This is a genomic window from Insolitispirillum peregrinum, assembly GCF_900156605.1.
Classification (GTDB): Bacteria; Pseudomonadota; Alphaproteobacteria; order Rhodospirillales; family Rhodospirillaceae; genus Insolitispirillum; species Insolitispirillum peregrinum.
On the sequence record NZ_FTOA01000012.1, the window covers coordinates 1 to 51,534 of the forward strand.

The 51,534-nt window shown below is 62.7% G+C and carries 37 protein-coding genes and 1 tRNA gene; 17 read left to right on the forward strand and 21 right to left on the reverse strand.

The genetic code is table 11. From position 1 onward, the window contains the following. Window positions 1-518: 518 nt before the first annotated feature. A complete protein-coding gene (locus tag BW995_RS19325; RefSeq protein WP_076402079.1) occupies window positions 519-1,637 on the forward strand; it encodes a THUMP domain-containing class I SAM-dependent RNA methyltransferase in 1,119 nt (372 codons plus the stop codon). A gap of 40 nt (window positions 1,638-1,677) precedes the next feature. Here BW995_RS19325 and BW995_RS19330 read toward each other — a convergent pair whose 3' ends face one another. The 10 genes from BW995_RS19330 to BW995_RS19375 form a co-directional block, all read right to left on the reverse strand. Continuing rightward, window positions 1,678-3,690 (reverse strand): methyl-accepting chemotaxis protein, encoded by a 2,013-nt coding sequence (locus BW995_RS19330; RefSeq protein ID WP_084195015.1) that lies wholly within the window; start codon window positions 3,688-3,690, stop codon window positions 1,678-1,680. Between the two features lie 310 nt (window positions 3,691-4,000). Beyond that, on the reverse strand, window positions 4,001-4,777 hold the full coding sequence (locus tag BW995_RS19335) for an ATP12 family chaperone protein (protein WP_076402080.1): 777 nt from the start codon (window positions 4,775-4,777) through the stop codon (window positions 4,001-4,003). Window positions 4,778-4,810: 33 nt separating this feature from the next. Next, the gene (locus BW995_RS19340; RefSeq protein ID WP_076402081.1) at window positions 4,811-6,919 is read right to left on the reverse strand and encodes an AsmA family protein; all 2,109 of its coding nucleotides are present in this window, start codon (window positions 6,917-6,919) and stop codon (window positions 4,811-4,813) included. A gap of 39 nt (window positions 6,920-6,958) precedes the next feature. Beyond that, window positions 6,959-7,639, reverse strand: coding sequence for an HAD-IA family hydrolase (locus tag BW995_RS19345; RefSeq protein ID WP_076402082.1), 681 nt, complete (start codon window positions 7,637-7,639; stop codon window positions 6,959-6,961). A 12-nt stretch (window positions 7,640-7,651) separates the two neighbouring features. Then, window positions 7,652-8,638 (reverse strand): RluA family pseudouridine synthase, encoded by a 987-nt coding sequence (locus BW995_RS19350; RefSeq protein WP_076402083.1) that lies wholly within the window; start codon window positions 8,636-8,638, stop codon window positions 7,652-7,654. Next, window positions 8,635-9,018 (reverse strand): fluoride efflux transporter CrcB, encoded by a 384-nt coding sequence (gene crcB, locus BW995_RS19355; protein WP_076402084.1) that lies wholly within the window; start codon window positions 9,016-9,018, stop codon window positions 8,635-8,637. Before crcB ends, BW995_RS19350 begins: the two co-directional genes overlap by 4 nt. Beyond that, a complete protein-coding gene (locus BW995_RS19360) occupies window positions 9,015-10,328 on the reverse strand; it encodes a replication-associated recombination protein A (RefSeq protein WP_076402085.1) in 1,314 nt (437 codons plus the stop codon). Before BW995_RS19360 ends, crcB begins: the two co-directional genes overlap by 4 nt. A 4-nt stretch (window positions 10,329-10,332) precedes the next feature. Further along, complete coding sequence (locus tag BW995_RS19365) at window positions 10,333-11,739, reverse strand: DegQ family serine endoprotease (RefSeq protein ID WP_076402086.1); 1,407 nt, start codon at window positions 11,737-11,739, stop codon at window positions 10,333-10,335. Between the two features lie 54 nt (window positions 11,740-11,793). Further along, a complete protein-coding gene (locus BW995_RS19370; protein ID WP_076402087.1) occupies window positions 11,794-12,153 on the reverse strand; it encodes a 5-carboxymethyl-2-hydroxymuconate Delta-isomerase in 360 nt (119 codons plus the stop codon). A 311-nt stretch (window positions 12,154-12,464) separates the two neighbouring features. Then, a complete protein-coding gene (locus tag BW995_RS19375) occupies window positions 12,465-12,803 on the reverse strand; it encodes a P-II family nitrogen regulator (RefSeq protein WP_076402088.1) in 339 nt (112 codons plus the stop codon). A 529-nt stretch (window positions 12,804-13,332) separates the two neighbouring features. Here BW995_RS19375 and BW995_RS19380 point away from each other — a divergent pair. Beyond that, window positions 13,333-14,955, forward strand: coding sequence for a tetratricopeptide repeat protein (locus tag BW995_RS19380; RefSeq protein ID WP_076402089.1), 1,623 nt, complete (start codon window positions 13,333-13,335; stop codon window positions 14,953-14,955). A 102-nt stretch (window positions 14,956-15,057) separates the two neighbouring features. Here the strand turns inward: BW995_RS19380 and floR are convergent, their stop codons facing one another. The 3 genes from floR to BW995_RS19395 all read right to left on the reverse strand — a co-directional run bounded on the left by floR (window position 15,058) and on the right by BW995_RS19395 (window position 18,774). Beyond that, window positions 15,058-16,272: a chloramphenicol/florfenicol efflux MFS transporter FloR gene (gene floR / locus BW995_RS19385; RefSeq protein ID WP_076402090.1), complete on the reverse strand. Its 1,215-nt coding sequence runs from the start codon at window positions 16,270-16,272 to the stop codon at window positions 15,058-15,060. 409 nt (window positions 16,273-16,681) lie between these two features. Beyond that, window positions 16,682-17,362, reverse strand: coding sequence for an RlmE family RNA methyltransferase (locus BW995_RS19390; protein WP_084195016.1), 681 nt, complete (start codon window positions 17,360-17,362; stop codon window positions 16,682-16,684). A gap of 152 nt (window positions 17,363-17,514) precedes the next feature. Beyond that, the gene (locus BW995_RS19395) at window positions 17,515-18,774 is read right to left on the reverse strand and encodes a Ppx/GppA phosphatase family protein (RefSeq protein ID WP_245821549.1); all 1,260 of its coding nucleotides are present in this window, start codon (window positions 18,772-18,774) and stop codon (window positions 17,515-17,517) included. Window positions 18,775-19,033: 259 nt separating this feature from the next. Here BW995_RS19395 and BW995_RS19400 point away from each other — a divergent pair. The 8 genes from BW995_RS19400 (at window position 19,034) to BW995_RS19435 (ending at window position 27,563) form a co-directional block, all read left to right on the forward strand. Beyond that, window positions 19,034-19,107: transfer RNA gene (locus BW995_RS19400), tRNA-Gln, on the forward strand. A 181-nt stretch (window positions 19,108-19,288) separates the two neighbouring features. Next, window positions 19,289-20,593, forward strand: coding sequence for an NAD(P)/FAD-dependent oxidoreductase (locus BW995_RS19405; protein WP_076402091.1), 1,305 nt, complete (start codon window positions 19,289-19,291; stop codon window positions 20,591-20,593). Window positions 20,594-20,595: 2 nt separating this feature from the next. Then, window positions 20,596-21,096, forward strand: a complete 501-nt coding sequence (locus BW995_RS19410; RefSeq protein ID WP_076402092.1) for an L-2-amino-thiazoline-4-carboxylic acid hydrolase — start codon at window positions 20,596-20,598, stop codon at window positions 21,094-21,096. Then, a complete protein-coding gene (locus BW995_RS19415; RefSeq protein ID WP_076402093.1) occupies window positions 21,093-22,292 on the forward strand; it encodes a M20 aminoacylase family protein in 1,200 nt (399 codons plus the stop codon). The genes BW995_RS19410 and BW995_RS19415 overlap by 4 nt, the downstream gene beginning before the upstream one ends. A 155-nt stretch (window positions 22,293-22,447) precedes the next feature. Continuing rightward, window positions 22,448-24,055: an ABC transporter substrate-binding protein gene (locus tag BW995_RS19420; RefSeq protein ID WP_076402094.1), complete on the forward strand. Its 1,608-nt coding sequence runs from the start codon at window positions 22,448-22,450 to the stop codon at window positions 24,053-24,055. A gap of 74 nt (window positions 24,056-24,129) precedes the next feature. Beyond that, on the forward strand, window positions 24,130-25,110 hold the full coding sequence (locus tag BW995_RS19425) for an ABC transporter permease (RefSeq protein WP_076402095.1): 981 nt from the start codon (window positions 24,130-24,132) through the stop codon (window positions 25,108-25,110). Between the two features lie 3 nt (window positions 25,111-25,113). Continuing rightward, on the forward strand, window positions 25,114-25,944 hold the full coding sequence (locus BW995_RS19430; RefSeq protein ID WP_076402096.1) for an ABC transporter permease: 831 nt from the start codon (window positions 25,114-25,116) through the stop codon (window positions 25,942-25,944). Continuing rightward, window positions 25,941-27,563, forward strand: coding sequence for an ABC transporter ATP-binding protein (locus BW995_RS19435; RefSeq protein WP_076402097.1), 1,623 nt, complete (start codon window positions 25,941-25,943; stop codon window positions 27,561-27,563). The genes BW995_RS19430 and BW995_RS19435 overlap by 4 nt, the downstream gene beginning before the upstream one ends. On the opposite strand, the gene BW995_RS19440 is transcribed toward BW995_RS19435, so the two are convergent. Then, window positions 27,560-28,009, reverse strand: a complete 450-nt coding sequence (locus BW995_RS19440; RefSeq protein WP_076402098.1) for an RrF2 family transcriptional regulator — start codon at window positions 28,007-28,009, stop codon at window positions 27,560-27,562. The genes BW995_RS19435 and BW995_RS19440 overlap by 4 nt on opposite strands. Before the next feature lie 393 nt (window positions 28,010-28,402). Here BW995_RS19440 and BW995_RS19445 point away from each other — a divergent pair, with 393 nt between their 5' ends. Both BW995_RS19445 and BW995_RS19450 read left to right on the forward strand, forming a co-directional pair. Next, complete coding sequence (locus tag BW995_RS19445; RefSeq protein WP_076402099.1) at window positions 28,403-30,775, forward strand: bacteriohemerythrin; 2,373 nt, start codon at window positions 28,403-28,405, stop codon at window positions 30,773-30,775. Between the two features lie 377 nt (window positions 30,776-31,152). Next, entirely contained in the window at window positions 31,153-33,372 is a 2,220-nt protein-coding gene (locus BW995_RS19450; RefSeq protein WP_084195014.1) for a transglycosylase domain-containing protein, read from the forward strand. 82 nt (window positions 33,373-33,454) lie between these two features. On the opposite strand, the gene BW995_RS19455 is transcribed toward BW995_RS19450, so the two are convergent. Together BW995_RS19455 and guaB are read right to left on the reverse strand one after the other, a co-directional pair. Beyond that, the gene (locus BW995_RS19455) at window positions 33,455-34,861 is read right to left on the reverse strand and encodes an RsmB/NOP family class I SAM-dependent RNA methyltransferase (RefSeq protein WP_076402101.1); all 1,407 of its coding nucleotides are present in this window, start codon (window positions 34,859-34,861) and stop codon (window positions 33,455-33,457) included. A gap of 120 nt (window positions 34,862-34,981) precedes the next feature. After that, window positions 34,982-36,445, reverse strand: coding sequence for an IMP dehydrogenase (guaB, locus tag BW995_RS19460; RefSeq protein ID WP_076402102.1), 1,464 nt, complete (start codon window positions 36,443-36,445; stop codon window positions 34,982-34,984). A gap of 289 nt (window positions 36,446-36,734) precedes the next feature. Here guaB and BW995_RS19465 point away from each other — a divergent pair, with 289 nt between their 5' ends. Next, window positions 36,735-38,000, forward strand: coding sequence for an MFS transporter (locus BW995_RS19465; RefSeq protein ID WP_084195018.1), 1,266 nt, complete (start codon window positions 36,735-36,737; stop codon window positions 37,998-38,000). Window positions 38,001-38,044: 44 nt separating this feature from the next. Here the strand turns inward: BW995_RS19465 and BW995_RS19470 are convergent, their stop codons facing one another. The 5 genes from BW995_RS19470 to BW995_RS19490 form a co-directional block, all read right to left on the reverse strand. After that, window positions 38,045-38,989, reverse strand: coding sequence for a prephenate/arogenate dehydrogenase family protein (locus BW995_RS19470; RefSeq protein WP_076402104.1), 945 nt, complete (start codon window positions 38,987-38,989; stop codon window positions 38,045-38,047). Continuing rightward, entirely contained in the window at window positions 38,986-40,083 is a 1,098-nt protein-coding gene (gene hisC / locus BW995_RS19475; RefSeq protein ID WP_076402114.1) for a histidinol-phosphate transaminase, read from the reverse strand. Before hisC ends, BW995_RS19470 begins: the two co-directional genes overlap by 4 nt. A 90-nt stretch (window positions 40,084-40,173) precedes the next feature. Next, window positions 40,174-41,082 (reverse strand): chorismate mutase, encoded by a 909-nt coding sequence (locus tag BW995_RS19480; protein ID WP_076402105.1) that lies wholly within the window; start codon window positions 41,080-41,082, stop codon window positions 40,174-40,176. A 165-nt stretch (window positions 41,083-41,247) separates the two neighbouring features. Continuing rightward, a complete protein-coding gene (locus BW995_RS19485) occupies window positions 41,248-42,669 on the reverse strand; it encodes a PepSY-associated TM helix domain-containing protein (protein ID WP_076402106.1) in 1,422 nt (473 codons plus the stop codon). A 51-nt stretch (window positions 42,670-42,720) separates the two neighbouring features. Beyond that, complete coding sequence (locus tag BW995_RS19490; RefSeq protein WP_139333016.1) at window positions 42,721-43,152, reverse strand: hypothetical protein; 432 nt, start codon at window positions 43,150-43,152, stop codon at window positions 42,721-42,723. Window positions 43,153-43,492: 340 nt separating this feature from the next. Between BW995_RS19490 and BW995_RS19495 the strand changes: the two genes are divergently transcribed. From BW995_RS19495 to BW995_RS19510, 4 genes are all read left to right on the forward strand, one after another. Next, the gene (locus BW995_RS19495; protein WP_076402108.1) at window positions 43,493-46,618 is read left to right on the forward strand and encodes a hypothetical protein; all 3,126 of its coding nucleotides are present in this window, start codon (window positions 43,493-43,495) and stop codon (window positions 46,616-46,618) included. Between the two features lie 566 nt (window positions 46,619-47,184). Further along, window positions 47,185-48,921 (forward strand): methyl-accepting chemotaxis protein, encoded by a 1,737-nt coding sequence (locus tag BW995_RS19500; RefSeq protein ID WP_076402109.1) that lies wholly within the window; start codon window positions 47,185-47,187, stop codon window positions 48,919-48,921. Between the two features lie 594 nt (window positions 48,922-49,515). After that, entirely contained in the window at window positions 49,516-50,328 is an 813-nt protein-coding gene (locus tag BW995_RS19505; protein ID WP_076402110.1) for an amino acid kinase family protein, read from the forward strand. 11 nt (window positions 50,329-50,339) lie between these two features. Beyond that, on the forward strand, window positions 50,340-51,176 hold the full coding sequence (locus BW995_RS19510; RefSeq protein WP_076402111.1) for an amino acid kinase family protein: 837 nt from the start codon (window positions 50,340-50,342) through the stop codon (window positions 51,174-51,176). The last annotated feature ends 358 nt before the right edge of the window (window positions 51,177-51,534 follow it).

Here is a 51,534-nt window from a genome sequence, read left to right on the forward strand (position 1 = left end):
CTTGGCTTAAGGATGTGTGCGACAACTGCTCAACTGATCGAGCAACCGCCCACGCATCCCTTCCGTCTCTTCACGATGTCAAACAGCGAACCGTTGCCGGCGAGCCCCGAAGGCCCTGAATTTCTTGACCGTTTGCCTCTCTCGAAGCTCCCCGTCAGCGGGAGGTCGGTTTCTACCGCTGCATCAGCAGCCTGTCAACCGTTTTTTTTCATCGCTTCGTCACTTTTCAGTTCGTCGCCGCAGCGTCCAACCTCATCGTTCCGAAACCGCTCACCGTGTCCGCCAGACCATTGTCACAATCGGCTAACCCGTTGAACTTCCCGGCGTTTTCAGCGTCGTTGCCGTCGCCCTCATCGTCGGGAGGCGCTTTGTACTGCCGCAGACCAACACCGTCAACACCTTTTTTCAAAAAAGTTCAAATCGCCCGGAAAACCCGATACGAAAAGCGGTACCCACGCGCGGCCTGATGATCTACACCTGCTGTTTCTCCACACCGATATAAGGACGCCAGACAGGCGATGAGCGCTGATTCCGATTTTGAAATTCTGCTGGTGACGGTTCCCGGACTGGAGGCCATTCTGTGCGCAGAGGCCAAAGCCCTCGGCTTTCGCTCTCCGGCGGTGATGACCGGCGGCGTCACCGTGCGCGGAGACTGGCGGGATGTCTGGCGGGCGAATCTGTGCTTGCGCGGCGTCAGCAAGGTGCTGATCCGGGTTGGCAGCTTCCCGGTGGCCCATCTGGCGCAACTGGACAAGCGTGCCCGCCGCTTCCCGTGGCAGGACTTTCTGTCTCCGACGGTGCCGGTCCGCGTCGAAGCCACCTGTAAGGCATCGCGCATTTACCATGCGGGCGCGACCAAGGAACGCATCGAACGCGCCATCACCGAAGAACTCGGAGCCCCGATTGATGAGGATGCCGACCTGTGCATCAAGGTTCGCCTGCACAATGACCTGTGTACCATCAGCCTTGATAGCTCGGGCGACGGCCTGCACAAGCGCGGCCACAAGGAAGCGGTCAACAAGGCCCCGATGCGCGAAACGATGGCCGCCCTGTTCCTGCGCCAGTGCGGCTTTACCGGCACCGAGCCGGTCTGTGACCTGATGTGTGGGTCCGGGACCTTCCCGATCGAGGCCGCCGAGATTGCCGCCAACCTGTGGCCGGGGCGGTCGCGGCACTTTGCCTTTGAGACTCTGCCGAGCTTTGACGCCTCTGCGTGGCAGGCCCTGAAGGACAGTGCCAAACCACGTCAGCCGACCCATCATTATTTTGGCAGCGACCGCGACCCCGGTGCCATCCGCATCAGTCAGGAAAACGCCGAGCGGGCGGGGGTCAGCGCCTATACAGACTTCCGCCACAGCACCATCAGCGAGGCCCAGCGCCCGGACGGCCCGCCGGGTCTGGTAATTCTCAATCCGCCCTATGGGACTCGACTGGGGGACAAAAAGAAGCTCGGTGGCCTGTATCGCAGCATTGGCCAAACCCTGAGCAGTCGGTTCCAGGGCTGGCGAATCGGGCTGATCACCAGCGACCAGAGTCTGGCCAAAGCCACCGGCCTGCCCTTTACCACTCCGCATGCGCCGGTCCTGCATGGCGGCCTGCGCGTGACCCTGTACACTACGTCGCCGTTGGCAGAATAAACATCAACAGGCCCGCGAGTCGCCTCGCGGGCCTGCATGATTACAGACTGCGGATATGGGCGAAGAACTCGTCCACCTGCGCCCGCATCATTTCAGACTGGCGGGCCAGTTCCGCCGCCGCCGCCAGCACCTGCGTGGCACTGTCGCCGGTTTCACGCGCTCCCTCGGTGACGCTGATCACGCTGTTCGAGACGTCCTGTGTGCCGCGCGCCGCTTCGCTGACATTGCTGGCAATCTGGCGAGTTGCCATTCCTTGTTCGTCCACCGCCCCGGCGATGTCCTGCGCCAGCGCGTTCACTTCCCCGATCACGCTGCTGATGTCGCGGATGGCACTGACCACGTCGCCCGACACCCCTTGAATGGCGGTGATCTGAGCGGCAATCCGACTGGTTGCCTGGGCCGTCTGGTTGGCCAGCCCCTTCACTTCGTTGGCAACCACCGCAAAGCCCTTGCCCGCATCGCCAGCGCGAGCAGCCTCGATGGTGGCATTCAGGGCCAACAGGTTGGTCTGACTGGCAATGGTGTTGATCAACTCGACAATCTGGGAAATGGTCCCGGTCGCTTCGACCAGCGACTGAACCGTCTGATCGGTCAGGTCGGCCGCCTGCTGCGCGCGGGTGGCAACGGTCTGCGACTGCATCACCCGCTCACTGATATGCGCAATCGAGGTCGCCAGCAGGTCGGTCGAACTGGCAACACTGCGCACATTGGCCGATGCCTGTTCCGTCGCGCTGGCAGCACAGGTTGCCTCCAGCGCCGACCGTTCAGCGGTGGTGGACAGGGCTTGCGCCGTTGCTTCCAGCTCGGTTGCCGCCGAGGTGACTGTTCCCAGAACACCGATCAGCTCGCGGTCAAAGGCCTCAAGCAGCGCCTCCATCCGGTGTGTTCTCTGTTCCAGAGCCTCGGTGGTGGCCTGCTGAGCCTCCTCCAGACGCTGGCGTTCCTGCGCGTTATGCCGGAAAACCACCACCGCCCTGGCCATCTCCCCGACTTCATCCCGCCGTTCGGCACCGGGAATATCACTCACCATGGTGCCGTCAGCCAAAGCCTTCATCGCTCCGGCCATCGCCAGCAGCGGCGTTGCCAGCCGCCGCTTCAGCATCTGGCGCATCACCACCACCAGCAGAACAGACGCCAGCAGCGCAGCCACTCCGACCGACAGGCTGAACTGTTGCAGCGGCTCGAACGCCTTGCTCTGCGGGATGGTCAGCGCCAAATACCACGTCACGTTTGGCAGATGGATGGGGAAAAACTGGATCAGATCATCGCCAGCAGCCCCGCTGGCATCCTGCATTTGCGCGGAAATGGTCGGTGTCAGGGCGGGATACAGCTCCTTCAGTGGTTTGTTGATCAACTCCATGGTCGGATGGATCAAAATGTTGCCATCGGCATTGACCACAAAAGCCTGCCCCGACGGGTCAAGTTTGGCCTCGGCCAACATCCCCACCAGATCGCGGATGGCAAAATCAACCCCGGCGACCCCTTCCAGCGTGCCAGCGCGCATGATCGGAGCCGCAGCGGTCAGCGTCAGAGCCTGCGACGAAGCCCCGATATAGGGCGAGGTGATCACCGCCTTGCCGTTCTTTTGCGCCAACTGGTACCAACCCCGCTTGCGCGGGTCATAGCCTTCCGGCTGTTTGCCAGCGGGCGAGCGGAAAAAGGCTCCGTCTGCCTGATAGCCGACATAGGCCATCTCGAAATTGCTGCCCAACACCTGCGAGGTCAGGGCTGCCTGCATCCGTGCCCGGTCGCCGTCCTTTTCGACCACCTGTGCGGCCAGCTCGGTCAGGGCAATCCGGGCCTGTAGCCAGTTCTGGCTGTTCAGGGCCGCCGTCGCCCCCACCGTCGCCATCTTGTCCTGCAAGGCAGCCCGCAGAGCACGATGCTGGTAGAGGTTGTTATAGACGGTGAACAGGACAAAAACGAGGATCACCACCGCCGACAGGATCAGCAGCAGGCGTCCAATGATACTTTTGTAAGCTGAAGGCTCTCCGGTGTGGACAGCATGGAAAACGACGGGAATTTCATCCCGTTCCGCCTGAATGACACTCATTCTCTCAAGGCCCGCGTTGTTTAAGACAATGCTGATGCGGTCCTCGGCAAAGATGCTTGTTTTGTTTCTTTGCATCCAGCCGGAGACTGCTCCCCTTAGGCCCCTTATGTTTATTTCGTATAGTAGATCATATTTATCAGGAAATCCGTCAATCTATTTTTATTATGATAACATTATACATGTATTTATATAAGACAAACGCCCCAACCTGCCAGTTGGGGCGTTTGTCGCCTGATCACGGAAAACACTCTCCGTTTTCAGTGCCACATTTTCTGGGCCGGTGACCGTCAACGGTCACCTTGAAAATGCTTTAGCCCTGCGAAGAGTCGCAGCGATGATGTGCAGCACCGGAATCACTGGCGCCCTCCCCGCTCTGGCTACGAGCCAGCAACAAGAATTGCGACGCCGACGCCAGTTCCTGCCGCAGCCGCTCGCGCCGGTCGTCGGCTTCCCAGTCATGGCCCCACTGTTCGGCCTGATACAGCTCGTCCACCACCGCCACCGTAAAGGCCTGTTCGGCGTTCAGGCGGCCATGGATCACCGCCAGTCCAACCAGCAGCGATGAAACCCCCGGTGCGATGACCTGAAAGGCCGCCAGTTCCTCGGGGCTCATCGCCGCCAGCGCGGCGGCGATCGCCGCCCGCACCGGTTCTGGTTGGCTGACCGGCATGATGCCGCTGGTCTGCTGCCAGCTCACCCCGAAACGCTCGGCGGCCCACTGGGTCACCGGCGACCAGGCGGCATGCTGGCGATCCACCAGATCCTGCGGACCATCGGCGTAATAGCACAGGGCATCACCGTCGATATGGGCCAGCAGTTCATCTTCAATCGCCGCCCGCAAGGGCACCATCCGGTCCTGAGCGGTATTGGCCAACTGGGTCAGCGGCATCGAGAACGGGTCGAGGAATTCCCCCTGCGCCCGCCATTCGTCCGCCACGCCCTCGGCCAGAGCCTGGCTACACAGGCGGAGCACATTCTTTGACGGAGCCTTGACCGGGCGGCCATCAAGGGCAATGCCATAACCACCTTCGGGCAGTTCCACCACTGCCACCTCTTTCCAGAACCGCCGGGGACGTTGCGTTGACACCGCTACTCACTCCTTCATCAAAAATCGGCGCGGTTACTGGCCGAACAGCCCCCCCAGTCCCTTGGTCACGCCGTTCAGCACTCCGCTGCTGCCGCTTTGTTTAGCGTCTTTGCTGCCGCTTTGGGAAGAGCTGCTTGCGGCCTTTTCGCCCAGCGCCACCTTGCACGGCTCGGCCTCCTGACTCGAACGGTCGATCAGGGCCTCGGCCAGCAGACTGGTTCCGCCGGTTGCCAGCGCCCCGACCACCGAACCGACGTTACGCATCACACCTTCGGCATCAATGCCGATTTTGGGGTCGGCATAGGTGCCTTGCAGACGGATCATCTCGGCCAGCTTGCCTGCCGAAATGCCGACGCCCTCACGGGCATAGGGACGCACGGCGATATCCAGCGTTTCCGCTCCCAGCTTGCTTTCCCCCGACGACACCACATTCATTTTGGTGGTCTGGAAGGCAATCTGCTTGTCCCAGGTAGCAACGCCATTGACGGCTTTCAGGTTGACCACCCCACAACTGAGATCGGTATAGGGCTGGCGTTCACTGAACGGGTTCATCCGTTCCGAAATCTGGTTGAGGATATCGGCCCCGGCCCAGTCGAGCAGCGAGTTGTGGATTTTTCCCTCGCCCACCGTCACCAGCACCGAGCCATTCAGCGAGCCAGCCAGTGCCGCCACGCTGTTGCCTTGCCCGACCAGCTTCAGTTTGGCGCTGGTCGGCGAGCCGGTCAGCAGGTCCGGGCGCTTGATCTGCTCGAACAGCTTGCCCAGGATCACCTTGTCGGCAGTAATCGTCAGGTCGGCTTTGGCGCTTTTGCCGCCTGAGGCATCAATGACACCTTCGGCCTTCACCTGCCCATCGCCCAACCGTGCCGCCACCGGAGCCAGCTTCAGCACGCCATTGCTCAGCGTCCCTTTCACCGAAATCCCGGCAATTTCGATCCCGCTGGGCAGAATGGTCTTGTCGATCGCCAGATCCACCACAGCATCGGCCAATTTCAGCGACGACAGCGGCAAGGGATCGGCAGGCAGCACCCGACCTCCCTTGGCTTTTTCCTTCGGTGATCCGGCATCCAGCCCCTTTTCGACCGCCTGTTTCGCCTGCGCGGCCTGTTCGGGCAACATCTCCTGCAGGTCCAGCAGCGGAGCCTGCACCGTGGCCTTCACCTGCGGGCGCGCCCCGTCCAGCGCCACGCTAACATCACCTTTGGCGCTGCTTTTGCCGACCGTCAGCGACAGGGCGCTGGCAGTCCATGCCGTGCCGCCGCCCTTCAGTTGGGTGGCAAGGGTCACCGGCGGCATTTTGGGCAGCTCACCGACCAGCGGCTTCAGCCCGTCAAGGCTTTTGGCCCCCAGCGTCACCGCCAGATCAACCCCTTTGGCCGCCATCGGCTCGGCAATGCTGCCCTTGGCACCGAGATCAATCCCGGCCAGCGTTCCGGTCAGGTCAATCGGATAGGGGGCCGTCCCGTTCAGGGCTGCAATCGCCCCGACGGTGCCGGTCAGCTTGAACGCAACCGCCCCATAGGCACCATCAAGGGCGATTTTCAGCGGGTCAGAGGTGCCCTTGGCATCGGCGCTCAGGCTGGCAAGGCTGAGGATGTCTTCGGTTCCGGCATCCAGATCACGATAGATCACCCGCGCCTGTTCAATTTTCACCGATTGCAGGGCTGGCAGCGGCATGGCCCCGGCAGGAGCAGGAGTGGATGCAGTGGAAGCGGGAACGGGCGTGCTGGCCGGTGGTGCTGCCGGTTTGGCGGTGTCAAAGCTCCAGTTGACCTTGCCACCCTTCTTTTCCAGCACGATGGTCGGCTTGATCAGCACCAGACGGGTGACATTCAGCGTGCCGCCCAGCGCCGCCATCAGGTCTACTTCGGCCTCGAACCGCTCGACCCCGACCATCGTCGGAGTGGCGCTCCACGGGGCATTGGCAAAGGACACCCCGTTGACCACCACCGCAGGCGTCAGGCCGATCGACAGCGACAGATCGCCCTTGATGTCCAGTTTGCGGCCCGTTGCCTGCTCGACCTGAGCCGCAATCTCGCCCTTGTACTTGTTGACATCAATCGACATCAGCAGAGCAGCACCGGCTGCCCCCACGACGACGATACCGCCACCGACAATGGCCAGAATCGTTGTAATCCGCATGGGATGTCCCCTTTGCCTGGGGCCACCCCATGCCGGTCCTCAGCCCGGGGTGGCCGTGAGAGAGGAAACGGCGGCGGTCAGACCGTCGAACGTTTCCAGCACGATATGGGCACCGCTGCGCCACAGGTCATCAGGGGCATGGTTGCCCCACGAGACGCCAACCGCCCCGACCCGCGCCGCACGCGCCATTTGAATGTCAAAGGTGGTATCGCCCACCATCACTGTATGGTGGGGTTCGCATCCTGTATTAGCAAGGGCTTGATGAATCATCGACGGATGCGGCTTGCCCGGTCCGTCATCGGCGGTGTGCAGGGTAACAAAGCATCCCTCGAACCCGTGACGCTCGACAAAGCTGTCCAGCCCACGACGGCTTTTGCCGGTGGCCAGCCCCAGCAACCAGCCCTGCCCGGCCATCTCCGCGATGATTTCGCGGGTGCCGGGGAACAGGTGTTCCTGATGGTCCGGCGACGAGCGCAGGGCCATGAAGGCCTGTTTGTAGTGCTCGGCCACCTGTTCATGGATATCGAGCGGATGGTCTGGCAGCGACTGCGCCACCGCTTCGACCAGTGACAGCCCGATCCCGCGCCGGACACAGGCCTCGGGCGGTCGGGTCACCCCGACCACATCACAGGCGGTGTGCATCGCCTGCACGATATTGTGCAGACTGTCCACCAGCGTCCCGTCGATATCGAGCAGCACCAGCCGTAACGGATCGCCCATCACCAACACCCCTTACACATCATCATCATCACGGGCAAAAACGTCGCCAGCCCGGTCGATGTCAAAATCAAAGAACTCAAAGCTCTCTTCCATGTGCTTGGGCAACGGTGCCAACACACGGATGCGGCCGCCTTCGGGGTGCGGGATGTCAATCGCCCGGGCGTGCAGATGCAGTTTGCGCGAGACCTGCCCCTGCAACTGCTTTTCCGGGTCGCCATACTTGCCGTCACCGGCCATCGGCGTGCCCAGATAGGCCATATGCACACGCAACTGGTGGGTACGACCGGTGCGCGGTTCCATCTGCACCCAGGCAACTTTACGGGCGGCGCTGTCGATCACCTTGAAATCGGTGACGGCGGTCTGGCCTTCATAGGGGTTGACCTCCATCCGCTCGCCATGGGCGCCTTCCATCTTGGCAATCGGAGCCTTGATGGTGCCATCCGGCGGGTTGGGCATTCCCACCACCAGACCCCAGTAAATTTTACGGGCGTCACGGCTCTTGAACGCCTTGGCCAGCGCGGCGGCAGCCGAAGCGGTGCGCCCCAGCACCAGCACGCCAGAGGTGTCCTTGTCCAGACGATGGACCAGCCGGGGCCGTTCGGCGGCATCAAAGCGCAGCGCGTCCAGCATGCCGTCCAGATGGCGGGTCATACCGGTACCGCCCTGTGTCGCCAGCCCGGCGGGCTTGTCGATCACCAGCACCAGATCGTCCTTGTACAGCACCCGGCCTTGCAGCATGGCGGCGTCTTCGGCGGCAACGGTGTCGCGGACCTTCGGCGGCGGCGCATCGGACAGGTCGCCCAGCGGCGGAACACGGATGGTCTGCCCGCGTTCCAGACGCTGGTTGGACTTGGCGCGCTTGCCGTCCACCCGCACCTGACCGGTCCGCAACAGCTTTTCCAGACGACCATGGGCCACCTGCGGGTAATGGCGCTTGAACCAGCGGTCCAGACGCAGGTCGCCTTCGTCAGCGGCCACGGTCATAAGCTCTACAGTCATAGTACTCCCCAACGGACAACCGCCAATCCCGCGTACAGGGCTGCAATTCCCAGCCCCACCGATACGGCGCCATAAAGGCAGGCCAATACCACATCGCGATTGATCAGGGTGACCATATCCAGCGAAAAAGTCGAAAAAGTGGTGAATCCCCCCAGAATGCCGACGAACAGAAAGGCCCGTAACGGTTCCGGGAAATTGAACTTGCGGGCAGCCAGCTCGGCCAGCACACCCATGATGAACGACCCCAGCAGGTTGACGAACACCGTCCCCCACGGGAAACCACTGCCCAGCCAGCGCCCCAGCAGGGTGACACTGACATAGCGCAGCAACGAGCCAAAAGCGCCCCCGGCGACCACCGCCGCCATCACCGGAATGTTCATTGCTCCTCCTCGCTGCCGGCCGCCTGCCTGCGGGCGCGCAGCTTGTCCCAGTAGGTCAGACGCTTGCGGATTTCCCGTTCAAAGCCACGTTCCGGCGGGTCATAAAAGTCCTGCCGTCCCATGCCCTCGGGGAAGTAGTCCTGACCGGAAAAGCCGTCTGGCGCGTCATGGTCATAGGCGTAGTGTGCCCCATAGCCCATGTCCTTCATCATCCGGGTCGGCGCATTCAGGATGTGCTTGGGCGGCATCAGGCTGCCGGTCTGCTGTGCGGCCTTGCGCGCCGCCTTGTAGGCGCGATAGGCCCCGTTTGACTTGGGCGCGGTGCCAAGATACAGCACCAGTTGCGCCAGAGCCAGTTCGCCTTCCGGGCTGCCCAGCCGTTCATAGGCTTCCCAGGCGGCGATGGCCTGGGTCAAGGCCGCCGGGTCGGCCAGTCCGATATCCTCGACCGCAAAGCGCAACAGGCGACGCAGGATATAGCGCGGATCTTCGCCGCCTTCCAGCATCCGGCACGCCCAGTACAGCGCCGCATTAGGGTCCGAGCCGCGCAACGACTTGTGCAGGGCGGAAATCAGGTTGTAATGGCCTTCGCGGTCCTTGTCATAGACCGGAGCCCGCTGCTGGACAAAGGTCGCCAGTGCCGCCGCGTCCAGCACCGGCGTCGCCCCGGGCAGGGCCATCAGCTCTTCGACCATCACCAGCAGATAGCGCCCGTCACCATCGGCCATCGCCCGCAGGGCGGTGCGGGCATCGGCATCCAGCGGCAGGGGACGGCCCGCCGATTGCTCGGCCCGCTGCAACAATCCTTCCAGCGCCGCGTCGTCCAGCCGGTTCAGCACCAGCACCCGGCAGCGGGACAGCAAGGCGGCGTTCAGCTCGAACGACGGGTTTTCCGTCGTCGCCCCCACCAGCACCACCGTGCCATCTTCGACATAGGGCAAAAAGCCGTCTTGCTGGCTGCGGTTGAAACGGTGGATTTCGTCGATGAACAGCAGGGTGCCCTTGCCATCCTTGCGGCGGGCACGGGCGGCCTCGAACACCTTGCGCAGATCGGCCACGCCGGAAAACACCGCCGACAGCGGTTCAAAGTGCAGGTCGGTCTGATCGGCCAGCAGGCGGGCAATGGTGGTCTTGCCACAGCCCGGCGGCCCCCACAGGATGAACGACCCCAGCCGGTGCGCTGCCACCATCCGCCCCAGCGGACCATCCGGGCCGATCAGATGGTCCTGCCCGACCACCTCGGCCAGCGTCTGCGGGCGCAGACGCTCGGCCAGCGGGCGGGGGGCGATGGCGTCAAACAATCCGGCCATTGCCTTAACCGACCTGAATGTTCAGCACGCGGTCCCCGCGCTGGATGCTGATCAGCCAGCGGCTGGGCGTCCGTTGCAGCAGGTCGGTCACCTCCTGCACCGAACGTACCGGTTTGCCGTTGATTTCGCGGATCACGTCGCCCGGCTCGATCCCGAGGTTGGCGGCATACCCGTCACGCCGCACCGCCGTCACGATCACCGTATCGGGGACATAGGCCCGCTCCAGCTCTTCGGACAGCGCCGGATTGAGGTTCGCAACCTTGATCCCGGTCAGCGGCGTGCGCCCTTTGATCTCGGTTTCCGCTCGGTCCGGACGATCCGGGGCCGCTTCCAGCGGCATGCGCAGCGAGACTGCTCCGCCCTTGCGCAGCACCGACAGGGTGACGCTTTCGCCCACCGGACGGGTGGCCAGCCGATAGCGCAGGTCGGCCGGATCGGCCAGATCAACCCCATCGACCGCCGTCACCACGTCGCCAATCCGCAAACCGGCGGCTTCGGCCGGGCTGCCCTTGGCAATGCCGTTGATCAATACCCCGCCCGGCCGGTCAAAGCCCAGCGAAGCGGCAATGTCACGCCCAACCCCCTGCCCGGTGACGCCGACCCACGGACGGATCACCTTGCCACCATTCAACAGGCCATCGACCACCGTGCGTACCATGTCCGCCGGGATGGCAAAGCCGATCCCCATATAGCCGCCATCGCGGGTATAGATCGACGAGTTGATGCCCGCCAGCTTGCCATCCAGCGTCACCAGCGCCCCGCCCGAATTGCCCGGGTTGATCGCCGCATCGGTCTGGATGAAGGCGTTAAAGCTGTTGCCACCGGTATGACGGCCCAACGCCGACACAATCCCGCTGGTCACCGTCTGACCGACACCAAAGGGATTGCCGATCGCCAGCACCAGATCACCGACCTCCAGCGTTTCCATGTTGCCCAGTTGCAGGGTCGGCAGGCCGGTCGGGCTGTCCTTCAGCCGCAACACCGCCAGATCGGTCCGTTCGTCCGACCCGATCAGCTCGGCCTCGAACTCTCGGCGGTCTTGCAGCACCACGGTGATTTCATCCGCGCCTTCGATAACGTGATTGTTGGTCACCACGATGCCGTTGGCCTGAATGATCACCCCCGACCCCAGCGAGTTTTCCACCCGCTGCTGCGGCACCCCTTGCGGCAGGCGGTTGCCAAAGAACTGGCGGAACAGCGGATCATTGAAGATCGGTGGCAACGAGCGGGTGCGCACCGTCTTGCGGGTATAGATGTTGACCACCGCTGGCGCCGCCTGTTTCACCACCGACGCAAAGGACAGCGAAATTTGCTCGCGGCTTGACGGAACCTGTTGAGCCTCGGCCGTGGGGGCGATGGCCGCCAGCAAGGCCAGCCCGAACAGCCCCCCCAGAACAGACGTGCGTTTCATGATGTCCTCATCAGATGACAGACAGGGAATGACAAACAGGGAAAGCGGAAAGACCTACTTGAAATAGAGGGCGGGCGGCATGTCGACCAGCCGGACCGAGGTTTCCACCCGCAGCCCTTTGGCTTCGGCCACCGGAGCCACATGCTGGCGCAGCAGGGCCAGAGCCTCGGAGCCAACGGCGGTCAGCACCTCGGGCGTGCGCCCGGTCAGCAGGCCGATATCCAGATGCGCCATGTCCCGATCAGCGGCACCGTCAGCGACATACACCTTGTCAATCACCGCCACCCGGCTTTTGCAAGCCGCCAGCGTGGCGTTGGCTTTTTCGATCACCAGCGTGTGCAGGCTGGCAAACAGGCTGGCGGTATCGAGGGCGTCGGCCATCTCACGCGAACATTCCAGGCGAATCTGCGGCATCAAGGCATCCTTTCATGCAAAACCCCGCCCACCGTCTCGGCATTCTGGACGGCGCACCGTGCCTGTTAGCATACCAGCCGGGCGGTTGGATAGTCGCCTGAGGATATGAGGAGCCTTGCAGAAAAAGGAAAGGCCGGGCGCAAGGCCGATCGGGGGACTGTTGGTTAAAAACAGGAAAGCTGGCAATGATGCCCCCCGACATTCCGGCTTGAACGAACAGAAACGCCGCTGGCCCGGCCCTCTTCCCGGTACGACGGCATGAAAAAAGCCGCCCGAAGGCGGCTTTTTCCAGTACCGGACAGGCGCAAACCTTACAGGGCGTCGCCGTCGGTTTCGCCGGTGCGAATGCGCACAGCCTTGGCGATGTCGAACACGAACACCTTGCCATCACCGATCTTGTCGGTCTTGGCGGCGGCACAGATCGCTTCGACGACCTGATCGGCCATTTCGGCCTTCACCGCCACTTCGATTTTCACTTTCGGCAGGAAGCTGACCTGATACTCAGCGCCACGATAAATCTCGGTCTGCCCCTTCTGGCGACCAAAGCCCTTGACCTCGGAGACAGTCAGGCCCTGGATGCCAAGCGGCGTGAGCGCCTCGCGCACTTCGTCCAGCTTGAATGGTTTAATGATGGCCATGACGAGTTTCATGAATATACCCCTCGTTGTATAGAGCAAGCAGCCAGAAGAGCCGCAGGTCGGTCCTCGGCCTCCCATTCTCAAACGGCGTGCCAACTTTTATATAGTGTTGTTTATCATGGTATTAGGCGAAAAAAAGCCCTAAAGAATCCTCACTCGCGGGCGTTAATGCCCATTAAAACATCAAGCTGGCAAAGACCATGCTTATTTAATAAGCTCTCGCTGTACACCCTGGACCAGCGTGCGTTAAATCTGGCGCCACGGTACACGACAGTTTGAAAACAAGAGCGGGCTGCCGCCCGGACCTGCTCGGGGCCTGAGGCCCCGAACCCACATTTTTTTCTTGGACTATCAAATTAATGGGGTCTGGGGCCGACTGGCCCCAGCGAGGTGTGGAGCAACGCTCCATGATCTTGTTTTCTGTTTGTCGTATACTGTGATCTGACGCAGGCACGCTGGTCTAACTTTTTGATCTGTCGCAGTGAGCGCAAAACCGGTGCCCACTTTTGCGCTCACTGCTCTAGCCCGGACCCTGCCCGCCATGCTGCCTCCCCGCAATCCCTTTCTCCTCAAAGCCCTCGCCGCCTATCAGGACGAAAACCCGGCGCAGGCTGTGGAGTGGTGCGACTGGATTGCGGCAGACAGTCCAGAGGCCGCCTTTGCCGACCACTTGCGCGGGCAAGCCTTGCGCGCACTCGGTCAGCCGGACAAGGCTGCCGAGGCGCTGGTCAGCGCAGTTAAACGCACCCTTGGCAGCGGGCAGGATGGCGATGAGGTGCTGGCCGAACGCGTCCGCGACACCGCCGAGGCCCTGAGCGATGCCGGACAGGATGCCCGGGCGCTGGCGTTGCTGATGGATGTGCTGCCGCAGATTTCGGCCTCCCCGCTGCTGGCGTCCCTGTGGACGCAGACGGCCTGTCTGGCCATCCCGCAGCAAGACTGGACCAGCGCCGAACAGGCGGTGGCCCGGGCCATGGCGCTGGCGCCACAGGATCAGGCGGTGTGGACGGCCCTCGGCTCGCTGCGTCTGCGCCGCGATGACCCGGTCGGAGCGCTGGAGGCATTCGATCATGCCCTGACGCTGTTGCCGCCGTCAGCCGCAGCGCATCTGCAAACCGCCCTGCTGGCGGCGCGAGGGGCGGCACTGTTTGACTGTGGACGCTATCAACAGGCGCTCGACTGTTACAATCACGCCCTACCGCTGGTCCCTGATGATGCCTGGCTGCGCATGAACCGGGCCGCCGCCCTGCTGGTGCAGGGGGATTTTGCGGCGGGCTGGCACGATCTGGAGTTCCGTTGGCAAGTGCCGTCCTTTCAGCGTCGCTATCGAGTGCCAGAGGCTCCGCTGTGGGATGGGTGCCGCCACCCGGACGACACCCTGTTGGTGTGCAATGAACAGGCTTTCGGCGATGCCCTGATGATGGCCCGCTGCCTGCCGGAACTGGCCCGCCGGTTTGGCGGGCGGGTGGTGGTGGAATGCCATCCGCCCCTGCAACGCCTGTTCGCCACCCTGCCCGGCGTGGATGAGGTGTTCCCGCACGGCGGTCAAGCGCCAGAGTATCAGTGGCACTGCCCGCTGATGAGCCTGCCGCGCCTGCTGGAGATCACCGCCACGACGGTTCCCCCCGCCGCTTGCCTGACACCCCCCCCCCCCACCACCCGCATCCCGGCGGGTGACGGTCCGGCCATCGGCCTGAGCTGGGGCGGCCGCCCGCAGCCGCGCAACCGGTCAGTCCCGTTTGCCGACCTGTGGGCCACCGTCCGGCAGGCGACAGGCGCACACCCGGTGCGCTGGGTCTGCCTGCAAGCCGACGAACGACGGAAGGAGGCCAACGGCATCGACGGACTCTGGATGCCTCCGGCCCCGCAGGACTTCGCCGACAGCGCGGCAGTCATGGCGCAACTGGACTGGGTGATCAGTATCGACAGTGCGGTGCTGCATCTGGCCGGAGCCATCGGCACCCCTTGTGCCGCCCTGCTGCTGGCCGGGGCAGACTGGCGCTATGGCCTGCCCGTCCCCGCCGCCGCCTGCGGCAGTCCGTGGTACCCACAGATGCCGCTGTTCCGTCAGCCTGCGCTGGACGACTGGCCCGGCGCCCTGGCGGCGCTGGGCGAGTGGCTCAGACCAGTGTGCGCCCGGAATGACGCAGGCACACTGGCCTGACCTTTTGATTTGTCGTAGTGGCAGTGCGAAAAACGGGAACCGGTTTTCGCAAAAATAATGCGGTAGAACAAAAGGTTAGAGCAGATTGGCAATATACCTCGTTTAGTGCCATACGGCCTTTTCCGCAGGAATCCTGCGAAGCCGAAGCAGCACTAGCCCCGCCAATACCACCCCCGCCATCGTCGTCGCATACCAGATCACCGGCCAGGCCGAATCACCGTTCAACAGCGTTACGGCCAATGTACCAGCAACGCTGACAATCAAGCTTTGAATGCAGAAGTAGAACGCCACTGCCGATCCTGCGATATCATCGAAATGCGCAAGTGCGCCATTGGCGGTAACCGACACCGTAAAGACAATACCGACCGCCATGACCCACATCGGCAGGATGAAGGTGGAGAATGACGGTGAGCCCAAAAGTTCACCCATCCCCAACAGGATGGCCCCGCAAAGCAGCAACACCATTCCGCGCGCCACACATCCTGCGACACCCCATCGGGCAACAAGGGACCGCGAAAAACGGGTTGTCACAACCATGATCAACGCGACACTGGCGAAGGCCATACTGAATCCGGCCCCGGAGTGGTTCGCCCGGCCCATAAGCACGCGGGGAGCTGTCGAGAAGAAAACAAAGAACGTCCCCATACCAGCGCCAAAGGCCAGCGTATAAACCCAAAAGGCCAGGCTTGCGAAGATCGGTAAAACGGATCGACGCCTCCTTGCCTGATCCAGCGGGCGGGTTTCGCGCCATCGGAAGCCGGCATTCAGGAGAGCGGGCAACGCAAGTACGGCCAGCGTGATGAATATCGCCCGCCATCCAGCAAATTCGCTGATCAATGCTCCAGCGATGGGGCCAACGGCAGGGACGAAGGCCAGCACCGAACTCAAAAGCCCATAGATGACGACGCTCTCGGGCTGATCGGCATAAATGTCGCGAACCGTCGCGAATGTCGCCACCAGCATGGCCGACGCGCCAGCAGCCTGCAGCAAGCGAAAGACGACAAATACGGTGGCCGTTTCTGACCACGCGGCCCCAAGGGACGCGACGATAAAAATCATTCCCCCCACCAACAGAACAGGCCGCCTCCCGACGCGATCCGATACCGGCCCGAAAATCACCTGACCGACACCAAGCATCACCATGTAGAGGCTCAAGCTAAGCTGGACGATGGAAGGCGTCGTGTTCAGGACGGCGGGCATAACCGGAACGACGGGGAGATAAATATCCATCGCCAGTGAAGCGAGGATGTCGAAAGGGGCCATCAACAGCAATGCTGCCGACAGGGAACAGGCCCATGCAGGGCGCATAATGGTCATGACGAAACAACCGCTTGATGAGGGATATCAGGCGGCGTCTGCCCGTCAGCAATCAGATCGGGACTGGCTTGACAGAACGCCGCAACAACGCTGTGTGTTGTTGCGGCTTACCTATCTGCTGACTTGGCGTTCCCCATGCCGACACCTCCAGATGCGCCAGACCGGCTTTTGCAAAAAAATGTAGCAACACAACAGACTATAGAAGTGTGTCTGGTTCACGTCACAGCACACGGCAGTTTGGGAACCAGGACGTGGAGCGCTGCTCCACACCTCGCCGGGGCCTTGAGGCTCTAGACCCCACTCCTTTGAATTCAAAGAAAAAATGGGGGTTCAGAGGCATTGCCCCTCGAGCAATTCAGGCGACAGCCTGCACTGATTCTACCAACTGTCGTGCACTGTGGGTTGGCGTTTATGGCTCGCCGCCCTGATCTTCCGGCAGGCCCTTGAAGCCCTGCGCGATCACGTACAGTTCCGGCGACTCCTTGCGGCTGGCCGGCGGCTTGGCATGCTTGACCGAGGTACACATCGACTTCATCCGGTTCAGCAGCTCGCCTTCGGTGCCGCCCTGAAACACCTTGCAGACAAAGGTGCCACCGGGGGCCAGCACTTCCTCGGCAAACTGCCACGCCACTTCCAGCAGCGACATGATGCGCAGGTGATCGGTCTTCGGATGGCCGCTGGTCGGAGCGGCCATGTCGGACATCACCAGATCGGCCTTGCCGTTCAGCGCCGCCTTCAGCAGATCCGGGGCCTTGGGGTCAAGGAAGTCGAGGGTGATGCATTCCGCCCCCGGCACGGTGTCCCATTCCAGAATGTCGATGCCGACCACCTTGCCGGTACCACTTTCCGGTTTGACACGATCAACCGCCACCTGCGTCCAGCCACCGGGGGCCGCGCCAAGGTCAACCACCTTCATCCCCGCCCGCAGCAGGTCAAAGCGTTCATCGAGTTCGATCAGCTTGAACGCCGCGCGCGAGCGGAAGCCACGGGCGCGGGCCTCGGCGACATAGGGGTCGTTCAACTGACGGTGCAGCCAGCGGGTCGAGGACTTTTTACGGCCCCGGGCCGTCTTGACCCGCGTTTCAACCATGCGCACCGACGCCGACACCGCACCCCAGTTGTCGCCGCTATGCTTTACGGTTCCCTTGCCCTTGCCACTGCTGGCCGAGCTTTCCTTTGCCGGTTCCTTGCCCAGCAACACCGGACCATTGGTTACGCGGCCCGTCTTTCTTGGCGGTTTTGTCACACTACAGCCTTCCGGTTGGATACGTGGTCGCGGTGATCCCGGTGTGCTCTGGAATGATTTTGCGTCAGGGCCTGCCGTGCAGACGGCAAACCAATCAGATCCATCAGCATCCCTTCGCGCAGCCCCCGGTCTGCCACTGTCAACTGACCCATCGGCCAGAGGGTACAGATGGCTTCCAGAATGGCGCAGCCCGCCAGAACCAGATCGGCACGCTGAGGCCCGATACACGGGCTTTCGGCGCGCTGGCGGTGGCTCATGGCGGCCAGTCCCCGCGACAGCAGGGTAATATCATCAAAGCCCATCGAAATACCATCCACCAATGAGCGGTCATAGCGCGACAGCCCGAGGTGCAACCCGGCAAGGGTGGTGACGGTCCCCGAGGTGCCCAGCATCTGGGCCTGCACGGCCCCGGCCTGCTGGCCGATGTGGTCACTGATATGGTGGCGCAGCTCGAACGGCTGCAACAGGGTCTGCACATGATCGACCACGGTGCGATAGGTGCGCAGCGACAGGTCACCGCCGCCGCAATCCTCGGCCACCGTCATCACCCCCAGCGGCAGGGTGGTAAAGCCCTCGACGCAGGGAAACGGGCTGTCGGTCAGTTTCACCCACAACAGTTCGGTCGAGCCTCCGCCAATGTCAAACACCAGCGCATAGGGTTGCTGACGACTGAGCAGGCTGGCACAGCCCGCCAGCGCCAGCCGCGCTTCCTCGTGGGCGGAAATGCACTCAAGGCGCATGCCGGTCTCGCGGTACACCCGCTCCAGAAACTCCCGGCCATTGCTGGCCCGGCGACAGGCTTCGGTCGCCACCTTGCGCGAGGCGGTCACCCCGCGCCGCTCCATTTTCTCGGCACAGCGATAAAGGGCGTCAATGGTGCGGTCCTGCGCCGCCTGCGACAGTTCGCCGCTGCTACTCAGGCCTTCGCCCAGCCGGGTGATGCGCGAAAAGCTGTCGATCACCCGAAAGGTGCCCTCGGCTTCGGGGCGGGCAATCAGCATCCGGCAATTGTTGGTGCCCAGATCAATGGCGGCATAAACTTCCCCCGCCTCATGACCGGCATCCGGGTCGCCGGTGGCAACCGGCGGAACAACCGCAGCAGAAAGCGCAGGGCCAGAGAGTGCAAGGCCAGAGAGTGCAAGGCCAGAGCATGCATCGCCGTCGGCGCTGCCGCCAGCCGATGCCGCAGCATCAGCCGACGCACCCCGCCGCCGACTGCTTCCCTTGCGCCGCCCATGCCACCACCGCGTTGCCATTCCCGCTTCCCGACCTCTTGCATTGTCTCTTGAAAGGTATCCTTACCGCCATGTTACATCCAACCCGAAGCCGCCGCCAAGCCTTGCGCCAAAGTCCGGCGGCGGAGGTATCGAAAAAAAGATGACATTTTGAAAAAAAGTTCTTGCGCCCCCCAGGGCAGGGTGGTATCTAGTCGCTCACACGATGACGGCAACGAAACGCAAACAAATGCAACACGTTACCGAAATCGGCTGGCCCTGAAAAGATGCCGCATCTTGATGGGGGATAGTTTAATGGTAGAACTGCGGACTCTGACTCCGTTAGTCTTGGTTCGAATCCAGGTCCCCCAGCCAATAAAAACCCGCAGCGAGCGATGCTCCTGCGGGTTTTTCTTTTTTCTCCCCCATTTCCATCGCCACCGCCCCCCCCTCAGAAAGTGGGGTTGCCTATAAATCTATAAATATATAGCTTAATGGGGAATTGATATGCCAACAGCCAGTTTCCCCGGCTGACAGCCCCCCCCGGAGTTCCGTGATGTCTGTTCCCGCTCCCCTCTCTCCGCCGTCCCTGTGGGCTGCCACCGCCCCGTCGTTCCCCGCCTTTCCCGCACTGGACGGCCAGCACAGCGCCGATATCGTGGTGATCGGGGCCGGGTTTGCCGGGCTGTCCGCCGCCCTGCATGCCGCCGAAGCGGGTCGCAGCGTCATCCTGCTGGAAGCGGTCACCGTCGGCCATGGCGGAGCCGGGCGCAACAATGGTCAGGTGATCCCGTCGCTGACCCGAGCCGACCCCGCCGACCTGCGCAAGCGCTATGGCACCGAGCGCGGTAACCGCTTTGCCCGCCTGATCGCCGGGTCCGCGGCCTTTACTTTTGACCTGATCCGCCGCCATGGCATTCAGGCCGATGCTCAGCAAAACGGCTGGCTGCAACCGGCCCATTCCCCCGGACGGGCCACCATCGCGCGGCGACGCTTTGAACAGTGGGCCGAGGTTGGCGGCGATGTGGCCTATCTCGACGGCCAGCAGGTCGAACAGCAGACTGGAGCCACCGGCTATCACGCTGCCTGGTTGGCCCACAGCGGTGGTCACGTCAATCCGCTAGGACTGGCACGCGGGCTGGGTCAGGCGGCGGCACGGGCGGGAGCCAAGCTGTTCGAGCAGTCGCCGGTGCGCAGCGTGAGCCGTGACGGCGACGGCTGGCGGCTGACCACCCCCAGGGGATCGGTGCAGGCCGGTCAGGTGATCGTTGCCACCGATGCCTACAGCGACAGCCTGTTCCCGACCTTCCGCCGCTCGACCGTTGCGGTGCGCTTTTTCCAGTTGGCGACCTCGGTGCTGTCACCCGAGGTGCGCGCCGCCGTCCTGCCCAACGGCCACGCCCTGTCGGACACCCACGGCGACCTGTATTTCTTCCGCCCGACCGCCGATGGCCGTCTGGTCACTGGCGGCGCACTGGTTCTGCCACACAACTGGCAGGCCCGCCTGTCGCACAGTCTGGCACAGCGCCTGCAAACGGTTTTCCCGATTTTCGCCAAAACCGGGGTGCAGTTTGACTATCACTGGGATGGTCTGATCGGCTTTACCACCGACTTCCTGCCCCACCTGCACCAGTTGGCACCGGGCATCCTGTCGGTTGTCGGCTATAATGGCCGGGGCGTTGCCCTTGCCACCGCCTGCGGCAAGATGCTGGCCGAGGCCGCCCTCGGGCATGCCCCCGAAGACCTGGACCTGCCGCAATCGCCCATCGCCCCCATCCCCTTCCATGGGGCCATCGAAAAAGTCGCCACCCTCGAACTGCTGCGCTATCGCCTGCGCGACAGCCGGGACATAAAGGTGTGATCATGTCGGTATCGATTCTGGAACAGCGCCGCATCGAAGCGGCCTTTGCAAAAAAACTCTACGACGTCCTCGAAGACGATCTGGGCCGCGACGAAGCCCGCCGCCTGTTGGGCAAAGCGGTGATCGCCGCCGCCCGCCAGGCCGGCGCCGATTTTGCCGAGCGCGCGGGCGGCCCGACCGACCTGCTGGCCTTTGCCGATCTGATGAAGCTGTGGCAGCAGGATGACGCGCTGGCGATTGACTGGCTGCACGTTGCCCCCGACCAGCTTGATTTCAACGTCACCCGCTGCCGCTATGCCGAAAGCTATCGCGAGATGGGCGTCGAAGAGATCGGCGACCTGCTGTCGTGCAACCGTGATGGCGAATTCTGCGTCGGCTATGACCCGCGCATGCAGATGGAACGCACCCAGACGATCATGAAAGGGTCCAGCCACTGCAATTTCCGCTATCGCCTGATCACCCCCGACGAGTCCGCCTCGCACAACGGAGCCACCCCGGAATGAGCGTCTCCTCTCTCCTGACCCCGGATGCCCTTGCGGCCCTGACCCGCGAGATGCAGGGCTGGCGGCACCACCTGCACGCCCACCCGGAAACCGCCTTTGAAGAAGTCAAAACCGCGGCCTTTGTGGTCGAGCGCCTGCAAGCCTTTGGCGTCGACGAAATCCATCAGGGCATCGGCAAGACCGGCGTGGTCGGCATCATTCGCGGCCAGCAGGACGGGCCCTGGCTGGGCCTGCGCGCCGACATGGACGCGCTCGACCTGCACGAAGACAACGACTTTGCCCACCGCTCGCAGACGCCGGGCAAGATGCACGCCTGCGGCCATGACGGCCATACCGCCATGCTGCTGGGGGCGGCCTCGTTTCTGGCCCGCCACCGGACCTTCGCCGGAACGGTGGCACTGATCTTCCAGCCCGCCGAGGAAAATGAAGGCGGTGGCCGGGCGATGGTCGAAGACGGCCTGTTCGAGCGGTTCCCGATCGCAAGCGTCTATGGTCTGCACAACTGGCCGGGGCTGGACAGCGGGCATTTTGCCATCCGTCCCGGTCCGATGATGGCGTCCTACGACATTTTTGAAATCACCCTGAACGGCAAGGGCGCCCACGCCGCCATGCCGCATCTGGGCCGCGATGTGCTGGTGGCCTCGTCGGAACTGGTGCTGGCGTTGCAAACCATCGCCGCCCGCACCGTCAGCCCGCTGGATTCGGCGGTGGTCAGCGTCACCCAGATTCACGGCGGTGACACCTGGAACGTCCTGCCGCAGATCTCGGTGATCCGTGGCACGGTCCGCACCTTTGATCTGGCGGTGCAGGATCTGGTCGAACAGCGCCTGCGCGACATTGCGCAGGGCATCGCCGTCCTGCACGGCATCACCGCCACCGTCCGCTATGAACGGCGCTATCCGCCCACCATCAACGCGGCCGAACAGAGCCGAATCGCGGCGCAGGCGGCAACGGCGGTGGTCGGGGCCGAACGGGTCGATCTGGACCCGCGTCCGTCGATGGGGGCCGAAGACTTTGCTTTCCTGCAACAAGCCTGCCCCGGGGCTTATATCTGGCTGGGCGCTGGTCCGGGGCAGTCCGGCTGCATGCTGCACAACCCCGGCTATGACTTCAACGACGACATCCTTGGTGTAGGGGCCCGTTACTGGGTGCAATTGGTGCAGACCATCCTGCCGTTGCCCTCGACCGGGGCCTGATCCTTCCCGGCTGTTCGTGTCGCAAATACGTCGTCGCAGATGACCTCATCTGCTCGGGATTTGCGGCCCCCTGTTTCCCTGATTGCGCTGCCCTGACTGCGCCGAGCATCCCTCGGCGCAGAACGGGAGGTCTTTATCTTCTTGAGGGTTTTGCCATGTCTCTTTCCCGTCGCTCGCTGTTTGCCTCGGTGTCGGCGCTGGCCGCTGCCGCTGCCCTGCCCCGCTTTGCCTTTGCCGCCGATGCGGCGGCCATTGATGCCCCCAAAGCCGGTGGCGCGGTGTCGGTCCATCTGGCCGCCGAGCAGCGTATTCTGAACCCGGCCCTGCGCGCCTCGACCGGGGTCTATATCGTCACCAGCAAGATCATCGAATCACTGGTTGATCTTGGTGCGGACGGCAAGCCGGTGCCGGTACTGGCCACCAGTTGGGAGGCCGCCCCGGATGGCAAGACCATCACCTTCAAGCTGCGGGAAGGCGTCACCTGGCACGACGGCAAGCCGTTCACCTCGGCCGACGTGCAGTACAACGCGCTGGAGCTGTGGAAAAAGCACCTGAACTACGGCACCCAGTTGCACCTGTCTCTGGAAGCAGTCGATACCCCCGACGCCCACACCGCCATCTTCCGCTACAGCCGTCCGATGCCCGAAGGCCTGCTGCTGCGCGCGCTGGCCGATCTGGGCTATGTGGTGCCGCGCCACCTGTTCGAAGGCACCAATCCGCTGGAAAATCCGGCCAATACCGCGCCGATCGGCACCGGGCCGTTCCGCTTTGTCGAATATCAGCGCGGCCAGTACATCATCGCCGAGCGCAACCCGACCTACTGGCGCAAGGGCTTCCCCTATGCCGATCGCATCGTCTGGCGGGTGATTTCCGACAAGTCGGCCGCCGTCGCCGCACTGGAAACCGGGCAGGTGCAGCTATCGGCCTATAACCAGTTGGCGCTGGCCGATATTGACCGCCTGCGCAAGGACGCCCGCTTTGAAGTCTCGGCCCGTGGCAACGAAGCCAATGCCTTCAACAACACGCTGGAGTTCAACCACCGCCGCAAGGAACTGGCCGACGTGCAGGTGCGTCGCGCCATTGCCCATGCGATCGACGTTGATTTTTTTGCCGAGAATTTCCTGTACGGCACCGGCAAGCGGGCGACCGGCTTTATCCCGTCAAACTCGACCGCCTTTTACCCCGGTGGCAGCTTCCCCTACCCCTATGACACCAAGACGGCGGAAAAGCTGCTGGATCAGGCCGGATACAAGCGCGGCAGTGACGGCACCCGTTTCAGCCTGAAACTGCTGCTGGTGCCGAACGGCGAAGACGTCGGGCAGTTTGCCACCTTCATCCAGCAATCACTGGCCGATGTCGGCATCGCGGTGGAGATCGTTCAGCTCGACATGGCGGCGGCGCTGTCGACCATCTACAAGGAGTGGAACTTCGACCTCGCCACCGGCTGGCACCAGTATCGCGGCGACCCGGCAGTATCCACCACCGTCTGGTTCCGCTCGGGCAGCCCCAAGGGCTCGCCATGGACCAACCAGCACGGCTGGCAGTCCGACAGCATTGATACCCTGATCGACACCGCCGCCTCGGAAGTCGATCCGGTTAAGCGCCGGGCCCTGTATGCCCAACTGGTGGACGACATCAACCGCGACCTGCCGATCTGGTTTGCCACCGAACGCCAGTTCGTTTCGGTGACCAACAAGACCCTGAAAAACCACCACAACACCCCGCGCTGGCCGTCCAGCTCGTGGTACGACCTGTCGCTGTAATCATTCTGTGGCGACCCGATGCTCTGGCCCTGTTGCATCGAACGGGCCAGAGCATCCTTGTATCGGATGCCCTCATGCTTCTGCTCCGCTTTGCCCTGCAACGTCTGGCCATCAGTATCCCCAGCCTGCTGCTGATCCTGATCGGCGTCTTTATCCTGTTGCAATTCGCCCCCGGTGACACGGTCGATGCCCTGCTGGCCCAGATTGGCGGCGGTGACAGCACCCTTGCTGAACAGCTGCGGCAGTTCTATGGGCTGGATGCGCCGGTCACCGTCCAGCTTGGCCGCTATCTGTGGCGGCTGGCCCAGTTCGATCTGGGCTATTCAGCCATCTATGGCAAGCCGGTGGCCGAGGTCATCCTTGAACGCCTGCCGGTCACCCTGCTGCTAATGGTGTCATCCCTGCTGGTGGCGGTGGTCGGCGGCGTCCTGCTGGGGATCATCGCCGCCCGCAAGGTCAACCGCTGGCAGGATACCACCATCTCGACCCTGGCCTTGTTGTTCTATGCCACCCCGTCGTTCTGGCTGGGGGTGATGGCGGTGGTGCTGTTTTCCATCCATCTCGACTGGTTGCCCGCTGGCGGCCTCGAAGACATCGGCGGCGGTCTGCACGGCTGGCAACGGGCGGTTGACATCGCCCGTCACATGATTTTGCCGACCCTGACGCTGGGGCTGATCTTTCTGTCAGTCTATGTCCGCATCATGCGGGCGGCCATGCTGGAAGTCGCCACCCTCGATTTCGTGCGGACAGCCCGCGCCAAGGGCGTCAGCGAAAACCGCATCGTCACCCGTCATATCCTGCGCAACGCCCTGCTGCCGCTGGTGACCCTGATCGGCCTGCACGCCGGGACCATGCTGGGCGGATCAGTGATCGTCGAAAGCGTGTTCACCCTGCCCGGTCTGGGGCGGCTGGCCTATGACGCGGTGATGCAGCGCGACCTCAACACCCTGCTCGGCATCGTGTTCATCTCGGCCCTGCTGGTGATCGTAGTCAATTTTCTGGTCGATCTGCTGTATGCCCGCCTTGATCCCCGTATCCGAGCCAAAGGACACTGACCCATGCCGGTCCTGCGTCGTTATTGCCGTAATCCATCGGCCATGCTGGGTCTGGTGATCCTGCTGGCGGTGGTGGTTCTTGCCCTCAGCGCCGACCAGCTGTTTCCGCGCAATCCCCTTGCGCTGGCCGGTCGTCCGCTGCAATGGCCGTTTGCCTCGCCGCGCTTTTGGCTGGGGACTGACAATCAGGGGCGGGACATCGCCGCCCAGCTGTTCCATGGTGCCCGTATTTCCCTGCTGATTGGCGTGGTCGCCACCTCGATTGCCATTGCGCTGGGGATTCTGGTCGGGGCGGTGGCGGGCTATTATGGCGGTGTCGTGGACGAGGTGCTGATGCGCCTGACCGATGCCTTCCAGATTCTGCCCAATTTCCTGTTGCTGCTGTTGCTGATTGCCGTCTTTGGCTCGCGCCTTGAAACGGTGGTGATTGCCATCGGCGTTGTCTCCTGGCCCGCACCGGCCCGCCTGACCCGCGCCGAAGTCCTCAGCCTGCGCCACCGGGAATTTGTCGAAGCCGGTCGGCTGGCCGGATTGCGCGACCTGCGGCTGATCTTTGGGGAAATCCTGCCCAACGCCCTGCCGCCGGTGATTGTCTATGCCAGCGTGGTGATGGCCACCGCCATCCTGCTGGAAAGTGCCCTCGCCTTCCTCAACCTGTCCGATCCCAACGTCCCGTCCTGGGGCAATCTGGTCGGACAGGGCCGCGCCGTCCTGCGCTCGGAATGGTATGTCTGCGCCTTGCCCGGTATCGCAATCCTGTTGACCGTGCTGGGTGTTTCGCTGGCTGGACAGGGCCTGAACGATGCCCTTAACCCTCGACTGGATGAGCAATGAGTCCTCGGCTTGTTATCGACCACCTGTCGGTCGCCCTGCCGCGCGGTGCTGACCGGGCGCTGGCGTTGAATGATATCTCGCTCACCATTGCCCCCAACGAGATCCTGTGTCTGGTCGGGGAAAGCGGATCGGGCAAATCCACCGCCGGTCGGGCAATCATGCGCCTGCTGCCGCCGTCGGTGCGGATCAGTGCCGGGGCGATCACCCTTGACGGTGCCGACATTCTGGCCCTGTCGGACGCCGACATGCGCGCCGTTCGCGGGGCACGGATCGGGATGATCTTTCAGGAGCCGATGACCGCCCTCAATCCGTTGCGCACCATCGGCGACCAGATCGGCGAAGTGTTTGAAGTACACACCACCCTCAGCAAAGCCGAACGGCAGGCGCGGGTGCTGGACTTGCTGGCCGAAGTGCTGATCCCCGATCCGCAGGCCGCCGCCCGCGCCTATCCGCATCAGTTGTCCGGTGGGCAACGGCAGCGGGCGATGATTGCCATGGCGCTGGCGCTGGAACCCACGGTGCTGATTGCCGACGAACCGACCACCGCGCTGGATGTCACCACGCAAGCGCAAATCCTGAAGCTGATCCGCGACCTGCAACACCGGCATGGCACCGCCGTGCTGTTCATCACCCACGACTTTGGCGTGGTGGCCGAAATCGCCGACCGGGTGGCGGTGATGCAGTCGGGCCAGATCGTCGAACAAGGCCCGGCCAGTGACATTCTGAATCAGCCCACCCACCCTTACACCCAAAGCCTGATTGCTGCCGTGCCCTCCCTGCATCCGACCTCCCGCGCGGTGGTGGCCGGACCGGTGGCGCTGGCGGTCGAGGGGCTGGGCAAAACCTATGGCCGGAAAGGCTGGTTCGGCAGCGGTCGCGTCACCCATGCGGTGCGCGATGTGTCCTTTACCCTGCACCGGGGCAGCACGCTGGCGATCGTCGGCGAAAGCGGCTCCGGCAAATCAACCCTCGCCCGCTGTCTGGTGCGCCTGATTGATGCCGACCGTGGCAGCATTCAACTCGACGGGCAGGACATCCTCCCGCTGTCCCGCCGCGACTGGCAGCGCCACAGCCGGAAAATCCAGATGGTCTTTCAGGACCCCTTCGGCTCGCTCAACCCACGCCGGCGGGTCGGCGATCTGGTCGCACAGGGACAGGTGTTGCGCGGGACACCGCGCCCGGCGGCGCTGGAGAAAGCCCGAGACCTGTTCGCCCGCGTCGGACTGGACCCCGAAGCCATCAGCCGCTTCCCGCACGAATTTTCCGGTGGTCAACGCCAGCGGATCGGGCTGGCGCGGGCACTGGCGGTCAATCCTGAAATCCTGATTGCCGATGAACCGGTTTCGGCGCTGGATGTGTCGGTTCAGGCGCAGGTGCTGACCCTGCTGCATGATTTGCAGCAAGAGCTGGGGCTGACGGTGCTGTTCATCACCCACGACCTGCGGGTTGCGACCCAGATTGCCGATCAGGTGCTGGTGATGCACAACGGCGCGGTGGTCGAGGCCGGAGCCTGCGCCGAGGTTCTCAACAGGCCGCAGCACCCCTATACCCGGAGTCTGGTGCAAGCCATTCCGGGGCGGCACTGGACCCCGCCGGCGCTGTCTGCCGGGGTGGGTTAAATATCGTAAAACAGGGCGGCCTCCTTTGGCTGCCCCTTTGCCGCCATCTCCGCCAGGGTGTAGTTGTCCAGCACCGCCGCAATCGCGTCGCGGACTTCCCCCATCACCGCATGAAGGGCGCAGGTCGCCTCATCCCGGCAGTCATCACAGCGGCGATAGAACTTGCGCGAGACACAGGGCACCGGCGCCAGCGGCCCGTCAAGAGCCCGCACCAGATCGCCCACCCGGATATCTTTGGGCTTCACCGCCAGTGAATAACCGCCACCCTTGCCTTTTTTGCTGTTGAGGTAGCCGCTGTTTTTCAACTCGAGCAGGATCGCATCAAGGAATTTTTTCGGGATGGTTTCCGCTTCGGCGATATCCTGAATGACCACCACAGACTGATCCTGCTGCCGAGCCAGATAAATCATGGCTTTCAAACCATACTTGGCCTTGCTGGATAACATGGGGTCGCTCCTTGGACTATCGGCAACAGACAGAAATCGCCAATGACATAATACGGACAGGTTACGTCATAAAGCATTATTAAACCGTAGAAATCAGTATATTTGAAAAAATCTCCATACATTTTTGATTTTTAATCGAAAAATAACACCTATATTTTGCCAACCGATCAAAAACCCTGAATTTTTGCATGGTATACACATAAAATCTCTTTTCCCCGAATCACCATCCCGCACAGTGCCTTGGTGGATGGATGTGTGTACGTTTGGTGAAATTCACTGCATTTACGGATTACGTCCTTCTTTTCCACTACAAATATATCCTCCGTCAGAGGGATAATCGCCAGCTTGCGACATCTCGTTCATCCTTTCCCATCTCACCGGACAGGGGGCACAATGAAGATTACGGCTCTTTCCATCGGTTCGAAGATTCTTCTCGCCTGTAGCGGTGTGGTCATTGCTGCCTTGCTGACCTTTGCCATCTACCTCAATTACCACCAGACGAAAGACATCAGCCAATCCCTGCAAGCCCGCGTGCAGGAAAGCGGAACCCTGGCCAACCAGACCATTTCCAACTGGCTGAACGGCCGCCTGTCGCTGATCGAAAATCTGCGGGATGACGTGGCACGCGCCCCCACGGTTGACAGCATCCACGCACTGGAGCGCGAAGGCTCCCTCGTCCAGCGTTTCATGTACAGTTATTTTGGCGGTGCGGACGGCAGCATGTACATGCACCCGGACGAAGAAAGCCTGCCTGCTGGATATGACCCTCGCACCCGCCCATGGTACAAGGATGCCATCGCCGCCAAAAGCAGCATCGTCACCGAGCCTTATGTCGATGCGACCTCGGGCGGGTTGGTGGTCACCATTGCCTCTCCGGTCGGCAAGCCCGAGGCGCCGATGGGTGTGGTCGGCGCCGATATCAGTCTGGATGCCATGACCAGACTGGTCGGCAGCGTCGATCTGGGCGGGATCGGACACGCCTTTCTGGTCAGCGACAAGGGAACCATCCTGATCCACTCTGACAAGTCCCTGACCCTGAAACCCCTGAAGGATGTCTATCCTGGCTTTACCACCCCGCTCGACAGCCCGGCGGCACGCCAGTTGTCAGATGCCAATGACAGCACCCTCGTTGCCTTCACCCCGGTCGAAGGCCTGCCCGGCGTCACATGGTATCTGGGGGCCGCCATTGATCGCGATGCTGCCTTTGCTCCCTTGCAGGGCTTCCGCCTCAGCATGCTGGTGATGACGGTCATCCTGCTGGCGGCGATCATTGCGCTGGTGGGCTATACCATCCACGTTCTGGTGTCAAAACCGGTGCTGGCGATGACAGGGGTGATGAGGAAACTGACCGAAGGCACCCTTGACGTCGACGTCCCTTACGACGGGCGGCGGGATGAAATCGGGCAAATGGCCGCCTCGGTCCGTCATTTCCGCGAACAGTTGCAACTGGTCCGCCAGATGGAGCAGGACAAGATCGAACAGGTGATCCGTTCGGAACGCCACCGCAAGGCCGCCCTCAGCAAACTGGTCCACAGTCTGGAAAGCACCGTCGGCAGCGTGGCGCAGGAACTGACCAGCGCCGCAGCAGAAATGCATGATTCGTCGAGTGAAATGGCCTCGGTCGCCGACATGACCAGTGCCAAGGCCGCCACCGTCAGTGCGGCAGCGGAACAGACCTCGGTCAATGTGCAGACGGTGGCCTCGGCAGCAGACGAGCTGTCGGCGTCGAGTTCCGATATCGAACGGCAAGTCACCCTGTCGCGGGACATTGCCGCTCAGGCCGACCGCGAGGCACAGGCCACCACCGACGCCGTGCTGGCCCTGTCTGCAGATGTCGGCAAGATCGGGGACATTGTGCGCCTGATCACCGACATTGCCAACCAGACCAACCTGCTGGCGCTGAATGCCACCATCGAAGCCGCCCGTGCCGGGGACGCAGGCAAGGGCTTTGCGGTGGTGGCCAACGAAGTCAAATCGCTCGCCAACCAGACCAGCCGCGCCACCGAAGAAATTTCCGCCAGCATTGAAAAAGTGCAAGCCCGCACAGTGGGGGCCGTCGATGCCATTCGCGGCATCACCGAGGTCATCGCCCGCATGTCGGAAATCTCGTCGTCGGTGGCGCTGGCGGTTGAACAGCAAAACGCCGCCACCAGCGAAATCGCCCGCAGCGTCGATGAAACCTCGCGCGGGACACAGGATGTCTCGCGCAGCATCATGGATGTGGAACGCGCTGCCGGGGAAACCGGCGAAGCCGCCAGCCGGATGTCGGCGGCCTCGGACCGGCTGTCCCTGCACGCCGCCCGCCTGAAAGAAGAAGTGGCAACCTTTGTTGCCCAGATGCGCGCCGACAAGGAAAACATCCGCCTGATCGAATGGAATGCGTCCTTTGAAACCGGGATTGCCGCCATCGACCGCCATCACCAGTCGATCATCATCGACCTGAACCGCTTTGCCGGGGAAATGCTGCATGGTGATGGCGTCGGCGCTGCCGGAAGCATGCTGGAAAAGATGAAAGCCGAAATGGCCCGCCACTTCCACGAGGAAGAGGCCGAAATGAAGGCTCGCCATTACCCTGCCCTGCCCGAACACCACCGCCAGCATGCCGATTTCCTGCACCACATGGCAACGCTGGAAAATGACATCAACACCAAGCGGGTGGGGGCGATTTCGGCCTTCTTTGAGTACACTGCCGACTGGCTGAAAAACCACATCAGCCAGCAGGACCGGGCGTTCATCGACTTTATCCGCGCTCAGGGACGGGCCTGAACGCTCTGGCGATGAACAAAAAGGTCCGGGGGATGCCTTTGTTCATGATTCTGCCCTTTTGATGTTTTATACCAACAGACAGGCTCTGTGTCAGAGTCTGTCCGGGCGGAGCAAACAGCGGCGTTCCCGATCGGCAGACGACGACACGACAGGCGCTGGCCTGTTCGGTTTCCTGTAAACCGGACAGGCTGTGGCTGGATGGCCTGCCTGTTGTTGTAAGGACGATACCGATGCCCTTCCCTCCGTCTTCTGATGATGACGATCGCCGCCCGGCGGCCCTGCCGCACAGTGCATGGCAGCCCAAACCAGCCTCCCGTTTCCGGCGTCGGCCCCGCGACCCACAGCAGGATCAACCGAGGGAGCAACGGGAACCGCGCATGACGCGCGACCCACAGGCCTCCAGCCCACCGCCGCAACAGCCCGCACCCCCTCTTTCCGCAACCAGAGCTGGCCCGCAGCCGCCCCGGCCCGCCCCCACGGCGTCGGCCTCAACCGCACGACGGGATGCTCCTCCCCCGCCACCACCCCGCCCCCCTGCCCGCCGACAGGGCAACAGCCGTCCACCGCGCCCGCCCCGCCGTCTGTTCGGGCGCCTGCTGCGCTGGGCTGCCGTCCTGTTCATCTGGGGTGTTGCCTCTGTCGGGGTACTGGTGGCGTGGTATGCCCACGATCTGCCCTCGCTGGCCGATGTCAGTTCCGCCACCCGCCGCCCGTCCCTGCTGATCGAGGGCAGCGACGGCAGCATCATCGCCAACTATGGCGACCTGTACGGCGAAGTGATCGACGTGTCAGAGCTGCCCCCCTGGGTACCGGGAGCGGTGATTTCCATCGAAGACCGCCGGTTCTATGACCATCACGGCGTCGATCCGCTCGGCTTGCTGCGCGCGGTGGTGGTCAATGTGCAAAAGGGCCGGATGGCACAGGGCGGCTCGACCCTGACCCAGCAGGTGGTGAAGAACGTCTTCCTGTCACAGGAACGCACCCTCAAGCGCAAGGTGCAGGAGCTGTTGCTGTCGCTGTGGCTGGAACGGACCTTTACCAAGCAGCAGATCCTGACCCTGTACCTCAACCGGGTCTATCTGGGGGCCGGAACCTATGGCGTCGAAGCCGCCGCCCAGCGCTATTTTGGCGTCTCGGCCCGGCAGGTCACGCCGTTTCAGGCTGCCGTGCTGGCCGGTCTGCTGAAAGCCCCGTCCCGCTACAGCCCGGCCAGCAACCCCGATCTCGCCACCAGCCGTGCCAGCGTGGTGCTGAATGCGATGGTGGAAAACGGCGTTCTCACCCAGCAGCAGGCCCAGCAGGCGCTGGCAACCGCCCCCACCGCGCTGGCCAATGCCAGCAAGGCCCGCCCCGGTCGCTATTTCTCTGACTGGGTGATGGAACAGGTCGATGATCTGGCCGGTTCGGTATCGCAGGACCTGATCATCAAGACCACCCTCGACCCTACCATTCAGGCCGCTGCCGAGCAGGCGCTGGCCAAAACCCTCGACAGCAAGGGCCCCGCCGCCAACGCAGGCGAAGGGGCGATGGTGGTGCTGACCCCCGACGGAGCGGTACGGGCAATGGTCGGTGGCCGCAGCTATGCCAACAGCCAGTATAACCGCGCCGTTCAGGCCCTGCGCCAACCCGGCTCGTCGTTCAAGCCGTTCGTCTATCTCGCCGGACTGGAAAGCGGCCTGCTGCCCGATGATGCGGTCGAAGACGCCCCGATCACCATCAGTGGCTGGTCGCCGGAAAACTTTGATCACCGCTATCACGGGCAAGTCACCCTGCGCGACGCCGTTGCCAACTCGCTGAATACGGTTGCCGTGCGTGTCAGCCAGCGGGCCGGTCTGCAACAGGTGATAAGCGTTGCCCATCGGCTGGGGATTACCGCCGACCTGCAACCGACGCCCTCGCTGGCACTGGGAACGCAGGAAACGGCGGTGCTGCCGCTGGTCGGGGCCTATGCCGCCTTTGCCAATGGCGGCTATGCCGCGCCGCCGTTCGGGATCAGTGAAATCACCACCCGCGACGGCCAAATTCTATATCTGCATCAGCAGGGTGAGCAAAAGCAGGTCATCCGCCCGCAGGATGTCGGCAACATGAATCAGTTGCTGTCCGGCGTCATCCAGTCCGGCACTGGCAAACGCGCCGCCATCGGACGCCCGGCAGCGGGCAAGACCGGCACCAGCGCCGATTACCGCGATGCCTGGTTCATCGGCTATACCGCCGATTACGTGGCCGGGGTGTGGATTGGCAACGACAACAATACCCCGATGAAGAGGGTGACCGGCGGTTCGTTGCCCGCCGATGTCTGGCGCGAGGTGATGCTGGCAGCGCAAAAGGGCAAGCCGATGCGGGACCTGCCGGTCGGAGAAACCGACGACCTGATCGGTCGCCTGCTGCGCAGCGTGCTGGGCGAAGACAGCCCGCGTCCATCGAACGCGCCGTACACCAACCCGCTGTCGGCCAGCGAAGAGCCACAGGAGCTGGCACCACAGCAGCCGGCCCCCGAGGCGCAGCGCAATCGTCCGGCCCCCTTGCTGAATGGCACAATTCAGCCCGACGGCTCTCTGACCCATCAGCAGGTCATTGATTTGTTCAACAAGAATTAAGGGTAACAGGGGTGTGGAGCGCTGCTCCACACCTCGCCGGGGCCTTGAGGCCCCGGACCCCGTTCTTATCATGGTTAAAAAGTCAGGCTTGCGGCTCGTCTTCAGCCCCGGGCGCTTCCGGCGTGGCGGTTTCCAGCCGTTCCAGCACCGCGACAAAGAAGCCGTCGGTGTCATGTTCGGCGGGATCAAGGCGCAGGTACGGCCCGCTGACCGGACACGGCACCGCCGGGTTGACCAGCTCCGGCCACAGGTCGGCCACCGACAGCAGACGATAGGCCGCGCCCTGTTCGGCGAGGAAGCTTTCCACCTGCCGCTCGTTTTCTTCCGGCAGCAACGAGCAGGTGGCATAGATCACCCGGCCCCCCGGCTTGGCCAGACGGGCGGCGCTGCGCAGGATGCGGGCCTGCAGAGCGGTCAGCTCGGCCAGCATCTCTTCACTCATCCGCCACTTGGCATCCGGGTTGCGCCGCCAGGTGCCGGTCCCCGAGCACGGGGCATCGATCAGCACCCGGTCATAGGTTCCCTTCGACCGCTTCACCCACTTGTCAGTTTCACTGCTGAGCACCCGGCGGGTGACGTTGTGCGCCCCGGCCCGCTTCAGACGCTCCGCCGAGCGGTCCACCCGGCCCTGAGACACGTCACAGGCCACCAGACGGCCCTTGTTCTGCATCTCAGCCGCCAGAGCCAGCGTCTTGCCACCGGCACCGGCGCAGAAATCGACCACCGACATCCCCGGGCGGGCACCCGCCAGCAGGGCGACCAGTTGCGAGCCTTCATCCTGCACTTCGACCAGACCGCCACGGAACGCATTGGTGGCCGCCAGATTGGCGCGGCCCGCCAGCCGCAGGGCCAGCGGCGAATAATGCCCCGGCACCGCTTCAACGCTTTCTTCGTCGGTACCCTCGGCAAGGGCAATAATCGCATTGTCGCGGTCACACTTCAGGGTGTTCACCCGCAGGTCCACCGGAGCCTCTTTGGTCAGGGCATCAAGCAAGGTCGGCAGGTGATCGCCGTAAATATCCTTCAGGTAAGTGGCCACCCACGCCGGGACTTCGCCGCGCACCCACACCGGCATGCCGTTGTGGTTCAGCGGCTTGCCACGCAGGAAGCGCACCACCGCCCGTTCGTGTTCGTTCAGTGGGCGCGGCGCGTAGATTTCACCGGTACACAGACCGTCAACCCCGGCCAGCCCCATGCCTTCGACCAGCACCAGATAGGTCAGGATGCGGGCGCGCGGGCGGATGCTGTCCCAGTCCGGGCGTTCGCCGTTGGCCCAGGTGTCGGCTGCCGCTTCGCGGAACCACCAGGTCAGACGGGCCCAATGGCGCATGGTGCCCCACACCCGCATCGAGATGGCGCGGCGATCCTTGGAACCGATAAAGCGCCGGTCACGGAAAAAAGCCGCCGCCGTCCCATCGGCGGGGCGGGACGTTCCGGCGATGGTCTCCAGCAGATCAATGGCAGCCTGCAGGCGAGCGTCGTCTTTCATGGTGGTCTTGTCCTGAATAAAGCGAGAGACGGACACCTTTTTGCAAGATGCCCGTCTCCCGGATTTTAAAGCCCCAGGAACCGAAGATGATCTCCGGCCTCGGGCCATGCCAACAGGCTCTTACGAGCTGATGCGGTAGTTCGGGGCTTCGCGGGTGATGGTCACGTCGTGGACATGGCTTTCACGGTAGCCCGCGTTGGTGATGCGGCGGAACTTGCAGTTCTGCTGCATCGCGGTCACGGTGGCATTGCCGGTATAGCCCATCGCCGCCTTCAGGCCGCCGATCAACTGGTGCAGGATCTGGGTGGCGGAGCCCTTGTAGGGCACCTGACCTTCGATCCCTTCCGGCACCAGCTTCAGACTGTCGCGCACTTCCTGCTGGAAGTAACGGTCAGCCGAGCCGCGCGCCATTGCCCCCAGCGAGCCCATCCCGCGATAGGCCTTGTAGGAGCGGCCCTGATACAGGATCACTTCGCCCGGGCTTTCGTCAGTCCCGGCCAGCAGCGAACCAATCATCACGCAATCAGCCCCGGCGGCAATCGCCTTGGCCAGATCGCCCGAGTACTTGATGCCGCCATCGGCGATCAACGGCACGCCCGCCTTGCGGGTGACGGCGCTGACCTCGGCAATGGCCGACAACTGCGGCACGCCGACACCGGCGACGATCCGGGTGGTGCAGATCGACCCCGGGCCGATCCCCACCTTCACCGCATCGGCACCGGCAGCGATCAACGCTTCGGCAGCTTCGGGGGTGGCGATGTTCCCGGCCATGATCTGGGCATCGGGGTACTTCGTCTTCAGTTCGCGGACGGTGTTGATCACCCCGGCCGAATGACCGTGGGCGGTATCCACCACCACCACGTCGGCACCGGCATTGATCAGCGCTTCGGCGCGGGCAAAGCCGTCCGCACCGACGCCGGTCGCCGCCGCCACCCGCAGACGGCCCTGAGCGTCCTTGCAGGCGTTCGGGTAGGTCTGGGCCTTTTCCATATCCTTGACGGTGATCAGACCGATGCAGCGATAGGCATCGTCCACCACCAGCAGCTTTTCGATACGGAACTTGTGCAGCAGGTTCTTGGCATCCTGCGTGCTGACCCCTTCGCGCACGGTGACCAGATCGCTGTTGGTCATGTAGGCGCTGACCGGCTTGGCCATGTCATTGGCAAAGCGCACGTCGCGGTTGGTCAGGATACCGACCAGCTTTTGCGTCCCGCGATCCACCACCGGAATACCGCTGATCCGGTAATCCGCCATCATCTTGAGGGCGTCGGCCAGCGACTGATCGGGGTGGATGGTCAGCGGGTTGACCACCATGCCGGATTCGTAGCGCTTGACGCGGCGCACTTCCTCGGCCTGTTCTTCGATGGTCAGGTTTTTGTGAATGACGCCAATACCGCCGTTCTGAGCCATGGCGATCGCCATCGAGCTTTCGGTCACGGTATCCATGGCCGAAGACAGCAGCGGAATGCCAAGCTCGATCGAGCGGGTCAGGCGGGTCGCGGTCCGGGCTTGCGCAGGCATCACGTCCGACGCGGCCGGAACCAGCAACACGTCGTCAAAAGTAAGAGCCTCGGGGCAGTCCATTGAAAGCACCTCTGGGGGATTGCGGCAGAATCTAAGGTGCGCGCCATCATACACAGAAACGCCCTGCTGCCAAGCAAGAGAAAAATAACAGGCATGTCTTTTTGACAGGTCAGACCATGGCCGTTGCGCATGACACCATCTGGCAGCCCCCTAGAACTCAGGATAAGGGCCGCTTCTTTGTGATGGAACATGGACAACACCGGGCAACCATCCCCTAATACCCCCTGCCGTCGGCGCTGCGCCTTGCCCGCCCGGAACTCCATTCCCCCTCTGTCGAGATATGGTCACCATGGCCGATTCGTCTTCTCCGTTACGGAACACCTCGTTCCTTGCCCTGCTGTCCAGCCGCTTTCTGGCTGCCATCGCCACTCAGGTGCAGGCCGTCGCCGTTGGCTGGCACATTTATGATATCGCCCGTGACCCGATGGCCCTGGGCTATGTCGGGCTGGCGGTGTTCATCCCGATGGCTCTGGCCACCCTGCCTGCCGGTGACATGGTCGACCGTTACAGCCGTCGCACCATGCTGGCGGTGGGCGGCACCATGCAGTGCATCACCGCCGCCTCAATGCTGGCGCTGACCCTGATGAACGTGCAGATCCTGTGGCCGTATTATGCCGCACTGGTGTTCATGGGCATCGGGCGGGCGCTGGGCGGCCCGGCCTATCAGGCGCTGGTGCCGCAGATCGTCCCCGAAGCCCAGCTTGGCCGGGCAGTGGCGATGACCAGTTCGGCGTTCCAGAGTGCCACCATCGCCGGTCCGGCGGTTGGCGGGCTGATTTACCTCGCCGGTCCGGATATCACCTTTGCACTGTGCTTTGCCTTTTATGCTGTCTCGGTGTCGGTGCTGGCGCTGGTGCGTGGCCCGTTCCCCAAGCCGGTGATCACCCCGGGCATCGGAGCGGTTGGCCGACTGGTGGCCGGGATGAACTATGTACGCTCCAACCCGGTGGTGCTCGGTGCCCTGTCGCTGGACATGATGGCGGTGTTGCTGGGGGGTGCCACCGCCCTGTTGCCGATCTTTGCCCGCGACGTCCTGCACACCGGCCCGGAAGGTCTGGGGATGCTGCGCGCCGCCCCGGCGGTGGGTGCGGTGGCGGTCGGCCTGATCCTCGGGCGCTGGCCGTTGCAGCAACGCACCGGCTTTTACCTGTTTTCCTGCGTCGGCCTGTTCGGCCTCGCCACCATCGGATTCGGGCTGTCGGGCAACTTCGTGTTCTCGCTGTTCTGCCTGCTGGTGATGGGGGCCTCGGACATGATCAGCATGTACGTGCGGCAAACGCTGGTGCAACTGGCAACGCCCGATGCCATGCGCGGTCGGGTCAGTGCGGTCAACGTGCTGTTCATCGGGGCGTCAAACGAACTGGGCGAGTTCGAGTCCGGCGTTACGGCGGCGTGGTTCGGGGTGGTCCCGGCTGCCGTGCTGGGCGGGATCGGAACCATTGTGGTGGTTGGCCTGTGGGCATGGATGTTCCCCGCCCTGCGCACCGTTGACCGCCTGACCGATGTCAAGCCAGTGCTACCCGATGAACCGGATGCCGTACCACAGAAGGCGTAACCAAAAAAAACACGGGCAGGATGATCACCCTGCCCGTGCGTCTTTTACTCGACCTTTTCGGGAACCGGCGGCGGGGCAATGCCCGAGCCATAGGCCTGCCCCTGATCAATGATCCCCCGCCGGATGGCGCGGGTGCGGGTGAACAGGTCGAACAGCACCTCGCCCTCACCCCACCGAATGGCCCGCTGCAAGGCGGTGAGGTCTTCGGTGAAGCGCTGGACGATTTCCAGCACCGCTTCGCGGTTGTTGAGGAAGATGTCGCGCCACATGGTCGGGTCCGACGCCGCGATACGGGTGAAATCGCGGAAACCGGAGGCGGAATACTTGATCACTTCCTGCTTGGCATCGCTGGCCAGATCGTCGGCGGTACCAACGATTGTGTAAGCAATCAAGTGCGGCAAATGCGAGGTGATCGCCAGCACCCGGTCATGGTGGCCCGGCTCCATCACATCGACCTTCGAGCCGACCGCTTCCCACAGGGCGCGCACCCTGGCCACCGCCGCCTCGGGAGTCCCCGGCGGCGGCGTCAAAATGCACCAGCGGCTGATGAACAGCTCGGCAAAGCCGGCATCGGGGCCGGAATGCTCGGTCCCGGCCAGCGGGTGGCCGGGCACAAAGGCCACCGAGTCCGGCAGGAACGGGCTGACATCACGGATCACCGACTGCTTGACCGACCCGACATCCGTCACGATGGCGCCGGGCTTCAGGCCGGATGCCATCGCCTCGGCACAGGCGGCATTGGCGCCAATCGGCACCGCCAGCACCACCAGATCGGCACCGCGTACCGCCTCGGCTGCCGAGCGGTAAACCTCGTCCACCACTCCCAGCTCTTTGGCGTGCTCCATGCTGCCATCGCTGGAGGTATGACAGGCAATGGTCCCCACCAGCCCGTGCTGGCGCATGGCACGGGCCAGCGACGAGCCGATCAGGCCAATTCCGATAAAGGCAACGCGGGGGAACAAAACCGAAGACGCCGGTGTGCCGGTCATGATCCCGCCCCAAGGAAGTCTTTCAGGGCGGCGATCACCATCTGGTTTTCCTCGCCGGTGCCAATGGTGATCCGCAGCCACTCCGGCAAGCCATAGCTGCCGACCGGGCGCACGATCAGCCCACGGTTCTGCAGGAAGGCATGGGCGGCCTTGGCGCTGTGTGCGCCGTCTGCCGGGAACTGCACCAGCACAAAGTTCGCCACGCTGTCAGTGGTGTGCAGGCCCAGCGCCTTCAGCTCGGCCTTCATCCACGGCAGCCAGTAGTCATTGTGGGTTTTGCACAGGGCCTGAAATTCCACGTCTTCAATGGCGGCCCTGGCGGCAGCCTGCGACGACGAGGTCAGATTGAACGGACTGCGCAGACGGTTCATCACATCGGCGATGGCAGGCGGGAACACCCCCCAACCAACGCGTGCGCCACCCAGAGCATGCAGCTTGGAGAAGGTGCGCAGCATCACCGTGTTCGGGGTATTTTGCGCCAGATCCAGCCCGGTGGTGTAGTCGTTGCGGTCAACGTATTCGGCATAGGCGGCGTCGATCACCAGCAGCACATGCGACGGCAGGGCCGCCCGCAGGCGCGCCAGCTCTTCTGCCGAAGTATAGGTGCCGGTCGGATTGCTGGGGTTGGTGACGAACACCAGTTTGGTCTTGTCGGTCACCGCCGCCAGCAGGGCATCAACATCGGCGCACAGATTGCGTTCCGGGGCGGTCACCGGCACCGCACTACACCCTTTGGCGTAGATGCCATACATCAGGAAGCCGTGTTCCGAGTACAGAACCTCATCGCCCGGCCCGGCATAGGCCTTGACCAGCAGGCCGATCAGTTCGTCCGACCCGGCACCACAGACGATGGTGGTCGGATCAAGGCCATAGCGGGCGGCAATCGCCTTGCGCAATTCTGTCGAGCCGCCGTCAGGGTATCGATGGAGCTTGCCAGCCGTGGCGACCAGTGCCGCCTGAGCCTTGGGGCTGGGACCCAGGGCGCCCTCGTTCGAGGACAGCTTGTAAATGCGCTCAACACCCTTGACCGACGATTCGCCGCCGACATAAGCGGCGATGTCCAGAATACCGGGTTGCGGAGTGGGCAAGCTCATGATCAACATCCACTGATAATACCGGACGGTGACGCGGAAACTCCCTGTACACAACAGTCCGGCGGGGCGGGAAAAACCGCCCGGTCTGCCTTAGGCAGAAGGGGCGGAGGGTGCAAGCTCTTCGGCGGTGAACGGCACGGCATAGCCGCCGATCACCACGGCCCGGCCCACCTGATGGTCCGAAGCCAGCTTGGCAATACGGGCATCGTCGGCGGCAACGTATTCGCTGATTTCCAGCAGATACTGCCGACGCTCTTCGCCAATGGTATGGCTGTCCATGATTTCCAGCAACGGCAGGCCACTGCCTTCGACCAGCGTCCGCACTGCCCCCCGGCTGAGGTCCGGGGTGGTTTCAATCGCCACCAGACTGCGGTCATGGCCGGTTGGTTCAACCGGCATCCGGCCAATGGCAAAGGCTTCGACGCCATCGCCCCGGCCCGGCCCTGGCCCGCACAGCGGCAGGCGCGAGATGATGCGCGGGGTGTTGGCGGTTTCAAAGAACAGCATCGGCCACCACGGATTGCTTTCTTCAAAGCGGGGTAGCGGCAGGACGCCAACGCTGACTTCGCCTTCGGCCACCGCCCGCACCACCGGTGCGGTTGTCTGCCACGGCGAGGCCGGTGTCAGGGAGCCATAGGTGTCGCGGGCCAGTTCCAGATATCCCGCCCCGCGCGCCGGCATGTACACCGCCATCGACATCGGGCCTTGCAGGGAGATCAGGGCGGCAAACATTTCACGCCACATGCGGATGATCACCGCCTTGGGGAACAGGCCGGTGGCACGCCGCAGCAGACGGCGCAGGATTTCCATTTCGCGGCCCGGCCGCAAGACCACACCACCATAGGAGCCAGCGTCATCGGACGCCCGTTTGGCCGCAGCGATCCGCGCACCCAGCGCCGCCCGCTCGTTCAGCAGGTCGAGGATGCTGTCATCAATCCGGTCAATCGCACGACGCAAATCGTCGAGCGTCTCACCGCTCGCGGTACTCTCCCCGGTCATCCCTGGTTCCCCAAACTGTCAAGCCGCCTAGTCTTAGTCTTGCCGGGGGATAAAATCAAAGAAAACATTGGCCGCCCGCCCATCACGGCCGCGTGGGCAGGGGGATTGTTCTGCGTTAAAGCCTCCCCCCACAGGCAAACCATCCTGCGGGGGGAACCGCGGTCCTCAGGCAGCCACCCGCCTGCGGGCACTCCGCCACCAGCGCACGGCATCAATCAGCAGAAAGGCCAAAAGACTGGCCCCCAGCACCGGCAACGCCCATCCCAGCACCAGCGCAATCAGCCCGCAGAGCAGCTTTTGCACGCCCCCCAGACGCGCCCACGCGGCCAGTAAAACCCGCGCCGGAGCCCCGGCTGGCGGACGCCGCAGCCACCACAGACGATAGCCATAGGCAATCATCACCATCAGGCCGATACCCAACGCCGCCATCAACAGTTGATTGGGAACCCCGAACAGCACGCCCATATGGGTATCAATGCCCCAGCGCACCAGCTTGGCCACCAGCGGGAACGTCGCGAAGTCGGCCCGGCTGGTGATGGTCAGCGTTGCCGGATCAATCGCCACCGTATCGACCTGCGTCGGCCACGAGCGGTCATATTCCCGCACCACCCACGCCAGCGATGCCGTTTTGGCCGGACGAACCTCGACCTTCGGCGAGTCGATCCCCCCGGCCTGTGCTGCCGCCAGCACCGGGTCCAGCAGGTCCAGCGGATCACGCGGCACCTGCGGCGCAGTCATCGGCATGCCCTGCCCGCCCGCGTGCTGCCCCGCATGATCGGCATGATCTCCTGCCACCGCCGGAGCCGGTGCAGACGCCGGAGCGGTCAGCGTGGTGCTGACGGGACTCTGAACGGTCAGCGTGGTGCTGACCGATGGCGTCACCCAGCCCAGCGTCCCGCGCAAGGCATCAATATGATCCCCGGCCCATTTCGACCATGTCAGCCCGGTCACCGACAGGAACAGCAAGCCGATAGCGCACCACAGGCCAATCAGGGAATGCAGCCGACGAACCGGGCGATGGTTGGTCGACCGCCGGGTCCAGCTCCACAGAACCACGCCGCTGATCACCGCCACCCACAACCACGACGCCGCCAGTTCGCTGTAGTTGCGCCCCAGATCACCCAGCAGGCCATGGCGATGCAGATAATCCAGCATCAACCGCAACGGCAGGACACCAGAGGTGCCATAGGTGCGCAGTTCGCCATGGACAGCCAGCGTCACCGGATCAACAAAAACGGTGCGGGTTTCAGAGTCCGGCAGGCCCGGCTGGGTGAACATCACCCGGGAAGTCTGCCCGGCAGCCGGAGCCGGTCGCAGCGAGAACAGTCGGGGCTCGGGGCCAATAAAGGCTCGTGCCGCCGCCGCCTGCGCCGACAGCGGCTGAGGGGTGCCAGTGGTAGTGGTGAACAGGGTATCATGGTACAGCGCCGTTTCGATTTGCGGCGCCAGCACATAGGCGGTACCGGTCAGCGCGGCAAAAAAGATGAAGGGCGCGACAAACAGGCCAATATAAAAGTGCAGGCGAATGATCAGCAGGCGCAGGCCCGCCCAGCCGTCATGCGGCGCGGGGTGCTTTGGCGAAGACATCAGGGGTCATCCTGTATGGGAACGATCGGCAATACGGGCAGTTCTGTCCGCTTACCGGGGTGGTCCCCGCGCAGAAACCGCATAGACAGCCCGTTTGATCGCCAGCGGCGCCGACGCCTCGCCCCAGCACAATGCCACCACCATCGCAGGCAGCGGCAACACAGCCCCGGACACCGGCACCATCAGCGGGACGGCCGCACACAGGCTCTGGCACATCAGCGAGCAAGGATCAGACGGCGCGCCATCCGGGGAGCGATCCGGGGCGGACGACGGGGTTTCCGCCACGTGCGACACACACACATCCGCCATCCAGCCCGGCTCGCTGGTGGTCAGCGGCAGGGCCATGACCGTGCGGGTCAGCGTCGATTGCACCGACAGCAGACACAGCAGGGCGATCAGGATGACCAGCCCCAGGCTGCCCCCTGTCCGTCCCATCCGTTTCTGCATCGCTGTCAGCACCGCCCCTCCCTTCGGATCGTTCACCGTCACTGATACCATAAGGAACGAAGGGGGGAAGAGTCCCGGCGAAAGAAAAATCCATCAGACGCCCCTGATCCGGCTTTGGTCAGCGCCTGACCGGGGTGTTGGTCTCCTGCCAGCAACAACCCCGCCCACAGGCTTTGGTGAAGCTGGATGAAGGGCCCCTGTTCGTGGCATTATCCCGTGTCTATAAGGGGGTTGTCGAAACGCTGCGCAAATATGCCACACCCATCAACACGTCATCATAACGACCCAGCCTTTCGCCCCACGTCACCGCCTGCACCGCCACAGGGCTGGCACCGGGCCGGTTTTCCTTCGGGCCACCAACCAAAAGGACCACATCATGGCGGTCGTGCTGATCAGTAACCTCGCCCCGATCACTGACGCAGACGCGGGGTTCCTGAACGACCTGATCGGGAATTTTGAGCGGCTGGGCCATCAGGTGGTTTTCTGGTCAACGGTCAGCCATCCGACCCTCGAACGGGTTTTTCTGCCCAGCTCGTGGAAGATCAAGGACTGGCTGAACCTGTATCCGGTTGATCGCCTGTTGCCGCCCGATACTGGCGACATTGACGCCGAAACATGGGCCGAGCGGGTCAATGCCCTGTGCCTGCAGGATGTCGATGATGCCTCGCGGCCAGCATTGCTGGAAATCCTGATGCGGGTATCCCGCCATCTGCTGGAAACCGTGCAGCCTGATTTGTATCTGGCGTGGAATACCCTGTGCCCGCATGTGGGCGTGCTGAGTGATCTGTGCCGCCGGGCCGACATTCCGGTGATGATGATCGAACGCGGTCACATTCCCGACACCTGGATGCTGGATACTGGCCTGTTGGGCCATTCCCGACTGGCCGAGGTGCCGCTGAACCGGCTGATCACCTCGGCCCGCCAGCGCCGGAGCTGCCTGAAGACCGGCACGGCGGTGCTGGCGGAGCAAAATCTGGCGACCTTTCAACGCTATGCGCAAAATCAGGACGAAGCCTCGTTTGCCGATCTCGAGTCCCTGACCGGCAGGCCGCGCGTCCTGTTCCTGCCACCCGATGACAGTGCCCTCGGCTTCCTGCCTGCTCAGGGGCCGGACCGGGCCGCCTCACTGCCGGGCTACACCTCCAGCCTTGACGCGGCCCGCGCGGTGGCCGCACGGGTCAGTGCCGTGGGCGGCATCACCGTCTTCAAGCCGCATCCATCTTTTGAACGGCTGTCGCTGGATACACGCGGGCAGCCGGACCTTTACATCCTCAACCTCGATTTTCAGCGCCTGATCCGCTGGGCCGACGTGGTGGTGACCAGCGGCAGCGGCCTGCTGCACGTTGCCATGAGTCACAACAAGCCGGTGGTGCTGACCGCCCGCGACATTTTTTCCGGCAAGGGCATCGCCTATGAAGCCCTGCAGGAAGCCGACATTACCGGCGCCCTCAGTGCCGCCCTGAAACGCGAGGGCTTCACCGCCCGTCAGCAGGCTTTCAAGGTTTATACCGGCTGGCTGAGCCAGAATTACCTGATGCATGCAGAACAGACCCTGCCGTCAGCGGGCGTGTGGACTGCTGCCGACGCCGTTGCCAAGCTGCACAAGCGCCATTTGCAGCATCGTCCGTCGTGGGCCCGTAGCCCTGAACTGATCGCCGCCTGCACGCAGGCCCGCCCAGCCCGCCCGATCGGCGAAGAACTGGCCAGCCAGTTGGGCAGCGGGCTGACCATTGCCAGCGACTTCCCGTCATTCGCGCAAACCCTGACCCAGCGGGAAACCACGCTGGCGGTGGTCGATTTCGACCATACCCTGTTGCTGGGTAATTCAACCGAACTGTATCTCGACTCCATCCGCCCCCGCTGGCTGGCAGCCGCCATCCACGCCTTGATCTGGGGCTTGCAGCCATGGACCTGGATGGCCCGCAAGGGCGAAGACCCGCTGCTGTACCGCGACTATCTGCGGGTGGTGCTGATGACCATTCTGTTCCCCTGGTCGCTGCTGCTGTGGAACATCAAAGCCGCCCGCATTGCCAAGGAGCTGGCCTGCAAGCCGTTGCAGGAGGCCCTGACGCAGGTCAATGCCGCCCCCACCCATATTCTCAGTCTGGGGTTCCGCTTCATCCTGTCGCCACTGGTGCGGGCGATGGGTCTGCCCGGTGCGCTGATCACTGCAGAATCGTTCTGGGGTGGCCCGACCATCCGCCGACAAGGCAAGGCCGCCATCCTGCGCGACGCCCACGGCAGCGACACCCTGTCGCGAGCGATCACCATCACCGACAGTCCGCATGATGCCGACCTGTTTCCGCTGGTCCGCCAAGGCTGGTTGATCGACTGGCCGGGCCGCAAGTTTACCGCCCTGCTGAACGACTATGTGCCGTTGCGCTATACCGCCGATGCCAAATACCCCGGTGGCAACATCCTGCGCCATCAGCATTTCGGCGAAGACCTGATGGTTCTGCTGCTGGCCTATGCCCTGATCCCGGCCAGCGGTATGCTGAGCTTTACCGCTCTGCCTGGTCTGCCGTTCCTGCTCACCTTGCTGGCCTTGCCGCTGCTGTTCATATCGTTCTTTGCCGTCTACGAGATCGGCTATTACGAAAACGATTTCGTCGCCGCACGCCGGGAAAGCAAACCAACCCTGTCCGGCCTGCAAGCCCGCTTTGCCCGCTATCCCATCAACCGCTGCGGCTGGTTGTGGGGAGCCGGGGCCGGTCTGCCCGGCTGCCTGCTGGCCTATGGTGCCCACTGGAGCAATCTGGGCGATACACCGCCACCGCCCGTCCTGTTGCCGCTGTTCGTTGTTGGCTGGACCGCCGTCCTGCTGGCAACGCGAGGGGTGTTTGCCCTGTTCAACCGGGTCCCGGAAACACAACGGGTCCTGCTGTTCCCCGTCCTGCAACTGGCAAAGACCTGTGGCGCGGCGGTTGTCCTGCCGCTCGGCGGTGCCGGGCTGGCAGTCTTGCTGGCACAAGCCTTCAGCCGGGTTTCCAATTACATGGTCTATCGCCATGGCGGTGAAACCAAACTGGTCAAACGGCAACGTCACCGCCTGATCGTGCTGGTGTTGATGCTGGCTGGACTGACCGCCATTTCGCCCTCACTGGTTGGCTGGACGGCCCCGCAGGTATGGGTGATCATCGCCTGGGCCCTGCACCGTACCTTGCGGGAAACGTTCGGTCCGACCTGGGGGCAACAGCTTCGCGGTGGCTGGTCGTGGTTGCGGGCGGCCCTGTCGCCGTCGGGCTGGAAGGCGCTGACGTCGGGTAGCCTCGCTTCCCAACCCGCCCCGGTGACGGACGCGCAAGGCAAACTGAAGCAGGCGATGGAGGCCATCGAACAGCAGGAATCGATGATCCGCCAGTTGAACGAAGGCTATACCATGCAGTTGATGGAAATCAGGGACCTGCAACTGACCCTCGCCCAGAAAGACAACAGCCTGCGTCGTTTGCAGGAGGAAAAGGAACTGCTGGAAATGAAGCTCGGTTTCCCACCGTCCCCGTAATCCCGCCCACCACAAGGCGCTGCCTTGCGTTGGGTAGTCACCTCTCGCCGCAGCACGCCAATCAGGACAAAAGGCTCATCCGTGCCTTTGGCCCGTTGGAGCGAACTCTTGGGCCAAGAAAGCCGCAAAAAAAACAATGAAGATAAAATTACGTCACAGAAAAATAAGTATAAAATAGATTGTTCATGATTTATTCAATAAATAAATCACAAAATATGAAAAACACCCCACCTTTATAAAGAATACATTATTAATGTAGATAATAATTTCACTTCAATCATATATTTATTCAATGGCGATATAGCCATATTTATTTAAGTGAAATCACAGACCACCCGGTCCCTTAGCACCATTGAATATTAGATCATATTCATACTAGAATACCTCCATCGCCGTTCCTCATCGCGTCAGGCATTTTTCCCCTGCCCCCGCTCGGGGCACAGTCTCAAAGCGCTCCAGACGCCCCCCAGAACACGCACCTGCTTCAATCTTCACGCAGCAGCCCCGGTCCCTTGGAATGAAGCGCAGGCGATGCACCGCCCACGACCAGATACAAGGTTCGTTTTATGCCGCATAGCTCGATCAATCTGTCTGCCCTCAAAGCCTATATTCGCCTGACTCCGGCACAGGAAGCGCTGATTGCCGCCAACAGCGATCACCTGCTCAGCACCTTTGACCGCTGTATTGAGGGCTTTTATCGCCATATGTGGAACACTCCGGCCACCCGGGCCATCATCAAGGACAAAAGCCACATCCCGCACCTGATCGCCGCCCAGCGTCAGCACTGGGCCCGTCTGCTCAAGGGGCCACTCGATCAGGATTATCTGGCGCGCGCCTACCGGGTCGGGCAGGCACATTCCAAAGTCGGCCTCAGCCCGGACCTGTATATGGGTGGCTATGCCTATCTGCTGGAAGAATGGTTTACCCTGCTCGGGCATGGCTTTCGGACCGCACGGGTTGTCAACCTGCTCAGTGCCCTGATGAAAGTGGTCAATCTCGACATGCAGATTGTCCTGATGACCTACAACGACAGCGAGACGGACCGTGATCACCTGCAACAGATGACGCAGACCGCGCTGGAAGGGCTACGCCATAATGCCCGCGTGGCCATCTCGACCAATGATGGCATGGTCACCATGGCCCGCCTGACCTATGACGCTCGCAACACCACCGCCATCAGCCAGAGCGTTTCTGCGGCAGCGGACGAGCTGGTTGCGACATCCAATGAAATCGCCCGCAGCAGCGAAGGCGCCCTGGAAGACAGTGAACGCGCGCGCCAAACCGTCCAGACCGGGATTCTGGCCGCCGAAGAAGCCGTCTCCAGCATGAATCAGATTTCCCATGCAGCCACCGAAGCCGCCAATCGTGTTGAGGAACTGGCCATCGCCGCCGAGAAAATCGCCGAGATCATGACATCCATCGAGGCGATTGCCGACCAGACCAATCTGCTGGCCCTGAATGCCACCATCGAAGCCGCCCGCGCCGGGGATGCAGGCAAAGGGTTCGCGGTGGTTGCCAACGAGGTCAAATCCCTTGCCACCCAAACCGCTCGGGCTGCCGAAGACGTGGGAAGCCGGATTGGCCTGCTCCAACGGGAAATGCGGAATATCCGGCAAGCCATGCATGCCAGTGCCATGGCCGTTTCCGGCGGACAGGAGGCCATCAGCAAAACCGGGCGCGAAATGAGCGAAGTCGCCGGACAGGTCGAAGCGGTCGGCCAGCGCATGCGTGATATCTCGGGCATCCTGAATCAGCAAACCGACGCTGTCAGCGAAATTTCGTCCAGCATCACCACCATCGCCACCATGGCAGAGAAGAATCAGGACTTGATCCTGAAAACCACCATCACCATCGAAGAAACCAACGATTCCATAGCCGACCGTGTTGCACAATGGTCAAAGCTGGCTACTCCCCAGGCATTGTGTGAAATTGCCAAAATCGATCACGTGATTTTCAAAAAGAATGTAACAGACATCGTGATGGGACGGGCCTCCATCGAACAGCACGGCAACATGCCGGATCACAACACCTGCCGACTGGGGAAGTGGTACAACCAGATTGCCCAGTCGGCGTTGCGGGATCATCCGGCTTATATCAATCTGAAAGAACCCCACGAGCGGGTCCACAAGACCGGCCACAAGGCCATCGATGCCATTCGCCGGGGCGATACCCCCGCCGCCCTCGCCACCCTTGACGACCTGAATGAAGCCTCGACAGAGGTCATCCAGCAGCTTGATCGCCTGTCTGTCGCCATTGGCGAGCTTGAACCGCACTCTGATATTGCCGTCAATCCCGGGCATTAGAGCATTTTCAAGTTGACCGTTTACGGTCAACAGCTCGGAAAATGCGGCACTAAAAGGGCAGAGAGTTTTCGCTCGGCGTGAAAACGCTCTAATGACTTGTGCGGAAAGCGGGAAGCAGCGTTCCGCACAAGGCTCAACCGTTCCAGATGACGAGAGTCGGCAAAACGGGCCGTGCGGATGCGTGCAAAATGCACGAAATCCATGTAAAATACTCCGCAAGAATGTGCTCCACCAATCCCCCCCTGCTTTGAATTCCCCTTTTTTCTTCAATGACTTCTCACCAACGGCTATTCCCATCCCAATACAATGCATTGATATGTAATGTTTTTTAGAGAGCCCCCCATTGACTAACGCTTATAAAAACTGCACCCTCTGTGTAATGCATAACAATTAAGCACCCTTATCGGTGTAGACACCACAGACGGCGCACAAAAGATATGCCCACGATGGTTCGTCATGCGGGAGGAGAGCCTGAAGGCTCGCCAGAAAGAGCCCGGGTGTCATACACCCCGGTAAACAGGCAGGCCATCGACCCGGAATATCACCCCGGGTTGACTGGTCTTGGCGCAACAAGATAACGAAAGGGATTTCCCGATGGCGAAGACCACTCCAGAGCTGGAATCGCTCTTGATGCAACGGTCCCTGACCGATGCACAGCTCCTGGCCGCAGCAGAGACCGCCGCAGACTATCGCATTCTGCCCCATGCCACCGTGATCAAGATCGGTGGTCAAAGCGTCATCGACCGCGGGCGGGCCGCCGTCTATCCGCTGGTTGATGAAATCGTCGCCGCCCGCAAAGACCACAAGATGCTGATCGGCACCGGAGCAGGCACCCGGGCCCGCCACCTGTATTCCATTGCAGCGGGCCTGAACCTGCCTGCTGGCGTTCTGTCACAACTGGGAGCCTCGGTGGCGGACCAGAACGCCGCCATGCTCGGCCAGCTGCTGACCAAGCACGGTATTCCGGTGGTTGAAGGCGCAGGCATGTCAACCCTGCCGCTGTCGCTGGCCGAGGTCAATGCCGCCGTCTTCAGTGGCATGCCACCATACAAGCTGTGGATGCGCCCGGCTGCCGAAGGCGTTATCCCCCCGTACCGAACCGATGCCGGTTGTTTCCTGTTGGCCGAGCAGTTTGGCTGCAAGGCAATGATTTTCGTCAAGGACGAACAGGGCCTGTATAGCGCCAACCCCAAGACCTCCAGCAATGCAACCTTCATCCCCAAAATTTCGGTCGATGAAATGAAGGCCGCCGGGTTGCAGGATTCGATCCTGGAATTTCCAGTGCTCGATCTGCTGAAAGAAGCCCGTCATGTCCGCGAAGTCCAGATCATCAACGGTCTGATTCCGGGTAACCTCACCCGTGCGCTTGCTGGCGAGCACGTCGGCACCATCATTACCGCCAACTAAGGGTCCCTGTCATGTCTGATACGTCCAACAGCATCAAGCACGTCGCTTCGCCGCTTGCGCAGCAGACCCTGCAAGACGGCAGCCTGACCCGCCCCGTTGCCGGGGTCCGGCCGATCCGCCTGTTACCCTGGCTGCAAGTGGTCAAAATTGGTGGCCGCTCCATCATGGACCGTGGTGCAGCCGCCATCCTGCCGATCGTTGATGAGCTGCGCCGCCTGTTGCCGGAACACCGCCTGCTGATCCTGACCGGAGCCGGGATTCGCGCCCGCCATCTGTATGGTGTCGGTCTGGATTTGGGGCTGCCCGTTGGCTCTCTGGCTCCGCTGGCCGCCAGTGAAGCCGGTCAGAATGGCCACATCCTGGCCTCGCTGCTGGCACCGGAAGGGGTTTCCTATGTCGAACACCCGACCATTGCCAACCAGCTGGCAATCCACCTGTCAGCCACCCGTGCCGTTGTGGGGAGTGCTTTCCCGCCCTATCATCACCACGAATTCCCCTCCTCCCGCCTTCCTACGCACCGTGCCGACGCGGGCGCGTTCTTGCTGGCTGATGCCCTCGGCGCTGCAGGCCTGACCATCGTCGAAGATGTGGATGGCATCTACAGCACGGATCCCAACGGCCCGGATGCCGATAAAGCCCAGTTTCTGGGCGAAGTCAGCTCCGCCGATCTGGTCGCGCAGGAGGGGACTTTGCCGGTGGACCGCGCCATGCTGGATGTGATGGCAAACGCCCGCCACATCGAGCGGGTGCAGGTCGTCAATGGACTGGTTCCGGGCCGTCTGACCGCCGCGCTGCGCGGTGAGCATGTCGGGACAATCATCCGGACCGGGGCCGCGAGTCACGCCTGAGAACGCAAAAGCCCCCCGGTGTAAACCGTGGGGCTTTTTGTTGTGAAGGAAGTTTATGCGGGCTCTGCCCGCGCCCGCAAAGGGCCGGAGGGCCCTTTGATCCCGGGAGTGGAGTGGGAAATGCGAAAAGCCCCCTGGCGTGAGCCGGGGGGCTTTGGTGTTTGGGGGTGGTGGGTGACCTGACTTTCTCTGTCAGGTCTAATCTGAACTCATAAGCTAAATACAGAACGGCCCCTTAGCTTGCGCCAAGGGGCCGTTCTGTATTTGGTTGCGGGGGCCAGATGTTGCTTCGCTTACGCTTCGCTGCCCTTGGCGTCCGGGCGGAGGGCTGCGCCCTCCTGACGCCTGCGGGTGACCT

Bases quoted from the DNA above. Each gene is read 5' to 3' on its own strand.
- BW995_RS19380 (WP_076402089.1), top strand. From the start codon at position 13,333: ATGCTGCCTCCCCGCAATCCCTTTCTCCTCAAAGCCCTCGCCGCCTAT.
- BW995_RS19500 (WP_076402109.1), top strand. From the start codon at position 47,185: ATGCCGCATAGCTCGATCAATCTGTCTGCCCTCAAAGCCTATATTCGC.
- BW995_RS19510 (WP_076402111.1), top strand. From the start codon at position 50,340: ATGTCTGATACGTCCAACAGCATCAAGCACGTCGCTTCGCCGCTTGCG.
- BW995_RS19420 (WP_076402094.1), top strand. From the start codon at position 22,448: ATGTCTCTTTCCCGTCGCTCGCTGTTTGCCTCGGTGTCGGCGCTGGCC.
- BW995_RS19390 (WP_084195016.1), bottom strand. From the start codon at position 17,362: ATGGTTGAAACGCGGGTCAAGACGGCCCGGGGCCGTAAAAAGTCCTCG.
- crcB (WP_076402084.1), bottom strand. From the start codon at position 9,018: ATGAACATTCCGGTGATGGCGGCGGTGGTCGCCGGGGGCGCTTTTGGC.
- BW995_RS19455 (WP_076402101.1), bottom strand. From the start codon at position 34,861: ATGAAAGACGACGCTCGCCTGCAGGCTGCCATTGATCTGCTGGAGACC.
- hisC (WP_076402114.1), bottom strand. From the start codon at position 40,083: ATGAGCTTGCCCACTCCGCAACCCGGTATTCTGGACATCGCCGCTTAT.
- BW995_RS19445 (WP_076402099.1), top strand. From the start codon at position 28,403: ATGAAGATTACGGCTCTTTCCATCGGTTCGAAGATTCTTCTCGCCTGT.
- BW995_RS19415 (WP_076402093.1), top strand. From the start codon at position 21,093: ATGAGCGTCTCCTCTCTCCTGACCCCGGATGCCCTTGCGGCCCTGACC.
- BW995_RS19430 (WP_076402096.1), top strand. From the start codon at position 25,114: ATGCCGGTCCTGCGTCGTTATTGCCGTAATCCATCGGCCATGCTGGGT.
- BW995_RS19360 (WP_076402085.1), bottom strand. From the start codon at position 10,328: ATGGCCGGATTGTTTGACGCCATCGCCCCCCGCCCGCTGGCCGAGCGT.
- BW995_RS19345 (WP_076402082.1), bottom strand. From the start codon at position 7,639: ATGGGCGATCCGTTACGGCTGGTGCTGCTCGATATCGACGGGACGCTG.
- BW995_RS19375 (WP_076402088.1), bottom strand. From the start codon at position 12,803: ATGAAACTCGTCATGGCCATCATTAAACCATTCAAGCTGGACGAAGTG.
- BW995_RS19480 (WP_076402105.1), bottom strand. From the start codon at position 41,082: ATGACCGGGGAGAGTACCGCGAGCGGTGAGACGCTCGACGATTTGCGT.
- BW995_RS19340 (WP_076402081.1), bottom strand. From the start codon at position 6,919: ATGCGGATTACAACGATTCTGGCCATTGTCGGTGGCGGTATCGTCGTC.
- BW995_RS19485 (WP_076402106.1), bottom strand. From the start codon at position 42,669: ATGTCTTCGCCAAAGCACCCCGCGCCGCATGACGGCTGGGCGGGCCTG.
- BW995_RS19440 (WP_076402098.1), bottom strand. From the start codon at position 28,009: ATGTTATCCAGCAAGGCCAAGTATGGTTTGAAAGCCATGATTTATCTG.
- BW995_RS19425 (WP_076402095.1), top strand. From the start codon at position 24,130: ATGCTTCTGCTCCGCTTTGCCCTGCAACGTCTGGCCATCAGTATCCCC.
- BW995_RS19370 (WP_076402087.1), bottom strand. From the start codon at position 12,153: ATGCCGCAGATTCGCCTGGAATGTTCGCGTGAGATGGCCGACGCCCTC.
- BW995_RS19410 (WP_076402092.1), top strand. From the start codon at position 20,596: ATGTCGGTATCGATTCTGGAACAGCGCCGCATCGAAGCGGCCTTTGCA.
- BW995_RS19450 (WP_084195014.1), top strand. From the start codon at position 31,153: ATGACGCGCGACCCACAGGCCTCCAGCCCACCGCCGCAACAGCCCGCA.
- BW995_RS19465 (WP_084195018.1), top strand. From the start codon at position 36,735: ATGGCCGATTCGTCTTCTCCGTTACGGAACACCTCGTTCCTTGCCCTG.
- BW995_RS19505 (WP_076402110.1), top strand. From the start codon at position 49,516: ATGGCGAAGACCACTCCAGAGCTGGAATCGCTCTTGATGCAACGGTCC.
- BW995_RS19395 (WP_245821549.1), bottom strand. From the start codon at position 18,774: ATGGCAACGCGGTGGTGGCATGGGCGGCGCAAGGGAAGCAGTCGGCGG.
- BW995_RS19350 (WP_076402083.1), bottom strand. From the start codon at position 8,638: ATGACTGTAGAGCTTATGACCGTGGCCGCTGACGAAGGCGACCTGCGT.
- BW995_RS19495 (WP_076402108.1), top strand. From the start codon at position 43,493: ATGGCGGTCGTGCTGATCAGTAACCTCGCCCCGATCACTGACGCAGAC.
- guaB (WP_076402102.1), bottom strand. From the start codon at position 36,445: ATGGACTGCCCCGAGGCTCTTACTTTTGACGACGTGTTGCTGGTTCCG.
- BW995_RS19470 (WP_076402104.1), bottom strand. From the start codon at position 38,989: ATGACCGGCACACCGGCGTCTTCGGTTTTGTTCCCCCGCGTTGCCTTT.
- BW995_RS19325 (WP_076402079.1), top strand. From the start codon at position 519: ATGAGCGCTGATTCCGATTTTGAAATTCTGCTGGTGACGGTTCCCGGA.
- BW995_RS19365 (WP_076402086.1), bottom strand. From the start codon at position 11,739: ATGAAACGCACGTCTGTTCTGGGGGGGCTGTTCGGGCTGGCCTTGCTG.
- BW995_RS19435 (WP_076402097.1), top strand. From the start codon at position 25,941: ATGAGTCCTCGGCTTGTTATCGACCACCTGTCGGTCGCCCTGCCGCGC.
- BW995_RS19330 (WP_084195015.1), bottom strand. From the start codon at position 3,690: ATGAGTGTCATTCAGGCGGAACGGGATGAAATTCCCGTCGTTTTCCAT.
- BW995_RS19405 (WP_076402091.1), top strand. From the start codon at position 19,289: ATGTCTGTTCCCGCTCCCCTCTCTCCGCCGTCCCTGTGGGCTGCCACC.
- floR (WP_076402090.1), bottom strand. From the start codon at position 16,272: ATGACCATTATGCGCCCTGCATGGGCCTGTTCCCTGTCGGCAGCATTG.